Annotated in this window: 56 protein-coding genes and 1 other annotated feature (1 of these 57 running past the window's edge); of the genes, 8 read left to right on the top strand and 48 right to left on the bottom strand. The window is 51.8% G+C overall.

The features are described from left to right. The 4 genes from HEQ50_RS07390 to HEQ50_RS07375 form a co-directional block, all read left to right on the top strand. A protein-coding gene (locus tag HEQ50_RS07390) for a Xaa-Pro peptidase family protein (protein WP_168899879.1) crosses the window boundary here: on the top strand, positions 1-1,084 show its 3' portion. The gene continues 14 nt to the left of window position 1, outside the view; the window shows 1,084 of its 1,098 coding nt (coding positions 15-1,098); its start codon lies off the left edge, out of view; its stop codon occupies positions 1,082-1,084. A gap of 179 nt (positions 1,085-1,263) precedes the next feature. After that, positions 1,264-1,593, top strand: a complete 330-nt coding sequence (locus HEQ50_RS07385) for a toxin-antitoxin system HicB family antitoxin (protein WP_211089261.1) — start codon at positions 1,264-1,266, stop codon at positions 1,591-1,593. Positions 1,594-1,605: 12 nt separating this feature from the next. Further along, positions 1,606-2,454 (top strand): SPFH domain-containing protein, encoded by an 849-nt coding sequence (locus tag HEQ50_RS07380; protein ID WP_168899878.1) that lies wholly within the window; start codon positions 1,606-1,608, stop codon positions 2,452-2,454. Between the two features lie 430 nt (positions 2,455-2,884). Further along, positions 2,885-4,369: a MucBP domain-containing protein gene (locus HEQ50_RS07375; RefSeq protein WP_168899877.1), complete on the top strand. Its 1,485-nt coding sequence runs from the start codon at positions 2,885-2,887 to the stop codon at positions 4,367-4,369. Positions 4,370-4,472: 103 nt separating this feature from the next. Here the strand turns inward: HEQ50_RS07375 and ptsP are convergent, their stop codons facing one another. The 6 genes from ptsP to HEQ50_RS07345 are packed head-to-tail and all read right to left on the bottom strand — an operon-like array spanning position 4,473 to position 9,470. Continuing rightward, positions 4,473-6,203 carry a phosphoenolpyruvate--protein phosphotransferase gene (gene ptsP / locus HEQ50_RS07370; RefSeq protein ID WP_168899876.1) on the bottom strand — a complete coding sequence of 577 codons (1,731 nt, stop codon included), beginning with the start codon at positions 6,201-6,203 and terminating at the stop codon, positions 4,473-4,475. Between the two features lie 33 nt (positions 6,204-6,236). Continuing rightward, complete coding sequence (locus HEQ50_RS07365; RefSeq protein WP_168899875.1) at positions 6,237-6,776, bottom strand: hypothetical protein; 540 nt, start codon at positions 6,774-6,776, stop codon at positions 6,237-6,239. A 44-nt stretch (positions 6,777-6,820) separates the two neighbouring features. After that, positions 6,821-7,303, bottom strand: coding sequence for a PTS sugar transporter subunit IIB (locus tag HEQ50_RS07360; RefSeq protein WP_168899874.1), 483 nt, complete (start codon positions 7,301-7,303; stop codon positions 6,821-6,823). A 36-nt stretch (positions 7,304-7,339) separates the two neighbouring features. Then, positions 7,340-7,756, bottom strand: a complete 417-nt coding sequence (locus tag HEQ50_RS07355) for a PTS sugar transporter subunit IIA (protein ID WP_168899873.1) — start codon at positions 7,754-7,756, stop codon at positions 7,340-7,342. A gap of 17 nt (positions 7,757-7,773) precedes the next feature. Continuing rightward, entirely contained in the window at positions 7,774-8,679 is a 906-nt protein-coding gene (locus HEQ50_RS07350) for a PTS system mannose/fructose/sorbose family transporter subunit IID (RefSeq protein ID WP_211089260.1), read from the bottom strand. Positions 8,680-8,699: 20 nt separating this feature from the next. Further along, complete coding sequence (locus HEQ50_RS07345) at positions 8,700-9,470, bottom strand: PTS sugar transporter subunit IIC (protein ID WP_020088326.1); 771 nt, start codon at positions 9,468-9,470, stop codon at positions 8,700-8,702. Positions 9,471-9,642: 172 nt separating this feature from the next. Between HEQ50_RS07345 and HEQ50_RS07340 the strand changes: the two genes are divergently transcribed. Further along, on the top strand, positions 9,643-10,296 hold the full coding sequence (locus HEQ50_RS07340; protein WP_168899872.1) for a histidine phosphatase family protein: 654 nt from the start codon (positions 9,643-9,645) through the stop codon (positions 10,294-10,296). A 55-nt stretch (positions 10,297-10,351) separates the two neighbouring features. After that, positions 10,352-11,251, top strand: a complete 900-nt coding sequence (locus tag HEQ50_RS07335; protein WP_168899871.1) for a LysR family transcriptional regulator — start codon at positions 10,352-10,354, stop codon at positions 11,249-11,251. A 136-nt stretch (positions 11,252-11,387) separates the two neighbouring features. Here the strand turns inward: HEQ50_RS07335 and HEQ50_RS07330 are convergent, their stop codons facing one another. Further along, positions 11,388-11,786: a hypothetical protein gene (locus HEQ50_RS07330; protein WP_168899870.1), complete on the bottom strand. Its 399-nt coding sequence runs from the start codon at positions 11,784-11,786 to the stop codon at positions 11,388-11,390. A gap of 22 nt (positions 11,787-11,808) precedes the next feature. Beyond that, on the bottom strand, positions 11,809-12,213 hold the full coding sequence (locus HEQ50_RS07325) for a DUF948 domain-containing protein (protein ID WP_168899869.1): 405 nt from the start codon (positions 12,211-12,213) through the stop codon (positions 11,809-11,811). A gap of 208 nt (positions 12,214-12,421) precedes the next feature. On the opposite strand from HEQ50_RS07325, the gene HEQ50_RS07320 reads away from it, so the two are divergent. After that, positions 12,422-13,294, top strand: coding sequence for a mechanosensitive ion channel family protein (locus HEQ50_RS07320; RefSeq protein WP_168899868.1), 873 nt, complete (start codon positions 12,422-12,424; stop codon positions 13,292-13,294). A gap of 123 nt (positions 13,295-13,417) precedes the next feature. On the opposite strand, the gene cbpB is transcribed toward HEQ50_RS07320, so the two are convergent. Genes cbpB through murI form a run of 4 tightly spaced genes read right to left on the bottom strand, consistent with a single transcriptional unit; the run spans position 13,418 to position 15,886 of the window. Continuing rightward, positions 13,418-13,906 (bottom strand): cyclic-di-AMP-binding protein CbpB, encoded by a 489-nt coding sequence (cbpB, locus tag HEQ50_RS07315; RefSeq protein ID WP_168899867.1) that lies wholly within the window; start codon positions 13,904-13,906, stop codon positions 13,418-13,420. A gap of 8 nt (positions 13,907-13,914) precedes the next feature. Further along, positions 13,915-14,448 (bottom strand): metallophosphoesterase, encoded by a 534-nt coding sequence (locus HEQ50_RS07310; protein WP_168899866.1) that lies wholly within the window; start codon positions 14,446-14,448, stop codon positions 13,915-13,917. Between the two features lies 1 nt (position 14,449). Then, positions 14,450-15,049, bottom strand: coding sequence for an XTP/dITP diphosphatase (locus HEQ50_RS07305; protein WP_168899865.1), 600 nt, complete (start codon positions 15,047-15,049; stop codon positions 14,450-14,452). Positions 15,050-15,052: 3 nt separating this feature from the next. After that, positions 15,053-15,886: a glutamate racemase gene (murI, locus tag HEQ50_RS07300; RefSeq protein ID WP_168899864.1), complete on the bottom strand. Its 834-nt coding sequence runs from the start codon at positions 15,884-15,886 to the stop codon at positions 15,053-15,055. A gap of 187 nt (positions 15,887-16,073) precedes the next feature. Here murI and HEQ50_RS07295 point away from each other — a divergent pair, with 187 nt between their 5' ends. Then, the gene (locus HEQ50_RS07295; protein WP_168899863.1) at positions 16,074-16,592 is read left to right on the top strand and encodes a YslB family protein; all 519 of its coding nucleotides are present in this window, start codon (positions 16,074-16,076) and stop codon (positions 16,590-16,592) included. 118 nt (positions 16,593-16,710) lie between these two features. Here HEQ50_RS07295 and trxA read toward each other — a convergent pair whose 3' ends face one another. The 36 genes from trxA to HEQ50_RS07115 all read right to left on the bottom strand — a co-directional run bounded on the left by trxA (position 16,711) and on the right by HEQ50_RS07115 (position 57,302). Beyond that, positions 16,711-17,025 (bottom strand): thioredoxin, encoded by a 315-nt coding sequence (trxA, locus tag HEQ50_RS07290; RefSeq protein WP_168899862.1) that lies wholly within the window; start codon positions 17,023-17,025, stop codon positions 16,711-16,713. Positions 17,026-17,146: 121 nt separating this feature from the next. After that, positions 17,147-19,510 carry an endonuclease MutS2 gene (locus tag HEQ50_RS07285; RefSeq protein ID WP_168899861.1) on the bottom strand — a complete coding sequence of 788 codons (2,364 nt, stop codon included), beginning with the start codon at positions 19,508-19,510 and terminating at the stop codon, positions 17,147-17,149. 30 nt (positions 19,511-19,540) lie between these two features. Continuing rightward, on the bottom strand, positions 19,541-20,071 hold the full coding sequence (locus HEQ50_RS07280; RefSeq protein WP_168899860.1) for a CvpA family protein: 531 nt from the start codon (positions 20,069-20,071) through the stop codon (positions 19,541-19,543). A gap of 1 nt (position 20,072) precedes the next feature. Beyond that, on the bottom strand, positions 20,073-20,345 hold the full coding sequence (locus tag HEQ50_RS07275) for a cell division protein ZapA (protein ID WP_168899859.1): 273 nt from the start codon (positions 20,343-20,345) through the stop codon (positions 20,073-20,075). A gap of 210 nt (positions 20,346-20,555) precedes the next feature. Then, positions 20,556-20,867, bottom strand: coding sequence for a DUF1292 domain-containing protein (locus tag HEQ50_RS07270; RefSeq protein WP_168899858.1), 312 nt, complete (start codon positions 20,865-20,867; stop codon positions 20,556-20,558). A gap of 8 nt (positions 20,868-20,875) precedes the next feature. Beyond that, on the bottom strand, positions 20,876-21,313 hold the full coding sequence (gene ruvX, locus HEQ50_RS07265) for a Holliday junction resolvase RuvX (RefSeq protein WP_168899857.1): 438 nt from the start codon (positions 21,311-21,313) through the stop codon (positions 20,876-20,878). Further along, positions 21,310-21,582 carry an IreB family regulatory phosphoprotein gene (locus HEQ50_RS07260; protein WP_168899856.1) on the bottom strand — a complete coding sequence of 91 codons (273 nt, stop codon included), beginning with the start codon at positions 21,580-21,582 and terminating at the stop codon, positions 21,310-21,312. Before HEQ50_RS07260 ends, ruvX begins: the two co-directional genes overlap by 4 nt. A 217-nt stretch (positions 21,583-21,799) precedes the next feature. Continuing rightward, a complete protein-coding gene (alaS, locus tag HEQ50_RS07255; RefSeq protein ID WP_168899855.1) occupies positions 21,800-24,439 on the bottom strand; it encodes an alanine--tRNA ligase in 2,640 nt (879 codons plus the stop codon). Between the two features lie 349 nt (positions 24,440-24,788). Next, the gene (locus HEQ50_RS07250; RefSeq protein ID WP_168899854.1) at positions 24,789-26,147 is read right to left on the bottom strand and encodes a DEAD/DEAH box helicase; all 1,359 of its coding nucleotides are present in this window, start codon (positions 26,145-26,147) and stop codon (positions 24,789-24,791) included. Next, positions 26,144-27,109, bottom strand: a complete 966-nt coding sequence (locus HEQ50_RS07245) for a bifunctional oligoribonuclease/PAP phosphatase NrnA (RefSeq protein ID WP_168899853.1) — start codon at positions 27,107-27,109, stop codon at positions 26,144-26,146. Before HEQ50_RS07245 ends, HEQ50_RS07250 begins: the two co-directional genes overlap by 4 nt. Positions 27,110-27,208: 99 nt before the next feature. Continuing rightward, positions 27,209-28,324 (bottom strand): DNA polymerase IV, encoded by a 1,116-nt coding sequence (gene dinB, locus HEQ50_RS07240; protein ID WP_168899852.1) that lies wholly within the window; start codon positions 28,322-28,324, stop codon positions 27,209-27,211. A gap of 158 nt (positions 28,325-28,482) precedes the next feature. Next, positions 28,483-28,932: a preprotein translocase subunit YajC gene (gene yajC / locus HEQ50_RS07235; RefSeq protein WP_334427293.1), complete on the bottom strand. Its 450-nt coding sequence runs from the start codon at positions 28,930-28,932 to the stop codon at positions 28,483-28,485. Between the two features lie 71 nt (positions 28,933-29,003). Next, positions 29,004-30,146 carry a tRNA guanosine(34) transglycosylase Tgt gene (gene tgt / locus HEQ50_RS07230; protein ID WP_168899851.1) on the bottom strand — a complete coding sequence of 381 codons (1,143 nt, stop codon included), beginning with the start codon at positions 30,144-30,146 and terminating at the stop codon, positions 29,004-29,006. 14 nt (positions 30,147-30,160) lie between these two features. Further along, positions 30,161-31,195, bottom strand: a complete 1,035-nt coding sequence (gene queA, locus HEQ50_RS07225) for a tRNA preQ1(34) S-adenosylmethionine ribosyltransferase-isomerase QueA (RefSeq protein WP_168899850.1) — start codon at positions 31,193-31,195, stop codon at positions 30,161-30,163. Positions 31,196-31,210: 15 nt separating this feature from the next. Continuing rightward, complete coding sequence (gene ruvB, locus HEQ50_RS07220; RefSeq protein ID WP_168899849.1) at positions 31,211-32,233, bottom strand: Holliday junction branch migration DNA helicase RuvB; 1,023 nt, start codon at positions 32,231-32,233, stop codon at positions 31,211-31,213. A gap of 40 nt (positions 32,234-32,273) precedes the next feature. Next, the gene (gene ruvA, locus HEQ50_RS07215; RefSeq protein ID WP_168899848.1) at positions 32,274-32,885 is read right to left on the bottom strand and encodes a Holliday junction branch migration protein RuvA; all 612 of its coding nucleotides are present in this window, start codon (positions 32,883-32,885) and stop codon (positions 32,274-32,276) included. Positions 32,886-32,987: 102 nt separating this feature from the next. After that, positions 32,988-34,997 (bottom strand): DNA mismatch repair endonuclease MutL, encoded by a 2,010-nt coding sequence (mutL, locus tag HEQ50_RS07210; protein ID WP_168899847.1) that lies wholly within the window; start codon positions 34,995-34,997, stop codon positions 32,988-32,990. A 619-nt stretch (positions 34,998-35,616) separates the two neighbouring features. Further along, on the bottom strand, positions 35,617-38,322 hold the full coding sequence (gene mutS, locus HEQ50_RS07205) for a DNA mismatch repair protein MutS (RefSeq protein ID WP_370520133.1): 2,706 nt from the start codon (positions 38,320-38,322) through the stop codon (positions 35,617-35,619). A gap of 28 nt (positions 38,323-38,350) precedes the next feature. Continuing rightward, entirely contained in the window at positions 38,351-39,145 is a 795-nt protein-coding gene (locus HEQ50_RS07200; protein ID WP_168899845.1) for a TIGR00282 family metallophosphoesterase, read from the bottom strand. A gap of 235 nt (positions 39,146-39,380) precedes the next feature. After that, positions 39,381-40,940, bottom strand: a complete 1,560-nt coding sequence (gene rny, locus HEQ50_RS07195) for a ribonuclease Y (RefSeq protein WP_168899844.1) — start codon at positions 40,938-40,940, stop codon at positions 39,381-39,383. 256 nt (positions 40,941-41,196) lie between these two features. Next, positions 41,197-42,315, bottom strand: a complete 1,119-nt coding sequence (gene recA, locus HEQ50_RS07190) for a recombinase RecA (protein WP_168899843.1) — start codon at positions 42,313-42,315, stop codon at positions 41,197-41,199. Between the two features lie 91 nt (positions 42,316-42,406). Next, the gene (locus HEQ50_RS07185) at positions 42,407-43,657 is read right to left on the bottom strand and encodes a competence/damage-inducible protein A (protein ID WP_168899842.1); all 1,251 of its coding nucleotides are present in this window, start codon (positions 43,655-43,657) and stop codon (positions 42,407-42,409) included. A 239-nt stretch (positions 43,658-43,896) separates the two neighbouring features. Then, positions 43,897-44,484, bottom strand: a complete 588-nt coding sequence (gene pgsA, locus HEQ50_RS07180) for a CDP-diacylglycerol--glycerol-3-phosphate 3-phosphatidyltransferase (protein ID WP_168899841.1) — start codon at positions 44,482-44,484, stop codon at positions 43,897-43,899. Between the two features lie 70 nt (positions 44,485-44,554). Further along, on the bottom strand, positions 44,555-45,481 hold the full coding sequence (locus HEQ50_RS07175; protein WP_168899840.1) for a helix-turn-helix domain-containing protein: 927 nt from the start codon (positions 45,479-45,481) through the stop codon (positions 44,555-44,557). Positions 45,482-45,593: 112 nt separating this feature from the next. After that, the gene (yfmH, locus tag HEQ50_RS07170) at positions 45,594-46,898 is read right to left on the bottom strand and encodes an EF-P 5-aminopentanol modification-associated protein YfmH (RefSeq protein ID WP_168899839.1); all 1,305 of its coding nucleotides are present in this window, start codon (positions 46,896-46,898) and stop codon (positions 45,594-45,596) included. Next, positions 46,873-48,153 carry an EF-P 5-aminopentanol modification-associated protein YfmF gene (yfmF, locus tag HEQ50_RS07165; protein ID WP_168899838.1) on the bottom strand — a complete coding sequence of 427 codons (1,281 nt, stop codon included), beginning with the start codon at positions 48,151-48,153 and terminating at the stop codon, positions 46,873-46,875. The genes yfmH and yfmF overlap by 26 nt, the downstream gene beginning before the upstream one ends. Positions 48,154-48,492: 339 nt before the next feature. Next, on the bottom strand, positions 48,493-49,347 hold the full coding sequence (locus HEQ50_RS07160; protein ID WP_168899837.1) for an amino acid ABC transporter substrate-binding protein: 855 nt from the start codon (positions 49,345-49,347) through the stop codon (positions 48,493-48,495). 14 nt (positions 49,348-49,361) lie between these two features. Next, the gene (locus tag HEQ50_RS07155; RefSeq protein WP_168899836.1) at positions 49,362-49,997 is read right to left on the bottom strand and encodes an amino acid ABC transporter ATP-binding protein; all 636 of its coding nucleotides are present in this window, start codon (positions 49,995-49,997) and stop codon (positions 49,362-49,364) included. 18 nt (positions 49,998-50,015) lie between these two features. Further along, positions 50,016-50,657: an amino acid ABC transporter permease gene (locus HEQ50_RS07150; protein WP_168899835.1), complete on the bottom strand. Its 642-nt coding sequence runs from the start codon at positions 50,655-50,657 to the stop codon at positions 50,016-50,018. A gap of 168 nt (positions 50,658-50,825) precedes the next feature. Next, positions 50,826-51,053 (bottom strand) — a binding site (T-box leader). Between the two features lie 94 nt (positions 51,054-51,147). After that, positions 51,148-51,954: a septum site-determining protein MinD gene (gene minD, locus HEQ50_RS07145; RefSeq protein WP_168899834.1), complete on the bottom strand. Its 807-nt coding sequence runs from the start codon at positions 51,952-51,954 to the stop codon at positions 51,148-51,150. Between the two features lies 1 nt (position 51,955). Further along, on the bottom strand, positions 51,956-52,627 hold the full coding sequence (locus HEQ50_RS07140) for a septum site-determining protein MinC (protein ID WP_168899833.1): 672 nt from the start codon (positions 52,625-52,627) through the stop codon (positions 51,956-51,958). A gap of 18 nt (positions 52,628-52,645) precedes the next feature. Continuing rightward, positions 52,646-53,167, bottom strand: a complete 522-nt coding sequence (gene mreD, locus HEQ50_RS07135) for a rod shape-determining protein MreD (protein WP_168899832.1) — start codon at positions 53,165-53,167, stop codon at positions 52,646-52,648. Between the two features lie 12 nt (positions 53,168-53,179). Continuing rightward, on the bottom strand, positions 53,180-54,031 hold the full coding sequence (gene mreC, locus HEQ50_RS07130) for a rod shape-determining protein MreC (protein ID WP_168899831.1): 852 nt from the start codon (positions 54,029-54,031) through the stop codon (positions 53,180-53,182). Positions 54,032-54,115: 84 nt separating this feature from the next. After that, a complete protein-coding gene (locus HEQ50_RS07125; protein WP_020088369.1) occupies positions 54,116-55,120 on the bottom strand; it encodes a rod shape-determining protein in 1,005 nt (334 codons plus the stop codon). A gap of 152 nt (positions 55,121-55,272) precedes the next feature. Further along, the gene (locus HEQ50_RS07120) at positions 55,273-55,938 is read right to left on the bottom strand and encodes a RadC family protein (protein WP_168899830.1); all 666 of its coding nucleotides are present in this window, start codon (positions 55,936-55,938) and stop codon (positions 55,273-55,275) included. A 44-nt stretch (positions 55,939-55,982) separates the two neighbouring features. Then, on the bottom strand, positions 55,983-57,302 hold the full coding sequence (locus tag HEQ50_RS07115) for a folylpolyglutamate synthase/dihydrofolate synthase family protein (protein WP_168899829.1): 1,320 nt from the start codon (positions 57,300-57,302) through the stop codon (positions 55,983-55,985). Between the last annotated feature and the right edge of the window lie 369 nt (positions 57,303-57,671).

Below are 57,671 nucleotides of genomic sequence, written 5' to 3'. Positions count from 1 at the left end.
ACAAATTCAGCAATGGACGGCGGAACACCACGCCAGCATGACCTACTTAAGTAATCCCAAGACCATTCAATACCTCACTGGTTTTGGGAGCGACCCCATCGAACGGGTCCTCGCTTTAGTCATCTTCCCGGACCAAGACCCATTTATCTTCGCACCGGCCCTGGAAGTCGAAGTCATCAAGGCAACTGGCTGGAAGTTCCCCGTTATCGGTTACCTGGACCATGAAAACCCATGGGCCATGATTGCCGACCAAGTGAAGCAACGCCACGTGAATCCAGAACACATCGCTTTGGAAAAGGGTCAGCTCCAAGTGGCCCGGATGGAAGCCCTGGCTGCTCAATTCACCAGTCCCCGCTTCGACTTGGACATTACCAGCTTCATTGAACACATGCGGTTAATCAAGTCTGAAGAAGAAATCAAGAAATTGGAAATCGCCGGTAAATGGGATGATTTCGCCTTTGAACACGGCTTTGCCGCAGTTAAGGCGGGTAAGACGGAACAATCCGCCGTCGCCGAACTCCAATACGCCCTGATGAAGGAAGGCATTATGGAAATGTCCTTCGGCAGTCTGGTTCAGGCGGGCGCCCACGCCGCTGAACCCCATGGGGCCACCAACGACACCAAGTTTGCCAACAACGAATTGGTCTTATTCGACCTCGGGACGGTGTACGATGGCTACATTTCCGACGCATCCCGGACGGTGGCTTTAGGCACCCCTACGGCTAAGCAAAAAGAAATTTACGACGTCTGTTTGGAAGCCCAATTGACGGCCCAAGCCGCCGTGAAGCCCGGCTTAACCGCCGCCGAACTCGACAAGATTGCCCGCGACATCATCACCAAGGCCGGTTACGGCGAATACTTTATTCACCGGTTAGGCCACGGGATGGGCATGAGCGATCACGAATTCCCATCCATTATGGAAGGCAACGACCTGGTCTTAGAACCCGGCATGTGCTTCTCCATTGAACCCGGTATCTACATCCCCGATGTCGCCGGCGTCCGGATCGAGGACTGTGTCCACGTGACGGCCGATGGGAGCCTGCCATTCACTCATACGCCGAAGGAACTCACTTACGTCGGCTAATGATCAACCAGACCGATAAGCTTTAACGATTGCGAAAGCCGCCAATCCTCAAATAACTGGGGGTTGACGGCTTTTTAAGCCACGACTGCTTATCAGCTCCCCCGCTTAATTGTAAAAGTGATATCACCGTGATATTATTAAGCTGTCATCTCGGGGGAGGCGTTTTAGGAGGTCACATTATGGCAAAGGAAAAGCAAAAACGTTTTTTATTACGAATGGACGAAAGTCTCTTTGCAAAATTGTCGCAAGCCGCTACCACTGATGGGCGGAGCATCAACGCGTATATCATCAATATTTTATCAAAAACGGCTACGCCGGGAAATTGGGAATCTCGGCAATTGATTGGCCGCACGGTGCCAGGAACTGCTTTGGACGCCAAGACGGGACTCGTGTTAGTCGCCGGCATTTACTATCGGTACCTATTGGAGCCGCGCGAGGCCCTGGATTTCACGGCAAACTATACCATTATCGAGAGTAACGGGAATATCTTGACGTTCAAGAAAATTTGAGGAGGAGTCGCTATGTTTGGGATTAGAATTGTGCATCAAAATAATGAAGGATTAGTTGAAACTTTGGGGAAGTACAAGCGTAGTGTCGCGCCTGGCGTTCATTTCTACTTACCTGGCCTGCAGAAAATCCGGACGGTTGAGTTGGCCATGACGCCCCTCGCCCTACCAAATTACTCGGTCATCACCAAGGACAACGCCGATGTCTCGGCCAGCCTGACGCTGAACTATCACGTGACGAACTCCGTGAAATTCCAATACGAAAACACCGACTCCGTGGAGTCCATGGCACAATTGGTGCGGGGCCATTTGCGTGATATCATTGGCCGGATGGACCTGAACCAGGCGCTCGGTTCTACCGCCAAGATCAACCAGGAGTTGGCCACCGCCATTGGCGACTTAACCGACACTTACGGCATCAATGTAGACCGCACGAACATCGACGAACTGACACCATCGAAGGCTATCCAGTCTGCCATGGACAAACAGCTAACGGCCGACCGAGAACGGGTGGCCGCCATCGCCAAGGCCGAGGGGGAAGCCAAGTCCATCGAACTGACGACCAAGGCCAAAAACGACGCATTGATGGCGACCGCCACTGCCCAAGCGGCGGCAACCAAGACCCGAGCGGACGCCGAAAAGTACCGGATCGACACGGTCAATTCTAGTTTGGAAAACGCCACGCCAGAATTCTTCGAAAATCAATCCATCTCGGCCTTCAGCGACCTAGCCAAGTCCCCAGCCAACGTGGTTGTGGTGCCCAAGGACGGCATCGCCGACCTGGGCCAGATCCCGGCAATTGGTGCGGCTTTGCGAGCTGGACTAAAGACGCCGGAAACGCCACTCCCGCAAGCAAAGAAGTAACGTAAAGCGTCTCTATACACTGCACCTAACGGCATGACTCCGGGATTCTCCTGGGGTTATGCCGTTTTTTTGTTGGTCGGTATCGCGCAGGATCATACTAGCCCAGAGAAGACTAACCGCATCTCCACGCGGATAAAATAGGCTTCCATGATTTACAGTCTCACTAAAGAATGGCGCACCACCATTGGGCAAGGCAAGTTATGCCTAGCATTCTCTTCTCCACCGGTGCCATCCACACTGATTTTGCCTGCCATCAGTAACCGACCTGGCTTTTTATTTCGTCATGGGTTGCGGTCACTGATGTACATATTCCGGGACAAAAGTATGACGCTGTTCACTTGATCCGAGAGAAACTTGTTGTCTTATTTCATATTTTATGTAACTATTATTTATAAATGTAACATATGTCTTAAAGATGGAGTGATACGTCATGCGCCAAAAAATACATACCCAATCAACAGATCAGCCTAATACTAGTCACATCCACAGCAAAACCAAGGCGTTACTCTTTGCCGGGGTGCTTTTAACCAGCCTAAATGTCGGTCTACTTAACGAATCCACAAAAGCTTCAGCGGACAATACAACGCCTGATGTATCGCTAACTTCCAATTTCTCAACTAGCGAATCGCCGACGCAACCTCTCAGCCAGTCCCCCCGTTCCGCAAACGGTGACAGCAGTACCTCGAAGGACGCAACTAGCACCGACGTTACACCTGAAGAATCCGTTGACGACAACACCACACCCGATGATTCAACGACTGACGACAATCGTAACGACCTCACCCCACCCAATACTGCTGAAATCAACACTGGAGCAAACGACGATGCAAAAGCTAAACAGAAAAACACCAGCACGCCTAGAGCTGCCGCACCAGAACCCCTAGCCAGCACAAATACGACCACGGGGATAGCTGACAACGATCACGCTACCTCACCTGAAAATGCTAATACCGTGCGTGCGGCCGTACCAGTTGGCGACATGGTCCAAGGAACAACACCCGATCAATCGGTAAACGCTACTGCTAGCCAAGCAATTACCGCACAAAAGGGCACGGTCTATGTTTATTACAAGATGGACACTGGCGGAGAACTTCTAAAAAAAGTTCTCACGGGTAACGTTGGTGATCGCTTCACCGTAAACGCTCTCAACTTCAATGATGGGGATGCCAAAGATTTCATGCTCAAGGGAGCGAGTCAAATTAACGGGACTTACACGTCAACAAAGCAAACGGTTACTTTTATTTATCAAGTTCCGCGCATCCGGACCTCTTCACAGGCTGGTATGGACATCTTCACAGTGACCTACGCCGATGGCAGTTTGAAATACATTGAAATCTTTGATGACGACTTTGATATCACGCTTAGCAAGAATTCTAAGGGGCAATCAAGCGTTGCCATTTACGCGATATCCCCAGCATCCCGGAATAAAACATTATCTCTGGCAAATAACGATGTCGCCACTTTCGGCCACCGCTTCGGCTATTTCAGCACGTCCACAAATAGTTTCATTTTTGAAAAGTCCACAAACAGTCGTCTCGTGAAGGTCATGAAGGTTAATAATCAGTCCGAGAAACTAACGGTTCGAACCCTCAATTTAGATTCCCCAAATGGCCATTTAAGAGCAATAAGTAAAACATTGGAAATCAATAATGCCACGCTATTCAACCATTTTTGGGCTAAATACGTTGACGGGGACATCCAATCAGCATTTTCAATTCAAGAAAGGACTGGGAATAGTCCCCAATTAAGTGCCAAGGCAGCGGTTTCTGAAGTTAATCCGCAGGGGCGTGCTCGCCTTCCTCAGACCTCTGAAGATAAAACCAGTTTCTCTTTCTATGGCTACCTCCTGTTATTCCTGCTTAGCACCGTTAGACTCTTTGGAAAAGTCAGGAAAGTCCATGAAAGCAAAGCATGAAAGAACCGCTTTTCAGTGTAAAAACCGTATTTACGCACTTCAAATTCCATCACCACAAAGAAAGTCTGAGACCTATCGTCCCAGACTTTCTTTTCGTTCTATATTAAGCTTGTTGCGTCTTCAACTTCTCAACCAAGGCCTTCACCTGATCGCTGGTCTCGCAATCATTAATGGCGGCTTCGGCCAAATCGGTCAACGTCGAGGCATCGAGGTGCTTCATCAGATTCCGCGTCTTCAGTACGGAGGTGGCGCTCATCGAGAATTCATCGAGGCCCATCCCCATCAACAGTGGAACCGCCGTCTGGTCACCGGCCATTTCCCCACACATCGCCACACTGGTTCCGTGACGGTGCGCAGCCTTGATGACGTGGTTAATCAGGCCCAAAAGACTTGGATGGTACGGTTGATAGAGGTAGGAAACCCGTTCGTTCCCCCGGTCGGCCGCAAACGTATACTGAATCAAATCGTTCGTCCCAATGCTAAAGAAGTCGACTTCCTTGGCAAAGTGATCGGCGAAGATGGCCGCGTTAGGGATTTCAATCATCATCCCCAACTTAATCTTCTCGCCCACCTTGACGCCGGCTTCCACCAGCTTAGTCTTCTCTTCATTGAAGATGGTCTTGGCTTGCCGTAGCTCCTCTAACGTGGCAATCATTGGGAACATAATGCCCAAATCACCAAACGCCGAGGCCCGAATCAAGGCCCGCAGTTGCGTCCGGAAAATGTCTTGCCGTTTGAGGGAAATCCGGATCGCCCGGTAACCCAAGAACGGGTTCATTTCCTTAGGCAGCTGCATGTACGGGAGATCCTTGTCGCCCCCGATATCCATGGTCCGAACGACCACTGGCTTGCCATCCATTTGTGAAACGGCCGCCTTGTAGGCCTCAAACTGTGCCTCTTCGGAAGGTAACTGGTCGCTGTCCATGTAGAGGAACTCGGATCGGAACAACCCAATTCCTTCGGCACCCGACTTCAGGACGGCCGGTAAATCGGCCGGCGTCCCAATGTTGGCGGCCAACATGAAGGATTGCCCATCCTTGGAAACGGTTGGCTGGTCCCTCAGTTGATCCCACAATGCCTTTTGTTCGGCGAAGTCTGCGGCTTGTTGCCGGTAATCGTCGAGTTCGGCTTCGCTCGGATCGATCAGCGCCACACCGTGTAAGCCGTCCAAGATCACCGTTTTGCCCTCTTGAATGGTGGCCGTGGCCTTCTCCGTCCCAACGACCGCAGGAATCTCCAACGTTCGGGACATGATGGCTGAGTGGCTCGTTCGTCCACCCAAATCGACCAAGATACCCTTTACAAACTGCCGGTCCAACTGCGCCGTATCCGAAGGGGTCAGATCGTGAGAGACCACCACCACGGGAGAATCCACCAGTGCCAAATTAGGCAATGGCCGGTTCAACAAGTGGCTAAGGACCCGCTTCGTGACGTCCCGGACGTCGGCCGCGCGTTCCTGCATGTAGGCGTTGTCCGTCATGGCTTCTAAAGTGGCTGAGAATTGATTGGCAACGTCTTGCTGGGCCGTTTCGGCGTTGCAAGACTGCTGCTTAATCTCGTCTTCCACTTGCTTGTTGAATTCGGGATCATTCACCATGGCCAGGTGGGCATCGAAGACCTCGGCTTCTTTGGGGCCGAGATTGTCGAGCGCCTTAGCTTTGATTTCTTCCAGTTCTGAAACGGTAATCTGGCGGGCCGCCACCAACCGATCAATTTCGGCTTGCGGGTCCGTGACCGTCTTTTTTTCGAAACTTAAATCTGGGTCAACTAACGTGTAGGCTTTCGCGATGCCAATCCCATCGCTCGCCGCAATTCCTGTAATTTTCGTCGACATACGTCATTTCTCCTCGAGTAATTCAGTCCGTCATCAGCGTTTCTTCTCCAGCACCTTATTCACCAAAATGCTGGGATTGTGCTTCACTCCTTGGCGTTGGAGTTCTTCAAAAATGTTGAGAAATTGCTTCTGCCGAAACTTGAATCCATCGATCATAATCGAATAAAAGGCCATGTTCCCATTGCTGACGAGGTTACGGGCTAAGACGACACTCTTTTCATCCTGACTGACCACCGTCTTACGGGCTAGAATACCGATCTGCATGACCGCGTTATTCGGCGTCATCTCGATCTTCAAAATATCCGCCCACGGAACCACTACGGTCGGTTCCTGTGTGTTGTCCGTAATCCCCCGGTCATCGAAAATGTAATCCGGCTGTTTGCCCAGCCCCTTCTTCGCCGTCTCAAAGGCCGCGTAGAAGAAGAGTAAGCCAAAGGCCACCGCCACAATCTTCATGATCAGCCAAGTTCCCGTGAAGACCACCCCACAGATGGCCAATCCAAACAGAATAAAGACAATCGTGGTCATGTAGATTCGTAACCGACTGGGATAAACTTCGTATGCATCTTTCATTATCAATTCCTCAAATCATTTGTGAACTAACTCGCCGCCAAACGTTACTTGATTGCTGAGTCGTATTCTACTCGCTTGGAGTCAGGTACGGTTTGGAAGTAAATTTCGAGACCTTGGTCATGGAATTCCTTCAATTCTGCTTTTTCAGCATCACCAATTGCCACTGTCGGAATCACGAACTTGGTGTTGGGCTTCTTGGAAATTCCGCCAACATTAAGCTCCTTAAGTTCCAGACCAGCTGCTAAGGCTTCCTTAACTTCCTTGATGTACTTGAAAACGATCACAACTTTATCGTCGCCAAATTGGTTTTTCTTCCATTCTTCGGCAACTTCCGTCGCACTGTACACCTTGATGCTCAGACCACCGGTAGAGTTAGTGCTGACGTAAATATCCTTCATGAAGTCATCGGCAGCGGTGGCGTTGTCCACCACATAAACTGAGTTTGTGCCAAAACCTTTGGTCCACTTAGTCATAACTTGGCCGTGAATTAAACGATCGTCGACCCGTGCTAAATTAATTTGTCCCATAATATTTATCCTCCAATTTTAAATGCGCTTCACTATTTATGATTGGTGTAAGAAATTCTTGTCGATTAGCTTCATGCCCTCGGTCGCCACGCCGATGGAATCGTTAATCAATTTATCCGTATCTTCCTCTGCGTCGGAGAAATTCAGAATGTTGACGAGTAACGGCAAGCTCAGCCCCGTCACGATCTTCATGTCGTGATACTTGGCTAAGGTTGACAGAGACACGTTAGATGGACTCCCACCTAGTAAGTCGACCAGTAAGACGGTTTCGTCATAATCGGCTTCGTTGGCTTGTAAAATATCATAAACTTTTGTCCGCAAATCATCAACCGATTCACCCGGATGGAGGCCTAGCGCCTTCACGTTTTCCTGGGGACCCATCAACAATTCCATGCTTTTAACCGTTTCAACACCCATGTCGCCGTGGGTAATCACTAAGAATGCACGTTTCATAATTCTGACTTCCTCCTTTAAATGACGTAGAAGATACTCAATACAACCAGCGCAATGGTTAAGTAAACCAGACCACGCGTAATCTTGAGGCCTTGCTTCTGGAAGTACCAGTACAGCATCAGAACAGCGAACAGCGGCAAAATCCCCGGTAGGATCGTGTTCAAGATATCTTGCACATCGAAGGTCTTCTTGCTAATCGTGAACTTCAGATAACTTTGAATCTTAATGTACTGACCGGCTAAGATTCCCATCATGTACAGCCCGAGAACCCCCAGGCCATCGATAATACCGGCCATTCGGCCACCGGTCATGATTTCCTTAGCGGCTGCCCGCCCAAGAGAATACCCCATCTTCGTGAAGTAATAACCATAAGTAAAGGTGGCAATGGCGAAGCAGAGGAACGGGAGCAAGGCCCCCATGAAGTTCCCTTTTTGCGCGAACGGTAAGAAGATGGCGATGAAGATGTATTGTACGGTTCCGGAGTCAATGGAATCCCCAATACCAGCCAATGGACCCATCAGCCCAACCTTGGTGTTGTTGATCATATCTTCTGAGATGGGTTCTTCGCCATTGGCTAAGGCCTTGGCCCGTGCTTCTTCAAGGGAAATGGTCACCCCAGTTAAGGTTCCCCCACCCCAAGTTGCTTGGGTGTTGAAGAATAACAGGTGCCGTTGAAAGGCTTTTGCCAATTCGGTTTTGTCTTTATAGAGCTTTTTCAAGGTTGGAATCAGCCCGAAACAGAAAGCTGGTGCCAACATTCGGTCGAACGTATGGGGGACTTCGTTAGCCCACCACCAACCGAACCAGGACTTCATTAAGTCTTTATTAGTAATCTTATCAGGTTGTGGAATGCGATGTTCTTCGGCTTGGACGTCCTCAGATGCTGGGACGTCGGCATTCGTTGCAGCTACTTCTTCACTCATTGATCTGACCTCCTTAATCCTTAATTTGTCGATTTCTTAGACGTAAACGTCACGTAGAGGATGGCGAAGATGGCACCAAAGATGGCGTAGATCGTCATGCTGATGTCCAACTTGGCAAAGGCCACACTCATGAAGTAAGCCAGGAAGAAGAATGGTAAGAGTTGTTTCTTCCCAATAACTTGCATGATCACGGCGATCCCTAAGGCGGCTAACCCACCACCGACACTGTTCAAAACGTGAATCAACGTCCCATGTTCGATGTTCGCAACCAATCCGGAAATAACCGGTGCCCCGAAGTACAGTGCGATAAACATCAGTGGAATGAACAGGGCGAAGGAAATCAAGGTTGGAATCCCCATGATGGCGAATCCTAATCCCCGAGCATTTCCTTCCTTAGCGTACTTGTCCATTGGCTTCAATGCGAAGGTGTTCAGGAAGAATCTGAATTGATAGAGGTAACTTCCCAATAATCCCACGGGTACCGCAATGGCGATGGCCCCTTGGGGACTCATGTGCCCCAGCAGCGCAACGGGCACCGCAATGGCCGTCGCGATACATGGTTCGGCAGGTAAGGCGCCCCCCGGTGCAACGAACCCCATGTAGACTAACTGAATGGCAGCGGTTACAATCATGGCTTGTTTGATGTCCCCCATGATAAAACCAACCATCATCCCGGTCATCAACGGACTGAACCGCATCGTCAGGGTTGAAAAACCTAAAATTCGTGATTCTACCAAAGCGACCCAAAGTGCAATGAGTAACGCTTGCCAGATAGATAACGTCACATGCATGATAAATGCCTCCCTAAAATTAAATATATAATGGCTACCTAAGATAATCATTCTTACCGGTTCCGGTAAAAACATCTGTCTCCATTATAAATGAAATCGGTTTCATTACAACCTTGAATATGCACTTTTTTTCGAATACAATGGAGCCAAACCATATTGGGGGTAAAATAACATGACCGAAATCACGATTTACGTTGTCCGCCATGGCGAAACCTTACTCAATTCGTTCGATCGCATGCAGGGCTGGGTGGATTCCGAGCTAACAGCGACGGGCCGCCAGCAAGCTCTGGCAACCGGTAAGCACCTGCAAGATATTTCCTTTGACTACGTTTGCTCATCCGACCTCAACCGCGCGATCCAGACGCGGGACCTGATTCTTTCCCAGCTGCCACAGCGGCCGCAGATCATCGCACCAAACAAGACCTTTCGGGAAGTCTTTTTCGGCTACTACGAGGGACTCAACGCCCCAGCAACCTGGCGAGAAGTCGCCCAATCTAGTGGCTACGGTGGCCAAGAGGATTTAATCCGTCACTTCGGGTTCCCCCGGACACGGCAAATGATGCACGACGCCGATCCCGCCAAGATGGCCGAGACTTACGACCAGGTAATGGCGCGCTGGCACCACGGTTTCGAGGTTCTCCGCGGCGCTTGCCCGGATCACGCCACCGTTCTCCTCATTACGCATGGGACCTTCATTCGCACGTTGGCAGACTCTCAAGGGATCAACATTGTTGGCAATTTTCCGGGCAATGGTAGCATTTCCATTGTCAAAGAAAACGATGACACCGTGAACTTAATTCGCTATAATCAAACCATAGACCATTAAGCCAAAGAAATACTTGCTATAAAATTGGTTTTCAGTAGGAATTGGAGATAGACTCATGAATTCAGAGCTTTTGCAGACCTTTTTAAAAATTGTAGAATACCGGCAGATTTCACAGGCTGCAGATTCTCTCTATATTACGCAAGCCGCCGTAAGTAACCGGTTACATCGGATGGAAAGCTTGCTGGGGGTGAAACTCATCAACCGGGTCAAGGGGAATAACACGATCTCTTTGACGCGCTATGGTGAACGCCTTGTACCAATTGCCCGTCAATGGATTCAGCTCAATGACCAAGTGGACAGCCTGAAGGAGATGGGGGATTACCACGTCTTAAACATCGCGACCTCTCTGGACATTAATACGGCAATTCTCTCGGAGATTGCCCCCACCACACTAATTGATGATTCGCTGCTGCGCTTGAACATTCAAACCACTGACGACTTGAATATTTATGACCTGATTGATAACGATCTCGCCGATATTGGCTTTTCATTTGTCGAGTCCACGCGTCATAAGATTGAGACGCGAAAGATTGGCCAGGAACGGTTGGTCCTGGTCACCACGCCGACCAGTGCTTACCCCGACTTTGTGGGTACCACCATGCTTTCCCGCTACGATGAGGTGATGATTCCTTACAACGACAGTTATCGGAAGTGGCACATGCTGTGTTGGGAAGATAAGATTCCGCCGTTCGTTCGCCTGGACACCAGTCTGACCGTCCCCCAGTACTTGGTCAACGACCGCAACTGGGCGTTGATTCCAGAGTCCATGGCCCGCTTCTTTCTCAAACACGGTCAACCCTTGCGGATTCTTCACCTGCTGGAAAAGCCCCCGGTACTGCCACTCATTGCGGTCAGTCGACCCCAACGAATCAACGCGCCGGAAGCCAAGAAGTTGGCCGTCAAGTTACAATCCGAACTCTTCAAGCTACAACAGCAGGATGACGACTTCATTTAAGATCGGTCCACCGGTTCCCGTGAAATTCTCGTTTTCTGTCCGAACATGAATAGCGGCACACCCCTACCTTGGCGTGTGCCGCTATTTGAGTCAAAAAAAAACGACCACGCCATCGGCATCGTCGTTACATTAACGCTTACTCTTCGCTATCGCTCGTTGCGTTGTCGCTATCCGAGCTTGCTTCGGTATCTTCGGTAGCATCGCTATCCTCGGCCGGTTGCTCGTCGGGCAGATCGGCCACCTGATCACTGCTGAGGACAATGTCATCGGCTGGCTCATCGTTATCCTCGTCGGGAACCGTCTTCCAGGCGGGGGCATCGTTCTTTGCTTCTAATTTATCATTCAACGCTTCCTTGAAATCATCGGCGGCGTCGGCGGCATAGAAGGCATAATCAACGGCGCGATCCTTGAAAGCATTGTAACGGTCACGTGCGGCGTCCTTCAAGGCCTCACGTTGTTCCAAGTCCAGGGCGTGATAGGCTGCGAATGCGGCCCCACCAACCAATAATCCTGCTAATAACTTGTGTTTTGCCATACTTATGACTCCCTTTCCGTGATTAGTCCTTGTTCTTATGATTTCTGTAGAGGTCAAATGCCGTCTTGCCCACTTTGGCGGCTAACGACGTCTTGGCCGTCTGTTTCGCCGTGTCAGTGACCCGATCCGTTAGATTACGGGTAGCTGTATTCAGATCAGAGACACTCTCACCCAAATCAGCAGCGGCTTGGAAGACCGGATCGATGGTGGCAACTTTCTGGTTGACGTCCTCCAATAGCTCATTTGCGTTGGCCATGATATTTTCGGCCTGGTGACTAATCACGTCTAAATCCGACGTCATAGTTTTCACCGACTTATTAACCTCACCCAACGTTTTATTCATCTTGACTAAGAACATACCAATGAAGAGGACCAGAATCAAAAACGCAATTGCTGCGATTAGGCCCGCTACTTGTCCACCGGTCATGACAACCCCTCCTTGTACTCAGTTACTTACCAATAGAATAGCATTCTCACCGGTTCGGTGCAATTAAAACCCCAAATCTAGTCGGCTTTTCTCAGCCAAAGCTGGGCGCCCACTGAAAAATCTGCTAAACTAGACAATAAACCTGTCAGCAGCGGGCCCAGTATCAATGGTCTACCCGCTTCTGACCTCACTAAAGGAGACGCGTTTCTTGACGGATTTAGTTGCCACCACCGCCACTTCTTCCAAGTGGTTCCAGAACTATGTCAGTTCTTTCGACTGGGAGAAGTTTGGCCATTTAATTACCAGTCGTTTTCTCTCCCTCCTCTTCTTGACGGTGTTGTTCTTCGTCATCAACGTGGTGGGAAAATTCATTCTGCGGCGCAGTTTCAAACGGTATCTGGTCCCCAAGTCCGGACCCAGCAACCGGCTACAGACCATCAGCATGCTGACCATGAATCTCTTCCACTACACCGTTCTTTTCTTCTGGATTTACGCGATTCTGTCCACGTTAGGCGTTCCTGTGGGCACGTTAATTGCCGGTGCCGGAATCTTCAGTTTGGCGTTAGGCCTGGGTGCACAAGGCTTTGTGAGCGACCTGGTCACCGGGATTTCGATCCTGTTGGAACAACAGCTCGACGTGGGGGATGTGGTCCAGATTGGCACGATTGAGGGGACCGTGACATCGATCGGATTACGTACCACGCAAGTCACCAGTGCGGACGGGACTTTGAATTTTATTCCTAACCGCAACATCACGATCGTTTCCAATCGCTCCCGCAACAACATGCACGCGTTGGTCAACATCCCCATTGCCCCGACCACACCGGTAGAAAAGTTGCCGGAAATTATTCAAGACGTCAATGAAAAACTATTACCACAACACCCCAGCGTGATTGGCGAACCAATGATCACCGGGGTCGTGACGCTTCCGCCAAACGAGTTGGTCTTTCAAGTCGGGCTGACCTGCAAAAGCGGCAGCCAGTTCACCCTGCAGGCAACGTTCCTGACGGCCTATCTCAAGGCCATTCGTCAGGCGGGCATCCAGTTGCCAACCCACGCCACGATGCCGACTGGAAAATAAGTTGCGGGTCGTGGGCTAGTCCCACGAGAATGCCTCACTGGAATCAGCTAACCTTGCGTAACAAATAGCGTCTGAATCCCCTGATATTGGGATTCAGACGCTATTTTTCACGTCAAAACAGGACTACTGTTCGTGATCGGCCACCGGTTCCTTAGCCGTGACATCATAGTATTTGTGGAGATTGTGTGCCAGAAAATTAATGCGCTTCAATAGTTCCCGCCGGGTGATGATGCCCTGGAAGACCTTTTCATCATTCACCAACGGAATGAAGGGCTCATCCACTAAGTAGTTTAAAATCGTTTCTAACTTGGTCGGATCGTTTACCCACCGGTTCACCGGCAACATGGCATCCGCCACCGTATAACGGCTCAGCTGATCCACGGCGGCTCCCGGAACGTGCAGGAGATATTCCGAAATCGCGGCCAACGAGATCATTCCTTGCAGGCGATCATCCGGCGTTAAGACCGGAATCCGACTATAACCGACCTTCGAAAGCACCATGAAGGCGTGTTCTAAAGTATTGGTTGCCGTAACGTTGGCAACGACATCCGCTGAAATCACGTAACTCTTGGGATCTTTAAGTAACATCTGCTCAACGGCTGGATCAATCATGCCTTCGTTCATCCTTTCTGCGTCTCTGAGCGGGCAAATGTGAAATTCAGTTCCGGCACGGGCTGCCCATCCCGCGTCACAAATTGGACTTCCCACTGATCGGCCGTCACCGTAATCACGGCGCAGGTGCCGCCTAACCGTTGGAACTCCCCGCGCGGCTGACTGATGCTTCCGGGATTAACGAACAGGTGCCCCCCGACCACTTCCGCAGTTAGTTGGTGCGTGTGCCCGTAAAAGACGGCCTCGGCTTGCGCGGCATCCGCCCGCAACTTCAACTGGGTCAAATCCCAGTTGACGCGGTCGTGATGACCATGCGTCAACAGGACCTGACGATCATCCACGCGTGGGGTCAATACCTGTGGCAAGGCCGTATCAAAGTCCATATTGCCTTGAATCGCGTACACACCCTGAAACCAGGGATCGTCCGCGGCCATTTCGGAATCACCACAGTGAAAAATGGCATCCGGCTGAAGCTGTTGTCGCAGCCGTTGGAGAATCTCGCGATCACCGTGATTATCGCTGATGACTAACCATCGACTCATGTTAAGCCTCCCACCAGGCGTCAAACTGTGGCAGCATGGCCGCCGTAGCCTTTGCCCTATGACTGTGTTGGTTCTTCGTGGCCAAGCCCATCTCAGCAAACGTCTGGCCCTCAGATGGCACGTAGAACAGTGGATCGTAGCCGAAACCATCGTGACCCCGCGGTGCCGTCAGAATCTCACCACGGACTTCACCGGTAGCCACCAACTTCTTGCCACCGGGCTTAATCAAGACCAATGACGTGTGAAAGGCCGCCCCGCGCTGATCAGCCGGAACACCGGCCAGATTTGCTAATAATTTTGCGTTATTCTTCGCATCATCGTGATCACCGGCGTACCGGGCCGAATAAATGCCGGGTTCACCATTCAACGCATCGACCATCAGACCGGAATCGTCCGCCAAAACCGGTAGCTGTGTCTCCTGAGCGACCGCCGTTGCCTTAAGTGTGGCGTTCTCCGTAAAGGTTTTGCCCGTCTCCGCCACTTGTTTTAGATCCGGAAAGTCGGCTAAGGTCTTGACCGTCAATCCCTTGGGCTCAAAAATTGCCCGAAACTCGCGGGCCTTACCGGCATTCTTGGTGGCAATGACAATTGTGTTTTCCATTCGTTATTCAACCTCCGTTGCTTGGGTCAACGCCGTGATGGGTAAGTGCTGCGCCTGAACTGGTGTTTCATCTAACCAATTATCGGCTAATTTATCAAAACGGTCAACATCCCCTGTCGTGTAATACACGCCCTGAGGATGCCGCACGCCACTCGGGTTGGCCAGGTTCCAATAATCCAAGAGCGACGTCGCCATATCGGCGGTCGCCGTTCCGGGATCAACCAACGTAACGTCGGGTCCCATGACCGCTTGAATCAGCGGCCGGAGCAGTGGAAAATGGGTGCATCCCATGACCAGCGTATCAATATCTTTGGCCAACAATGGGGCTAACCCGTCCCGCACGACCGTTTGCGCATGTTCCGACATCAGATCGTTCGCCTCGACCAAATCCACAAAATTCTGAACCGCAAGACTAAAGACCTGGTTGTTCGGATCCTTGGCCAGAATCGTTTGGCGATATTGATCGCTCTTGATCGTTCCGGTCGTCGCAATCACGCCAATTCGGTGATTACGCGTTGTTTGAACCGCCGAACGCGCGCCGGGGGCAATGACGCCCACGACCGGAATGGTCAGTTCACGCTGCATGGTGGTTAGGGCCGCGGCCGTTGCCGTATTGCAGGCGATAATCAGCATTTTAATCCCCGCCTGTTGCTGTAAAAAGGCGGCAATCTGCCGCGTAAAGGTCGTCACCTCAGCCGCGTCACGCGGACCATAAGGTAACCGCGCCTGATCCCCCAAAAATACTGTCTTTTCGGTAGGCAGTAACCGTTGAACCTCTTTTAAGACCGTTAAGCCGCCGACTCCTGAATCCATTAACCCAATTGGACTGTTTTGCATGAATCAACGCTCCTCTCAGTTGCTTGAACCTATATTATCGCCTTTTTATGAAGCGGATTCAAGTTTCTTGCCGTGAAAAATGCAGATAGGTCATAAAAAAGACTTAAGTTTACACGGAACTCAATGTTGTCAGCTTTTTAAGGTATAATAAGAGCAGTATATAATCCGGATAAAGGAGCCAACTATTTTGAAAAACTTATACCAGACCGTCATGCATGATGCGCACGGGGCCCCCTACCTGCCCCAAATGATTATTCGTGACGCCCTCATCCCCGAGCTGTTGGGGGACGATAAGGGTGCAATTGGTTACTGGGCCGGGAAATCATTGGCCCGGCGCTTTCCAATCGGCAATCCTACAGATGCCGCTACTTTCTTCGAACAAGTCGGCTTTGGAACGCTAACCATCGTGAAACAAACGGCTCAGATGACCCAGTGGCAACTCAGCGGCGATCCCGTCCGCTTGCGACTCGAGCTTGAAGGCGACACCGACTTCACCCTAGAAGCAGGGTTTCTCGCCGAAATGATGGCCCAACAACTTGGCGTCGTTACCGAAGCGGAATTGGTCGATACCAGTCGGAAGCTCAAGGATCGTGCCGTTACCTTTGCCGTCTACACGGATCCGGACGACATCATTCCGGAATACGATGCGCCGCAACCACTTGAATTGGTTCAACCCACAGAAACACCCGAAGATTCTGCTAAATAGGGTCATGGCCGCGAACTAGGCGCGGTTGGCTCGTCTGGCAACTTAGTTTAAGAACTCAGTTTAACAAAACGACTGCCGCGGATTTCCCGTAGCAGTCGTTTTTTCGCAACCAAAAACGCTAAGCTTCAACGTATTGGTCCAAAATCTTCTTCAATTGATCCTTGGAATGGTAACCCACGATGGAATCGACCACTTCGCCATCCTTCTTAACCAATAAGGTAGGAATGCTCATGATCCCAAAGGATTGAGGCGTGTTGGGGTTGGCATCAACGTCCATCTTGTTAAAGGTGACGTTGTCCATTTCATCAGCCAACTGTTCAACTACTGGTGATTGCATCCGACAAGGACCGCACCACGTTGCCCAAAAGTCAGTCAGGGTAACGCCCTTAGCAGTATCTTGTTCAAAGGTTTTATCCGTTGTTTCCGTAACCATTGTATTGCCTCCCTATCAAATCCGTAATTTAACTACCAGCAGCATGCTTTGTTGCTTCACTATTTAGTCTACCAGACTTTTTCGAAATCACAACTAAGTTGCTCACAACCGAATTAGGGCTTTACTTAAACCGAACGACCGTGGAGCCGTCGCCCCCGGCATTGGCCGGCGAGAAGCCAAAACTCTTGATCCGATTATTACGCTTCAGGTAGTTGGTGACCCCCTTACGCAGGGCCCCGGTCCCCTTCCCGTGAATAATCGTCACGGATGGATAACCGGCCAATAGCGCAGAGTCAATGTAGCGGTCCACTTCGGCCATAGCCTCTTCATACCGGTGCCCCCGCAAATCCAAGGTTGGGGACATGCCACTCGAGCCGGAGCGCCGAATTGAGGCACGTGGTTGCTTCTGACTCTTCGCCGGGTCCTTGGCCTTTTCCAGGTCGTTATTAGCAATCTTCATCTTCAGAATCCCCAATTGGACTTCCCAGTGGCTATCGTCCAACTGCTGCATCAAGACCCCGGTCTGACCGTAAGACTTGACCAACACACTATCACCCTTATGGAAGTCGTGCTTGGTCTTCTCACGCCGCAACACGCGGTTCTTCTTCAACTTGCTGTCCTGTTGCAGGGCGTTCAACGCCCCCTGGGCAGCGATCAGCTCGTCTTCCTTCACCACGCTGTGGCCGGCCGCCAACTGCTTCTTGCGCAGATTGGAAATGATCTGGTTGGCCCGTTTACGGGATTCATCGACCAAGCGATTGGCATCGCGTTTGGCATCGGCCATCAACTGATCCTTTTGCTTCTGATACTGTTCAAACTGTTTCTGTAACTGATCGTGTAGCTCGTTGGCGTCCTTCAACTGCGTCTGTAATTCCGCAGCATCGCGATCGGCATGCCGTTTCTGCTCCGTCAGGTCACTAATCATGGCGTTTAAGTCCTGACTATCCTGATCGGTCAGGCCCCGGGCCGCGTCAATCACCTGCGATGGCATTCCCAGACGTGACGCAATGTCCAACGCATTACTCCGCCCAGGAATCCCGATCAGCAAGTGATAGGTCGGTTGCAACGTTTCACCGTTAAATTCCATGCTGGCGTTGATCGTGTCCGGTCGGTTGTAGCCATACGCCTTCAACTCTGGATAGTGGGTCGAGGCCATGACGTAACTGCCCAGCGTCCCAATCTCATCCAGAATGGCAATCGCCAGCGCGGCCCCTTCCTGCGGATCGGTACCGGCACCCAGTTCATCGACCACAATCAGGCTACGATCGTCGGCCTGCTTCAGGATGGCCACGATATTTTCCATGTGACCCGAGAAGGTACTCAGGCTCTGCTCGATGGACTGTTCATCCCCGATGTCGGCAAAGATGTCATCGAAGGCCCCGATTACACTGTTTTCATTGGCGGGAATAAAGAGCCCGGATTGCCCCATCAATTGGACCAATGCCAGCGTCTTTAAGGTGATCGTCTTCCCACCGGTGTTCGGCCCCGTCACGATAATGGCCTTGTAGTCCCGCCCAATGGTAATGTCGTTAGCGACCACTTTCTTTTGATCAATCAGGGGATGACGCGCCTGCCGTAAATTCACCTGATTGTCCAGCGACAACTTTGGCTCGCTGGCCTTAATCTGATGGGCGTACCGTGCCTTGGCATTCACGAAGTCAAAATGTCCCAGGAGTTCGGCGTTACGCAGAATTTCATCCTGATACGGTTCCAACAACGCCGTTAATTCGGCCAAGATGCGTTGTTCCTCATGGCGTTCGTCAATCTGATTTTGCCGTAAGCGGTTGTTCAAGCCCACGACGGCCTGAGGTTCGATGAATAACGTTTGCCCACTGGCACTCTGGTCGTGGACAATGCCGCCGAACCGTTGCTTATACTCGGCCCGCACCGGAATCACGTAGCGGTCATCACGAATCGTCACAATCGTTTCGCTGAGGTATTTGGCATCCTTACCACGGGTGTACTGATCCATGGCGCTGCGAATGGCGGCTTCGGTCTGGGTGATGTGCTGACGAATCTGGCGCAACGCTGGGGAGGCCTCATCGGTAATGTGGCCGTCGCCCTCCAGCGAAGTCCGTAGTCGCCGCGTCACGTCGGGTAAGGTCACCAATTCCTTAACCACTCGATCTAACCGGCGCAGGTCAATTTCCTTGTCGGCCAGGTCGTGGAAAAATTTGACCACGGAACCGGTCGTCCACAAGACCCGACTAATCTGGGCCAGTTCCAACCCGTTGAGTGCGGCCTCCATGGCAAGCCGGTGAAGATGGGGCCGAATATCGTCCAGCTTGGGCAACGGAATGCCGTTTTCTAGTCGATAAATATCCGCGCCATCCTTGGTTTCATCGAGCCAAATTTGGAGCTGTTTGACGTTGGCCGTTGGCTGTAGCTGATTTAACTCATGCTGCCCCGCCGCCGAGACTAAATAACCGCGTAAGGCTTGCTTAATGCGGTCGTATTCCATAATTTTTAACGTTTTTTGATTCATAGGACGCTCCTCTCTAACGAGTCGTCAGAATTAATGTTCGGTTAGCCACCAGTGATAGACCTGTTTTGAAAGGACCGGCGTTTGTTTCACGATCCACTGCGCGACTGGTGACGCTTGATAGCTATCCTGAAATCCCTTAACGGGCAACAGGATCATGAGATTTAAGATTAAAAAGATGACCACGTAGCGAATAACCAGGTTAATCAGGCCCCCAGCAAGTGAATTCACTTGGTGAATCACGGGCAACCAGGTAACCTTATTCACCCCATACGCGATCTGGTGAACGATAAAGAAGCCTACCGTTAGAATGGCTGAAAATGCCAAACCATTGAGAAAGAAGCTACTACTCTGAGCGGCCGTCACCGCACTGGCCGAACTGTTCAAGGATAGGTTGCCGATAAACTGCCCGATGCCAGTTGCGAGGGGCTTCGCCAAGAAACGGGCCGCCACCCACACCACAATATAGCCAATCGTGTTGAGAATCTGGAGCACCAGCCCCCGGCGATATCCGCGACGAAAGCCAAAGATTAGGATGACTAGAATAATTAAACTTAAAACCAAATTATTCCCCCGTTCCCGGTGTGTCGTCCGTCACGGCTTGCGTTGCCTCAGCGTCGTTGGCCGCGGCCAGCTTTAATTGATCAGAAATGGCGTTGAAGGCCATCAAGATAGCGGCGTCTTCCTTTGATAAATTTGGTGATAACTGTTTTAACTGTGTGAATTGTTGATTGAGTACTTCCGTGACCGCCCGCATGTGTTCATCCGAGGTCTGACCGACGATCGTGTAGGTCTTCCCGGCGATAACGGCCTTGAAGCGATGAGTCTGTTCCGTCATTTCTATTCCCCCTGCTCTTGCACTGCGGTCGCTCGTAGGGTCCACGCGCCACCAATCTTCCACCAGGATTTGGCTGGCATGACCGCAATGCACAATACTTTATTCTACCATTATTTTCCATCATGTTGCACGTCTTAGGTCTCAACTTAGCGGATAGTTTGCGGCAACAAAAAAGAGCGGAAGTTCTCCGCCCTTTCATCTTATCCCTGACTATCCTTGCTTACCAGCATTAGGATCAATCGTCCCGTCTGCTAAGAAGGTGTTTAATACGGATTCAACCATATCCCATTCTTCATCGGATTCGATCAATTGTAAATCGCCACCAGATGGGTTAGCTGGATCATCGTCGGCTGGTAATGCGTAGGCTTGAATATCAACTTCTTCGTCTTCGCTCTTGCCAGAGGGGTAAATCAAAATGTATGACTTACCAAAATCGTCAGATTCAAAGGTAAATAAGACATCGTATAACTCTTCGTTGCCATTTTCATCAACTAATGTGATTTGTTCTTGGTCGTCGTTCATGGGAAACCTCACTTTTCTCGGGTTAATTTACCCTGCCGATCTAAATAGTTCTGCAGAATTAACCCGGCTGCTAATTTATCAATTACTTTTTTCCGCTTACGGCGTGACGTATCAGCCTGTTCCACTAACATACGCTCCGCCTCTACGGTTGTCAACCGTTCGTCTTCGAAGTCAACGGGCAAATGAAACCGTTCCGTCAACATCTCGCCGTACCGTTTAGAAGCCGCGGCCCGGGGGCCTAACGAATTGTTCATGTTCTTGGGCAGGCCCACCACAAAGCCGTCGACTTCGTGTTCACTGACCAATTCGGCCACCCGGTCTAACCCAAATACCTCGGACTCTTCGTCTATAGGAATGATTTCAACCCCCTGAGCCGTCCAGCCCAGAGCATCGCTAATGGCAATCCCTACCGTACGCGAACCAACATCTAACCCCATTAATTTCATGAAGGCTTCACCGGTCCATTCTGATTCAGATAAACGCGAACCAATTCTTCAATAATCTCGTCTCGTTCATGCTTGCGAATCAGGTTCCGCGCATCATTGATCCGCGGAATATACGCAGGATCGCCTGATAGTAGGTAACCGACAATCTGATTAATCGGGTTATATCCCTTTTCTTCTAGTGCTTGATAAACCGTGACCAGTGTATCATGGACGTCCTTTGGCTGGTTAGCGTCAAAGTCGAAATACATCGTTTTGTCTAATGAACTCACTATAAAACACCCCCGCACTTCCTCACTTAGACTCAATTTTACTCGATAATTCGGTAAACTACAACGACCGACACCCAATGTAATCTATTCGTAATACTGCTACTGTCAAGGGAGCCGCCCTTTACGGACCGCTCCCTCGTTTAACGCCTATTACGACTGGCTGACCCTCAGAAAGCCGACTGTCACTCGTCTTGCATGACCCGTCGTTAGGCCCGCACTAGTCCTGTTCCTTCAACCAGTCAACCGCTGCGGTCATGGCCGCTGGTAAGCCGGCTGGGTTCTTCCCACCAGCTTGCGCCAGGTTAGGTCGACCGCCACCACCACCGTTAATCTTCGGGGCAATGGCCTTGATCAGATCGCCAGCCTTGACTTGCTTTTGCTTGTCGGCGCTGACCGCCACAATCAAATTGGCCTTGCCATTGACTTCGGCACCCAGAACTAACACATCTGAGAGTGCTTGGTCCCGCCAAGCATCTGCTAAAGCACGGAGTTGGTCCATCTTGGAAACTTGAACCGTCCCGCTGATCAGCTTGTAATTGCCGGCTTCAGTGACCTGATCAAAGACCGCACTGGCCTCTTGACTGGCCAACTTGCCTTCTAAGGCCGCTTGCTTCTGTTCTAAGCTCTTCACTTGGGCTTGGAGGCTCGTCACCTTTTGTTCAACTTCGGTGTCCTGAGTAACCTTTAAATCACCAGCAACGGCATCTAAGATTTCACTGCGGCCCTGCAAGTACCGGTAAGCGGCTGCGGAGGTGACGGCTTCGATCCGCCGTACACCTGCACCGACACCGGATTCCGAGGTGATCTTGAATAAACCAATCTCGTTGGTGTTCTTCACGTGATTTCCCCCACAGAATTCGGTCACAAAGTCACCAGCGCTCACCACGCGGACAACCTTGCCGTACTTTTCACTGAACAGTGCAATGGCCCCCATCTTCTTGGCGGACTCGATATCCGTTTCCACCGTCGTAACGGGAAGTTCGGCAAAGATCTTTTCGTTAACAATAGCCTCTGCCTTGGCTAAATCGGCAGGATCGACCTGACCAAAGTGGGTAAAGTCAAAGCGCAGGTAATCCCCTTCAACCAGCGAACCGGCTTGTTGGGTGTGTTCCCCAAAGACTTCCCGTAAGGCCTTGTCCAACAAGTGGGTTGCGGTATGGTTCTTTTCAACCTTACTGTGGAACTTCTGGTCAACCTTTAACGCGTAGGTTGTGCCCTTCTTCAACGGTGCAACGACCGTCAACGTGTGGAGGTTCTGACCGTTTGGCGCATGTTGCACGTCGGCCACGTGAGCGACAACGTTGCCGTCCAGGTCATAGATATCCCCCTTATCGGCAACTTGGCCCCCCATTTCGGCGTAGAACGGCGTGGTGTCAAACATGGCTTCCGCCGTCCCAGAGACGGCCTCGTCGGCCAACTGATCATCAACGACTAGTTCGGTCAACTTGCTCTGCGTTTCCAGTTGGGTATAGCCCACGTATTGACTTGGCGTCTTCACGTTAATCAAGAGATCATGCTGCAAGCCCATGGCCTTTTGCTTACCCCGGGCATTCCGCGCACGATCCTTTTGCTTCTGCATTTCGGCCTTGAAGCCGTCCTCATCGACCGTAATTCCCTGATCGTCGGCATATTCCTCGGTTAATTCAACCGGGAACCCGTACGTATCATAGAGTTTGAAGGCATCGGCACCGGCAATCTGACTGCCGCCCTGCTTCTTCAGGTCGGCGATCAAGCTGTTCAGAAGGTTCAACCCACCGTCCAGCGTTTCACCGAACCGGTCTTCTTCGGAACGAACCACCTTGGCAATGTAGTCGCTTTGCTTGAGCACGTCTGGGTAGTAAGACTGCATGATTTTGCCGACAACTGGGACTAATTGATCCAAGAAGGCCCCGTTGATGCCCAGCTTCTGACCGTTGACGATGGCCCGACGGATTAACCGGCGGATGACGTAGCCTCGGCCTTCATTTCCAGGTAAGGCACCGTCACCAATGGCAAACGTAATGGCCCGCGCGTGATCGGCAATCACCTTAAAGGACACGTCGTCTTCGTGGTTGGCCCCGTACTTCTTGCCGGCGCTCAGTTCAGCAGTCTTCTCGATGATTGGTAAGAACAGGTCGGTTTCGAAGTTGGTCTTGGCATTTTGGAAAATCGAAACGACCCGTTCCAGGCCCATCCCCGTATCAATATTCTTCCGCGGTAATGGCTTGTAGGTGCCATCCGGTTCGTGGTTGAACTGGGAGAACACGATGTTCCAGACTTCCAGGTAGCGTTCATTTTCCCCACCCGGGTAGTTTTCGGGATCATCATCCGCCAAGTTGTTGAAGGATTCGCCCCGGTCGTAGAAGATTTCGGAGTCCGGACCAGAAGGCCCCTCACCGATATCCCAGAAGTTATCTTCGACAGCGATAATGTGATCGGGGGCCACACCGGCGGCTTCCCAGTCAGCCTTGGCATCGGTATCCTTGGGGTAAACCGTCATGTAGAGTTTATCGGGATCCCAACCGAACCAGTCTGGTGAGGTCAAGAGTTCCCACGCCCAGGTGATGGCTTCCTTCTTGAAGTAATCCCCCACGGAGAAGTTCCCCAACATTTCAAACAACGTGTGGTGACGAGCCGTCTTCCCCACGTTTTCAATATCGTTGGTCCGAATACTCTTCTGTGAACTGGTCAAGCGCGGATTCTCGGGTACGACTTGGCCGGAGAAATATTTCTTCATCGTGGCAACCCCGGAGTTGATCCACAACAGCGATGGGTCGTCCTTTGGAACCAGTGATGCACTGGGTTCGATGGTGTGACCCTTGGACTTGAAGAAGTCCAGGTACATCTGGCGAATCTGACTACTACTTAGCTCTTTCATCTCTAATACCTCCAAAAAAGTATAAAAAACACCGTTGCCCGTAAAGACGCCGAAGCGCGGTACCACTTTACTTGCAACGATGTTTTAATCGTTTACCTCTTAAACTCATAACGCTGAGTCGCGATGACACTGAGGGAGCACCACTTATTCGCCGAATCGTTTTTCACAGCAACCAAAACGTTTCTGAAAATCGCCGGATAAGGGTATGTCCTCAACTTAATTATTTAAATGTCCATTAGAAATTATAGGTGGCGACCGCCGCCTTGTCAATCAGGGTTACCCGTTAACGTGAATTTCGAACAAATTAGCGGTGGAGCGCCCGCTTTTCTAGCGGCCCCGCCCAAAATCTTTATTGATAACGATCGGACTCGCGCTTCCGCCGTTTCCGTTCATTACGGGCACTTTGACGCGCAGCCACCCGCTTTTCTTGGTCCTTGCGTCGGTGAATTTCCTGCTTGATTTGATGCTTGTAGCCGGGCTTAATCTTCTTTTTCTTCTTCATCACGTAGCCAATCAGCGATGGATCAAGCTTTTCGGTACTCTTGTTTCGTTTCGTCCGCCGGTTACGGTCATAGGAGTCGACAATCTCGCCGTTACTGATCCGCTTGGGCTGGAACTTGATGCCCATGGCTTCAATCTCGGAAATCTTGGCTTCCTCATCCGGTGAATACAGGGTAATCGCCGTTCCCGGCATCCCCTGACGGCCCGTTCGGCCCACCCGGTGCACGAAGAAGTCCAGGTCTTCCGGAATATCATCGTTGATGACGTGGGAGACCCCTTCGATATCAATTCCCCGGGCAGCCAAGTCGGTGGCCACCACGAATTGATACTGAAGGTTCTTCACTTCACGCATGACCCGTTTCCGTTCCCGCGGTTTGATGCCCCCATGAATCATGGCGACCTTCAACCCTTGGGCCTTTAAGAAGTCGTTGATCTGTTCAACCCGGGTCTTGGTGTTGGCAAAGATCAGGACCAGATAGGGTTCACCCATCGTAATCAGCTGCAAAATCAGTTGATTCCGGTTTTGTCCCTTGGTCGAGATCAACCAATTATCGATCGTGGGTGAAATCACCGTGGTCGTCGGAATTTCTTCGATGACCGGATGATTCATGTATTTTCGTAAGAAGGGATCGAGGCGTTGTGGAATCGTTGCAGAGAAGACCATCATCTGGAGGTTCTTGGGCATCCGCCCAGCAATCTTATCAACTTGATCTAGGAATCCTAAATCAAGGGTCATGTCGGCTTCATCGACGACAAACTGCCGCGTCGTATGCACATCCAAGGCTTGTGATTGGATCAAATCCAACACCCGGCCCGGCGTCCCAATTACCAATTGGGGTTGATAATGCCGTAGCTTGTTGACCTGCCGTTGCTTATCGGTTCCACCCACGTAGTTACCGATTCGAATTTCAAATGGGGCTTCGGCGGCCAATTGTTCGGCCGCCGTGTGAATCTGATAGGCCAATTCCCGGCTAGGCGTCGTAATCACGGCCTGTACCTGATTTTCGGATGTTAATTGATTGAAGATGGGCAACAGGAACGTGTGGGTCTTCCCACTCCCGGTTTGGGATTGGCCCACCACATCCTTGCCGGCCGCAATGGTCGGAATTAATTTTTCCTGCACAGCGGTGGGCTTGGTAAACCCAATCTTTTGCAAGGCCGTCATCAAGTACGGCTGCAGGTTGAATCCTTTAAAGTTTTCGGTCATTCATTTTCTCCTTTATATTGCGCCACTAACTCATCGAGCTCGTGAACGACTTGATCGATCTCGTCTTGGTCCTTGGCCCCAGCACCACTGGCGAGGGCGTGACCGCCACCGCCATGGTTCTTAGCCAAGCCATTGATCGATGGTCCCTTTGACCGCAACCGAATGCGGTACGTGTGATCCTTCGATTCGACAAAGATGGCCCAGGCCACGACGGATGTAATCTTACCCGGAAGTGGCACCACGGCGGACGTAGAATCTCCCTCGCCTAGTCCAAAGGGTTCCACCACGTCGTCGCTAAGCTTGAGGTAAGCGGCACCGCTAGGCAAGATCTCTAGGTTCTGGTAAACGTAGGCGGACAACCGCGCCACGGCCGGGGAAACCTCATCCTCGGCCTGGTTTACGTCGGTTGCCGAAAAGTCGTAGGCCATTAATTTACCCGCCACGGCCATGGTGTTGGCCGACGTGGCTGGATACATGAACCGCCCCGTGTCGCCGACGATGCCGGCGTACAACAGACGAGCCGCATCGTCGGGCATGGTCAACTCACTCTCGTTAGCGGCAAACCAATCATATAACATTTCAGAGGTGCTAGAAGCCTGATCCAACACCCATTGGAGGTCGCCAAAGGCATCCTCGTTGGGATGATGGTCAATCTTCACAACGGCTTTACCCGTCGTCCATCGTTCGTCATCGACTCGAGGCTGGTTGGCCGTATCGACAACGATGACCAAAGCGTCCTTGTACGCATCGTCGGCCACGCCTTGATCCGCCTGACCCATCCAGTCAAACCCCGGGTAGTGCTTACCCACCGCGTAAACGGTCTTATCTGGGAAACTCGTCTGCAAGATGGCCCGTAAAGCCAATTGGGCCCCGATGCAGTCGGGATCTGGCCGTTGGTGCCGGTGAATAATAATTGTTTGATACTTTTTAATTTCTGCTAAAATTTCATTTTCTATGCTCATAATGGTGCTCACCCATTTTCTATCCGATTTTCCAGCGCAATTGCGTTGATACCGCGTTTCAGTATACAAGTTTTACGGGGTAATTTCAAAGGAAGTCTTTCAGCGGGACCGATCGCCGTCAAAGAGCGGCAACTTCAGCTCCTCAAATGTTTGCGGTGCCAATCCCGTGAGCGTAATCCCCAGCAGGCGCACCTGCTCGTCGTCGCGGGCCACACTTTGATAAATTTCTAACGCCAATTCGTAGTAAACCGTGGCATCGTTGGCGATAAAATCGGGCTGCGTGATCCGCTTGGTGATCGTGTTAAATTGGCTGTCTCGCAGCTTGAGTACCAGTGTCTTCCCGTGGCGTTGCTTCTGGCGCACGGTCTGGGCCACCATCTCGGCCAACCGCTGCAACTGACTCTCCACCTCACCCGTGGTGGTCAATGGCGGGCCGTACGTGCGCTCCTTACCAATCGACTTGCGTTCCCGCTGATATTCGACCGGTCGTTCGTCGATGCCCCGCACCCGCTGGTAAAGCACGTACCCGAATTTACCAAAGTCGTGAATCAGCGCCAACTGACTACGCTGATACAGGTCGGCGCCGGTTAAGATCCCCAGTTCGTGCATCTTGGGCACCGTTTTCTTGCCCACCCCGCGGAACCGTTCGATGGGCAACGCCATCAGGAAGTCGTGGGCGTCTTCGGGTAGGATCACGCAGACCCCCACGGGCTTACGAAAGTCCGAGGCCTCTTTCGCCAAAAATTTACTATAGGAAATGCCGGTCGAACAGGTCAGGTGGGTCTGGTCAAAAATTTCCGCTTGAATGGCGTGCGCGACCTGGACGGCCGAATGAAGATGGTGCTTGTTTTCCGTAACATCCAAGTACGCTTCATCGAAGGCAACCGTCTCAATCTTATCGGTGTATTCGTGAAAGATGGCGTGAATCTGGTCGGACACTTGGCGATAGCGGGGGAAGTCGGGCGTCTTAAAGATCGCCTCGGGACAGAGTTTTAGCGCCTCATTGGCGTTCATCGCCGAATGGACGCCGGTCTGCCGAGCGATGTAATTGGCGGTGGTGACCACACCCCGACCACCCGTTTTTCGGGGATCCTGCGCCACAATCAGGGGGTGGCCCTTGAATTCCGGATGGTCGCGCTCCTCAATCGACGCATAAAAGGCGTCCATATCGACATGAATAATTTTACGTTGGGTGTACTTCGCCGCCGGTTCCATCGGACCACCTCCCAGTCTAAACAGATCTTATCTAGATTATAATCGAACAAACGTTTGTTCTCAACTATATTTATACTGGGACAAAAAAAGGGCCAACTCGAATTGAGTCAGTCCTCTAACTCGCCGACAACCCCGTTGCCAGTGAGTCACGTTAAACCTTATTTGGCTGCGTCATCCTTAGCCGCGCTATCGCTATCAGCGGCAGCACTGTCGGCCGTGTCGGCTGAATCATCAGCGGCACTTTCAGCAGGTTGTGCGTCGCTAGTGGCTTCACTGGTTGCTGCGGCGGCTGGAGCCGTAACAGCAGCTGGTGCTTGCGCCGTAACCGATGAGATTGCCCGCAGATCAAAGACCAGGTAAATCCCGTCACAGTCTAAAGTGACCGTCTTATCCGTTTCGTTGATTTCGTCAATGACACCGTGTAAGCGACCAATAGTCACCACGTGGTCACCCTTCTTTAACTCACTCATCATGTCTCGGTGCTTCTTTTGTTGCTTTTGTTGTGGCCGCAACATTAAGAAGTACATCAGGGCCAAGAAGATCACTAAAATAAAGATTGTTGAGTATTGACCGGCCCCGCCGGCTGCAATTACTAAATTTCCAAACACATTTGTCCACTCCTTCGTATCATCTCTACTGAACCACTTTACCAGAACCTAAGGAATCCGTCCAATTATTTCTAAAAGTTCTTAGGATGTTCGGCATTGTAACCGTACTTTTCGAAAACCGATTCCCGTAATTCCAACAGATTATCGTCCCAGATGGCCTGACGGACACGTTTCATCAGGTTGTGTAGGAAATAAAGGTTGTGGTAACTGGCCAACCGTTGCCCGAAATACTCGTCCGCCTTAAATAAGTGGCGAAGGTAAGCACGGCTATAGTTCCGGCAAACGTAACAGTCACACTCGGGATCAAGCGGCCCAAAATCGTGGGCGTACGCCGCGTTCTTAACCACCAACCGACCACGACTGGTCATGCAGGTTCCCTTGCGGCCAATCCGGGTCGGCAGGACACAATCAAACATGTCCACACCACGAATCACCCCGTCAATCAGTGAATCGGCGGTGCCGACCCCCATCAGATAGCGGGGCTTGTTCTCCGGCAGAAGTGGCGTGGTAAAGGCGAGTACCCGATTCATCTCTTCCTTGGATTCCCCGACGGACAACCCACCGATGGAATAACCGGGGAAATCGAGACTAACCAAGTCCTTCGCCGATTGTCGCCGCAAGTCCTCGTAACCGGCCCCCTGAACGATACCGAACAGGCCCTGATAATCGGGATGGGCGTGGGCCCTTAAGCCCCGCTCCGCCCAACGACTGGTTCGCTCCACGGACTGCTTGACGTATTCATAGCTTTCGAAGAACGGTGGGCATTCGTCGAGGCTCATCATGATGTCCGGACCCAATTGGTTTTCAATCCCAATGGCCTTTTCGGGCGACAGGAAGAGTCGATCCCCGTTCACTTCATTTCTAAAGTGCACGCCTTCCTCGGTGAGCTTCCGGTGTTTGGAAAGCGACCACACCTGAAAGCCCCCGGAATCGGTCAGAATTCCCTTATTCCAGTTCATGAACTTATGCAGTCCCCCGGCCTCTTCGATCAGGTCGGCCCCTGGTTGGAGCCACAGATGATAGGTATTGGCCAAGATTACCTGTGAGCCCATCTCGTCGAGTTCGTCGGGACTGATGTTCTTTACGGTGGCTTGCGTGCCCACCGGCATGAACATCGGCGTCTTGAAGGTGCCGTGTGGGGTAATCAATTCCCCCAGCCGGGCACCCGTGTGTTTTTCAGTTTTTAACAGGCGATACTTAATCGCGGGTTCCATGGATCATCCTCCATTTACTTGATAAACATGGCATCGCCAAAGCTAAAGAAGCGATAACGCTCCTGAATGGCGTGCTGATAGGCATTAAGAATCTGGTCACGACCGGTAAAGGCGGCAACCAGCATCACCAACGTTGACTTGGGCAGGTGGAAATTGGTAATAAAGGCATCGACCACCTGCCACTGATAACCCGGCTTAATAAAGATATCGGTCCAGCCGGAATCGGGTTTGATCTCACCATGAAATTTGCTTCCAATCGTTTCCAACGTCCGAATTGACGTGGTGCCGGTGGCGATGATGCGGCCCCCATTGGCCCGTACGTCGTTCAAGGTCTTGGCGGCAGTGGCGTCTAACCGATAGAATTCGCTGTGCATCTTGTGATCCTCGATGTTGGCCTCTTCTACCGGGCGGAAAGTCCCGAGCCCCACGTGAAGCGTGACGTAAACTAACTTGACGCCTTTGGCCGCCACCTTAGCCAACAAGTCCTGCGTCCAATGCAAGCCCGCAGTTGGCGCCGCTGCCGAGCCATTTTCCTTGGCGTAAACCGTTTGGTAACGGTCGGGATCATCGAGCTTGGCCTTGATATAGGGCGGCAGTGGCATCTCACCCAACTGCTCCAAGATCTCCATGAAGATGCCCGTGTAGTGAAATTCAATCAGTCGAATGCCTTCATCACGTTCTTCAGTGATCGTCGCTGTCAATTGACCATCGCCAAAGCTAACGACCGTGCCGACGTGAAGCCGTTTAGCCGGCTTCATCAGGGTTTCCCAGACATCCCCTTCGACGTTATGAAGCAACAAGACCTCCACGTGGCCGCCAGTCTCCTCGCGAATCCCGTAGAGCCGCGCGGGCATGACCCGTGAGTCATTCATGACCACGGCATCCCCCGCGTGCAATTCATCCAAAATATCGTAGAAATGCTTGTCCTCCAGCGTGTGCGCCGTATGATCCAGAACTAATAAGCGCGAGGTGTCTCGCTGCTTGATTGGCGTCTGGGCAATGAGGTCGTGCGGTAAATCGTAATCAAAATCATCTAAGGTGTATCCCATGGTGATTCAGCTCCTTTACGCGTTATCCTGATGTGGTAGTGGCAGTCCTAAGTGGGCGTATCCCGCGGGGGTCACAACCCGTCCGCGCGCCGTTCGTTTCAAATAACCGCGTTGTAGCAAGTACGGTTCGTACATCGCCGCAACCGTCTCGGTCTCCTCACCAATGTTGGCGGCCAGCGTATTCAACCCAACCGGGCCCCCATCGTAAAAGTCAATCATGGTGCGGAGTAGTTTAATATCGGTCGGATCTAGCCCCGCCGAATCCACGCGTAACAGCGTCAACGCGTGATCCACGATGGCGCGGTCAATGGTGGAATGGTCCGGTGAGACCTCCGCAAAGTCCCGAATCCGTTTGAGCAAACGGTTCGCAATCCGCGGCGTCCCCCGTGAGCGCAAGGCCACCTCGTGCGCACCTTCCGTGGCGATCGTCGTGTTAAAGATATCGGCGGACCGTTCCACAATCTCCTGCAGATCGGCCGTCTGGTAGTACGCCATATGTTCGACGATCCCAAAACGATCCCGCAGCGGTGCCGACAACAAGCCGGCCCGGGTGGTCGCCCCAATCAGCGTGAATGGTGGCAGTGGGAAATGCACGGGATGGGCGGTTGGCCCCTGACCCACCACGATGTCGATGTAAAAGTCTTCCATGGCGGAGTATAGCATTTCCTCCACAATCTTGGGTAACCGATGAATTTCATCAATGAATAAGATATCACCCGGTTGAAGCTCGTTGAGCAGTGCCACCAAATCACCCGGCTTTTCAATGGCCGGACCACTGGTCGTGCGGATGTGTACGGCCATTTCGTTGGCAATGACCATGGCCAAGGTGGTCTTGCCCAGACCAGGTGGGCCGTAGAGCAGAACGTGATCCAGCGATTCTTCGCGTTGCTTGGCCGCTTGAATGTACACCCGCAGTTCATGCTTAATGGGGTCTTGCCCGATGTATTGCGCCAGCGTTTGCGGACGTAAAGATTTTTCAATAGAATCCTCTTGGTCATTCTCCGGTTGGGGAGAAACGAGCCGATCGTCATCAGCCATCATTCAGCCTCCTTTCGTTTAGTCCTAGATACTGTCCAGCTTACGTTGTCAACAAGCGTAGGCCCTCACTGAGATAATCGTTGGTCGATTTTCCAGCGAATTGCTTGAGCTTGGGGGTCACCTTCTTGACCGCGGCTTCACGGTAACCCAACGCCGTCAACGCTGCCAGCGCGTCGTCTAACTGTGGATTATCGCCGCCAGCCGTGGCGACCTCGGGCGTAAAGAGCGCGCCGTCATCGGCGGGTTCGAGGTCGTCCAACTTTCCTTGAAGATCCAGGACAATCTGACCGGCCGTCTTCTTACCAACGCCGGGAAACTTCGTCAAAAAGGTCACGTCATTCGTCCGAATGGCCTGCAGAAGTCCTTGGTGATCGGGATTGGCCAGAATGGCTAAGGCACTCTTCGGCCCAATTCCGTTAACGTTGATGAGTTTTAAAAATAATTGTTTTTCCGCGAAATCCTGAAACCCATAGAGGGTCTGAGCCGTATCGCTCACGGCTTGATAGACGTAAATGGTGACCGCCTGTCCATCAGTGGCGACCTGATAACGGTAGGGATTGGCCGTGTTGACCAGATACCCTACCCCGTTGACGTCGATCACCACATGGTCGGGATAGACCGCGGCGATGACCCCATGAAGGTATTCATACATGACCGGTTTACTCTCCTTTAAGAAAACGTATGTTTGCTTTTTAAATTGTACCATACTCGCACACGATCTGCAGTGAAATCGTCTGAAGGCCAAGCGACCAGCCTATTCGCCCCAGTCGTCACCACTGTGATGAGGATCTTGAATCCGTTTGAACAGCTTCTCCAAGTCCTGATCCGTCAGATGAACCAGCACGGGGCGGCCATGGGGACAGTTAAACGGATTCTCCGCCGTCGCCAGCTTTTTAAGCAGGGCTCGTGCCTGCTGATCGTCCAAGTGGTGATTGGCCTTGATGGCCCGCTTACAGCTCATCATAATGGCGGTCTTTTCCCGAAAGGCGGCCACCGAAATCTTGCCGTCCTTGAGCACCCAGTCCACCATTTCCTTGATCGTATCCGTCTCCTGCCCGGCTTTGAACCAGGTTGGATGCTCGTGCACGATGAAGCTATTGGGACCAAAGCTCTCGAGATGAACGCCGACACTTCCCAACGTTTCAATGTGGTTACTGAGCTCTAAGACGTCGGTCGTCGGGTAGTCCAAGACGATTGGCACCAACAGCTTCTGCTCGTCATCACTCACCTCACCGATGGCCTGCCGGTAGTACTCATAGTTCACGCGTTCCTGCGCGGCATGCTGGTCAATTAAATACAGCCCATCATCGGCCTCGGCCAACAAATAAGTGCCGTGCACCTGGCCCAAGTAGCGTAGCTCGGGAAACCGCTGCTGCGGCTGTGCTTGGGTCAACTGCGTGGCTTGTGCCTGCGACTGGTTCGTTGTGGCCGCCTGGGCCGGCCGATTAGCGGCCGACTCGGCGGGGCCACCGAGGGGCGCCGCCGGTTGTTCCATCCGGTATTTCGCATCAAATGCCTGCATGGCCGGCAACTTAAAGTCCGTACGTTGGTGAACCACCACGGGATCTACGGGAACCTCTTCCGGCGTCGCCAACGGTTGTGGGCCAGCTTGCGGCGTTTCGGGTTGCGGGGTTGCGGCCGGTTGGGTGGCCGCCGTTGCCGAAGACCTGTTGGACATCTCATACTTTGTGGAAGCATCGTTTAACGCCATGGTTAACTGGTCAGTCGCTGGCTCCGGCGTTTTCTGTTGCGGTAATTCATTGAACACGTCGGGAATCAGATTCTCCGTCGACAACCGCTTAAAGACCGTCTCCTGAATCAGCTGCGTAAGCTCCGGCTCCTGGCTGATGCGCACCTCTTGTTTCGTCGGATGCACGTTCACGTCGACTAGTAGCGGGTCCATGTGAATATCCAAGACGGCGAGCGGATAACGCCCCACCATCAATTTTGACCCGTAGCCCGCAATCAACGCCTTACTCAATTGAAAATTGTGGATGTACCGACCGTTTAACAGTAGCGAAATGTACTGCCGACTCGCCCGCGTTAGCTCCGGTAGGCTCACGTAGCCGGTCACCTTGAAGTCCGGATTGGCTCCCTTAATGGCCACCATTTTGCGGGCACTCTGGACACCGTAGATGCCGGCGATCACCTGTTGAAGATCGCCACGGCCAGTCGTCCGGGTGAGCTCACGGCCGTTGTGGACCAGTGAAAAGGCCACGTCGGGATAGCTCAGGGCCAGTCGGTTCACGATATCCGTGATTCGTGCCAGCTCGGTTGCCGGTGACTTCAGGTATTTCAGCCGGGCCGGAACGTTGCCAAACAAGTCCTTGACCGTGACCGTCGTTCCCTTACGTGCCGCGGCGGCGGTATGCGCCTTGATGATCCCGCCAACGTTGTGAATCAAGGTCCCTACGCCCCCGGTGGAGGTGGTCAACGTGACATCCGCCACGGACGCAATGCTGGGCAGTGCTTCGCCCCGGAACCCCAAGGACTTAATCCGAAAGAGATCCTTACGATCGGTAATCTTACTGGTGGCGTGCCGCTTGAAGGCCATCTCGGTATCTTCATCGGCAATACCATCGCCATCATCGACCACGGTAATGCGCTGAAGGCCGGCCTCTTCGACGGTAATATCGATCTGTTTACTGTTGGCGTCAACGGCGTTTTCGACCAGTTCTTTCACCACGGACGCGGGCCGTTCAACCACTTCACCCGCAGCAATTTGGTCGGCCAACACCGACGCCAATTCATGAATTTTAGGCATGTACGGCCCTTCCTTTCTCTATGACCCATTTATTTGACGATTACCTGGCAACATTGTGGGGTGCTGGCCGCCTAACCGTTCGCAAAATATGAGCTGGATCGCGGTGGGCAGGACGTCCCGAGCCACAGAACGGTCTCGGGACTCGCTTGAAACCGCAAAGAACAGCGTTTTCAAGTCGCCATTTTCTAAGCAGACCACTTAGAAAATCCCACGGCTGAGCTCATATTTTGCTTCACTAACGGCTACTTGGGCGTATCAGGTAACGACCACCACTTCCTTGAAAAATGCTCAGCGACGTTGCTCCCATCCCTTAACGAGAATCGCACAACTGGGGGCCGGACACATGATGGTCAAAAATCCAATCACCCCATTGAACACAGATGTTCCGCCCATAACCAGTCGCTACGAACGACATCTACTGTAGCCGGGAGTGAAGCGAAATCTAGGCTCAGCCGGGGCATTTACCAGCGATTTTTGCTGGTAAATGGGTGACTTTGAGACGATGATTCTCCGGCTCAAAGCAAGGTTCGAGACCGCTCTATGGCTCGGACCGGCCTTCCCCAGCGTTCCAGCCTAGATTCCGCGAACGGTAAGGCGACCAACTACCACAATCTGATGGTTATTTCGACAATTTTTGTTGCCACTTGTAGACCTGGCTCATGACGTCCATCGGGGTCATTCCCATAAGGTTCAGGTGGCTCAGTTGCTCGATGACTTTGGCCTGTGCCGGATTCAACTCCGGTTCATCGCTGAATAGGGAGAGTTGTTGATCCGCCGCGTCATTCGTTGTCGCCGTATCTGCCGGCGTTGGGGTTGCGGGTTCCGGTGTAACCGCCACTTCGGCTTCGGTCGCCGCTTCACTGACCGGTTCCGCAGGTGTTGCTACCGGTTGCTGTGTCGTGACGGTCTCAGGTTGGTTCGGCACCGCCACTACGGGCTTGGCCGCCGCCTCGTCCTCTAGGTCCGTCAAGATAACCTCGGCCCGTTTCAGTAACGGCGTTGGCATCCCGGCTAATTTGGCCACGTGAATCCCGTAAGACTTGTCGGCCGGTCCCGGTTGCATCTGATGCAAGAAGACTAAATCGCCGTCCTGTTCCACGGCGCCCACGTGCACGTTGCGTAAGGCCTTGAGGGAATCCTCCAGTGCCGTCAATTCGTGATAGTGGGTGGAGAACAACGTCTTCGCGTGGACCTGATCATGGACAAATTCAATGATGGCCTGCGCCAGCGCCATGCCATCGTAGGTGGCCGTCCCCCGGCCAATCTCGTCAAAGAGGATCAGACTGTTAGCCGTCGCATGGCTCAACGCCCGGTTGGCCTCCTGCATTTCAACCATAAACGTACTCTGGCCAGAAATCAGGTCATCGGCCGCGCCAATTCGCGTAAAGATCTGGTCAAAGACCGGCATTTGTGCCGCTTCAGCGGGAACAAAGCACCCCATCTGCGCCATGATAACCGTCAAGGCCAGCTGCCGCATATAGGTACTCTTCCCAGACATGTTGGGGCCCGTGATCAGCAAGATATTGGTCTGTTCATCCATGGACACGTCGTTGGGCACGTAAGTTTGTCGACCCAAGACCTTCTCGACAACTGGATGCCGACCCTGCTTGATCTCTAGGTCATGTCCCGCAATCAGGGTTGGCTTTACAAAGTGATAGTCCTCGCTGACCACCGCAAAACTCTGGAGAACATCCAGGGCAGCAATGATGGCGGCCAACTTCTGGAGTCGGGTAATGGCGGTCTTTACCTGTTCACGAAGGTCGACAAACAACTTGTATTCAAGCGCCGTAGACTTCTCCTGCGCTTCCAGAATTAACCGTTCCTTTTCCTTCAATTCTGGTGTGGAGAAGCGTTCGGCGTTGGCCAGCGTTTGCTTCCGCTCGTAACGGTCAGCTGGCAATTTATTCAGGTTGACCTTGGTCACTTCGATGTAATACCCAAAGACGTGGTTGTAGCCAATCTTAAGGTTGTTGATACCCGTAACCTCACGTTCGTGCGCTTCCATCTCGGCCAACCACTGCTTACCGTGACGCATGGCATCGCGGTATTCATCGAGTTGGTCGCTGTAGCCATCACGAATGACGCCGCCATCCGTCACGGATAACGGTGGTTCGGGGACAATTGCATCGCGAATGGCCGTCGCAACGTCTTCAACGGGATCGAGGTTCCGGAGCGTGGTGTCAAAGACTTTTTCGCCGAGGTCTTCAATCGTGTGGGCAATCTGGGGAACCTGTTCCAACGAGGTTTGTAGCTGAATAAGGTCCCGGCCATTGACGCTGCCGAAGGCGACCCGTCCCGCTAGTCGTTCCAAGTCATAGACTTTGACCAGCTCCGCTTGTAAATTATTCCGTTCAAAGTAATGATCGAGCAAGACGCCGACCTTGGCTTGACGCGCTTCGATCTGGGCGCGGTCAATCAGGGGACGATCCAGCCACTGTTTCAACAGCCGGCCACCCATGGCGGTCTTGGTCTCATCCAACAACCAGAGTAACGTCCCGGACTTCTTCTTCGTCCGTAGGTTTTGCGTAATTTCCAGGTTCGACTGGGAGGCGTGATCCATCTTCAGAAAGGCCGTTGGTTGATAAGCCACCGCCCGTTGTAAATGGGCCAAGCTCCGCTTCTGGGTCACCGTTACGTAGGTCACTAACACACCGACCGCCTGTTTTAACAGGTCGCTGGTGAGGTCCTGTTCCACGTAACTGAGCTCGGAACTGGCCTGAATGTCCGGCTGCGACGAGATCAACATCCCCAACTGCTGGCAACGGGCTTGCAGGTCAGCGTCAATCGTGGTATCGACCACGACTTCCTTGGTCTGCAAGCTCATGAGTTCATTGACCACCGTATCCACCGTCGCCAATTCGGCGACCTTTAATTCACCGGTTGAGAGATCGGTGTAGGCCAAGCCAAAGTGGGTGGCATCGGTCATGGTGAGTGCCGTTAAGTAGTTGTTGCGCTTAGCACCAGCCGCGCCGGTATCCGTCTGGGTACCAGGGGTCACCAATTGGATGACTTCACGCTTGACCATGCCCTTCGCCAGCTTCGGGTCCTCCATTTGTTCACAGATGGCCACCTTATACCCTTGATCGACCAGAATGTCGATATAATTCTGAACAGCCTTGTGTGGAACCCCACACATGGGAATTGGATTTTTGGCGCTGTGACTCCGGGTGGTCAACGTGAGCTCCAGTAGCTGGGAACCCTTTACGGCGTCCTCATTAAACATTTCATAAAAGTCCCCGAGCCGGTAAAACAGGAAGGCATCCGGGTACTGATCCTTAATTTTTTGATATTGGGCCATCATGGGCGTCGTCTTCGTCATGGAAATTGGTTCATCCTTTCAATTCACAAAAAAATTAACTTTGATACGGGTGTTGGGGGCTGATCAAGATGGGGTGAATGCGTGACGCGTGTCCCGTCTTGTCGTTGAGGTCAATCACACAACCTGAAAGTAACCCGGCGCCCCGCTCCTGAACGGTATACCGCGTGGGCCGCTGGTTCTCGAAACGTTCAATCACGCTATCCGCCTGCATGCCTAATACACTATCGGCTGGGCCGGTCATCCCCGCCTCGGTCAGAAAGGCCGTTCCGTGCTTAAGCACTTGGGCATCGCTAGTCTGGACGTGCGTATGGGTACCGACCACCGCAGACAATTGACCATCGTAACGCATGGCAAAGGCCCGTTTTTCACTGGTCGTCTCGGCATGAAAATCCACAAATACAAAGTCGGTATCCAACTCTGGCAATAAGCCCTTCATCAACGCAAAGGGATCATCCATCGGGTTCATGAAGACTCGGCCTTGTAAGTTGACAACGGCCAACACCTGCTGGTTAACCTTCACCTTCGTCCAGCCCTGGCCCGGAGTATCGCCGGGAAAGTTGGCCGGCCGCACCAGCCGGTTTGCCCCGCCAATAAAGTCGTAGAGCTCGGCGTTGTCCCAGGTATGATTGCCCATGGTGACCACGTCGGCCCCGTCCTTCAGCAGCTGTTTGTAAATACTTTGACTGATGCCTCGTCCCACGGGCGTTGAATTTTCCCCGTTGACAATGGTGACTTGTGGTTTCAAATCGCGCTTGAGTTGGGGCAGATACTCATGAATCATATCCACACCAATGTTTCCAACAACATCACCAACAAAAAGAATACGCATCTTCGTTCCCCTATCTGTGACCCCACATGGGCCCTCATTAGACCGGCGGCTGCCGATTATTTTTTAACCCGGAAACGCAAGACCAATGATCCGTGCCGCTACTTAAGTGGCACTACTACATCCGCCCTGACCGTTTCCGGTCTGAGTCTACACAATTACATACGGTCTATTTTACCATGGATTAGGCTGAAATGACGTAAAAAAGCTAGGACCAACTTGGCCTAGCTTCTCTGACTTATTTCGCATATTCAACTGACCGGACTTCCCGAATGACGGAAACTTTGACGTGACCTGGATAATCCAAGTCGCCCTCAATCTGCTTCTTAATGTCTCGTGCCAAGACAACGGCATCCGTATCGGAAATCTTCTCTGGCCGCACGATGACTCTCACTTCACGTCCAGCCTGGATGGCGAAACTGTGGTCAACCCCATCGAAGGCGTTGGCAATCGTTTCTAACTTATCTAAGCGGTGGATGTAACTTTCAAGAGAATCAGAGCGTGCGCCTGGCCGAGTCGCTGAAATCAAATCAGCCGTCCCAACCAGTTCCGCAATCACAGACTGCGGCGCCGTTTCATCCGCTTGAGCGGCAATGGCATTTACAACGACCGGACTCTCACGATACTTCTTCGCGAGTTCCATTCCAGTCGCAATGTAGGAGCTATCGTCCTCATGCTCAGCGGCGCGGCCAATATCATGTAATAATCCTGCACGTTTTGCTAACGTAACATCCTCACCGAGTTCAGCGGCTAAGACCCCAGTGATCTTGGCAACCTCAATTGAATGGGCTAAAGCATTTTGCCCATGAGAAATCCGGAAATTCAAGCGGCCAACCAACTTGACCAGTTCGGGATGCATCGAATGTATCCCCAAATCAAAGGTCGTCTGTTCACCAAGTTCGCGGACATGTTCGTCCAATTCCTTCTTGGCTTTAGCCACCATTTCCTCGATCCGTGCCGGATGAATCCGGCCATCTTGGATCAACTTCTCAAGCGCAATCTTAGCAACTTCTCGCCGTAATGGGTCAAAGCCACTCAAGACGACAGCTTCCGGCGTATCATCGATAATTAAATCAATTCCGGTCAACGTTTCCAGGGTGCGAATGTTACGGCCTTCACGACCGATAATCCGCCCTTTCATGTCGTCATTAGGCAGGGTGACCACAGAAATCGTGGTTTCCGTGACCATATCGGCGGCACTCCGTTGAATCGCTGACACAATCAGGTCTTTGGCGTTAGCCTCGGCCGTCTTGCGTGCTGACTCTTCGCTTTCCTTGATCATCTTTGCCCGTTCACCCGCCAGCGCCGATTTGGCTTCTGAAATAATCAGGTGACGTGCATCGTCCTGGGATAAGGCGGCTACAGCTTCCACTGCATCCTGCCGTTTTTCAATCAGTGAGTCTGCTTGTTGTTGCTTTTTGGCTAAATTCTGTTCTTCACCACTAAGCTTCTTGTCTCGACGGTTCAACGAATTTTCGCGTTTTTCCAGAGAATTGTCTTTCCGGTCAAGCGTTTCTTCCCGTTGAATCAAGCGGTCTTCTTGCTTCTGAACTTCGGCACGTCGTTCTTTCAGCTCTTGTTCGACCTCCGCACGATACTTGTGACTGTCCTCTTTGGCCTCTAATAGCGCCTCTTTGGTAGCCGTCTCGGCTTGTTTTTTGGCTTCGGCCAAGACACCTTGAGCAGTGAACTTGGCAGCATCTAGCTTGCGTTCGTAGACCGATTTACGATAATAATAACCGCCCACGACACCAACAACGATAGCGATGATTGCGAGGATTATAATTGGAACACTCATGATTCCACCTCCGCATCATCAAAAATGACTAATTTAAAATCAGACTTTTTAAGATGTTGATATGATAACTGACGCAACTTCAATTTTAATGGTTGCCATCAACGCTGTCAACTAAACTCCACGGAAACTGGCGGCAAATTCACGGCTCAGTCGCCCCGTTCGCCGCGATCTCCCCACAGGTCCGCTCATCTCCCAAGCGATAGGTCACCGTTCAAGCAATGAAAAAGGCTTGAAGTCAGCACTTCAAGCCTTCATCCTACTTACCTTGCGGCTTGTTCGGAATTAATTCACTTTGTTGCGTTGTGGGCTTTTTACCCTCTTTTTTGGACTTGGTTTCGTCTTTGGCCGTATCAGCCTTCTTAGGAGCTGGTGCATCATCGCCATCGACATTGACGCCATAGGCCGTCCGAACACGCGTGTTCACCTCAGCCATCATGTCGGGGTGATCGGCCAGGTACTGCTTGGCATTCTCACGTCCTTGGCCAATCCGGTCTTCACCGTAGGAGTACCAAGAACCACTCTTATCCACGATATCCTTTTCAACCGCCATGTCCAGGAGTTCCCCGGTCTGAGAAATACCTTGACCATACATGATATCCACTTCGGCCCGCTTAAATGGCGAAGCCACCTTGTTCTTGACAACCTTGATCCGGGTACGGTTACCAATGACATCCGTGCCGTCCTTAATCTGTTCCGCCCGCCGTACTTCGAGACGTACCGTCGCGTAGAACTTCAGGGCCCGGCCACCAGGCGTGGTTTCAGGGTTCCCAAACATCACCCCAACCTTTTCCCGAATCTGGTTAATAAACAGGGCAATGGTCTTGGTCTTGTTAATTGACCCGGAAAGCTTCCGCAGGGCTTGAGACATCATCCGTGCTTGCAGCCCCACGTGGGCGTCACCCATTTCGCCTTCGATTTCGGCACGCGGTACTAAGGCCGCAACGGAATCGACGACCACAATATCAACGGCACCACTAGAGATCAACGCATCAGCGATTTCCAGTCCCTGTTCACCAGTATCTGGTTGGGACAGCAACAGGCTGTCGATGTCGACCCCTAATGCTGTCGCATAGGCAGGGTCCAGGGCATTTTCAGCATCAATGTAAGCCGCCGTACCACCACGCTTCTGGACTTCAGCCACCGCGTGCAGGGCGACCGTGGTCTTCCCCGAAGATTCAGGGCCGTAAATTTCGACGATTCGTCCACGTGGATAGCCACCGACCCCTAACGCCACGTCAAGGGCCAACGAGCCAGAAGGCACGGTCTCCACCTGCATATTGGTGTTATCCCCTAACCGCATGATGGAGCCCTTACCAAAGTCTTTTTCAATTTTCTTCAGCGCTTTGTCCAGCGCCGCTTGTCGTTCGTCAGCCATCCAAATCCTCCTTAGGTGCGTTACATTTCAAATAACACTATACCGATTTATTCTTAAAAAAGCAAGCAAAAAGAGAACAAAAGTTCCCCTTTTATTTTTGAGCCGCTAAAACTCGTCGGAGCCAATCTAGTGCCTGCATCACGGCCCGTTCCCGAACCTTAGCCCGGTTACCGGTCAGATGGAGCAGCTTGGCTTGTGGGGCCTGACCGCGCTGTGCTAAGCCCAACCACACGGTGCCGGCCGGCTGACCTTCCAAGGCATCCGGTCCGGCGACTCCCGTAAAGCTAACCGCCAAATCCGTTGCCAACTTCTGACGGGACCGCTCCGCCATCTCCTTAGCCGTCGCCGCGCTCACCACGCCAGCCGTCGCAATGACCGTCTGGGGCACCCCCAGCAAGTCGTGTTTGGCCGCGTTGGCATAGGTTACAAAGCCCCCGGGAAAGACCGCCGAGACCCCCGGCACATCGCCTAACGTGCTCTGAAACTTTCCAGCGGTTAAACTCTCAGCCGCCGTGATCGTCAGGTGCCGGGCAATCAACGTCTTGACGACCACCTGCGCTAGACTATTGTCATCACCGAACCCGTAGAGGTAGTCCCCCACCCGGTCCTGAATGGTGTCGGTCATCTTGTCGAGCAACTGCTCACCGGCTGCCGCTGACTGCGCCGTGGCCGTCAACCGCAACGTCACTTCGTTGACCTTCGCATATGGCGCAATGGTAGGGTTGGTCTGATGATCGATTAGGTCCGCCAACTGGGTGACCAGCTCGGCCTCGCCAATCCCAAAGAAACGCAACACTCGGGAAACCAGAAATTCCTGTCGTTGGTAGGCCGCCTTCAGCCGGGGCAACGCCTCGTTCTCAAACATCGGCTCCAGTTCACTGGGTGGCCCGGGAAGTAGCATCAAGTCTGCCCCGTGAGGATCCCGATAAAAGGACCCCACAGCCATACCAGTCGTATTCTGCAACCGTTCACTACCAGCAAGATACAACGCCTGTAAGCGATTGTTAGGCGTCAATTTTTGGCCCGTCGTCGCAAAGTGGCGCTGAATCTTGGCCATTGCCGGTTGATCCTCAACCAATTTGACCCCCAACAGTTGCGCGACCGTTTGCTTTGTGAGGTCATCTTTGGTTGGTCCCAACCCACCACTAATCACGACTAAATCACTACGCGACCGCGCTTGATTGACCACCGCCGTTAAACGATCGGCATTATCACCCACTAGCGAATGGTAGTAGACTTCAATTCCCGCATCGGCAAGGCCCTGCGCAATGTAGGCCGAGTTCGTATCGACCACCTGCCCTAGCAAAATCTCAGTTCCGACCGCAATAATTTCTGCTTGCATGTTACCCCTCCTGAAGGCTCTTTGACTAACTCCGCAAAAAGCCACAATTTTTTTGTCGAAAACCATCATTTTTAAATTTAATTTTCAATACAGTCCTAGCCGATCCTGATCAATCTGCCCAATTTACCGAACGTACCAATCTCCAGCATACCACCGAATTTCATTTTACGGTGTCAGATTGTCCCGCTAAAGGGCAAGATAACCCCCGTCATCTAAGCAACGGAGGCTATCATTAGACACTATTCAGTGGAAGAATCCGCAAAGACTTGCCGATTTTGAACGAAGTAGTCGATCCCCGAGTAGATCGTAAAGAATAGGCAAATGTAGAAGAAGATTAAGGCCATTGGAATGTGGATCGTCCCAAACCCAATGTTATTTAAGAGCAACAGAATAATGCCGACCATTTGCGTTGTCGTCTTAATCTTTCCCGGCCAAGCCGCCGCTAGCACCCGGCCCCCAGTCTCAACGACGATCAGCCGCAGACCCGTCACAGCCAGTTCACGGCAGACGATAATGGCGACTCCCCAAGCGGGAACGGCCCCCATGTCGACCAACAAGATGAAGGCCGTCATGACAATCATCTTATCGGCTAACGGATCGGCAAATTTACCAAAATTTGTCACCAAATGCTGTCGCCGAGCAATCTGTCCGTCCAAAAAATCAGTAATTGACGCCGCCGCGAAGACGACTGCACCAATCACTTGGGTAACGGGAATTGTGGTTCCCAACCACACGACGTTGCCCCAATTCAAAGGAACGACGAGCAACAATAAGAAAACCGGAATCAAGATGATACGTACAATGGTTAAGCGATTTGGAACATTCACAAACTTTTCCTCCTTAAACATACCTCACGAAAAAAGCGCGCCGGTCGCCACGGACCGACCCGCTTCTACGTTATTTGAATTCCAACGTGACCGTCTGTACCTGACTGGTCGTCGTGCTACTTGAACTCGTCGTGGTCCCAGAGGTGCTGGCACTCGATGCCGTACTCGTGGCAGTCGCCGAAGTGAAGTCAAACGTCTTGCCGTCAACCTTAACCTTGGTAGCTGGTGCATTCCCAAACTTAAAGGTGACACTCGTTGCGGAACTTGGGATCGTCATCGTGTGCGAGGTCGCTGATGACAAGGTTCCTTGCCAACTCGTTGCGCCGTTGACCGTCACGGACATCCAGGCACTGCTGCTGGCAGAAAGGGCTAATTTAGGTTTAGAAGCCGCATTCTTCATTTCCCAAGTCGAGCCGGAAGTCGTCGTGCTCAGTTGTTTAAAGCTGGCCGTCTTTTTCTTGGATGACGACTTTGATGACGTGCTGCTGGACTTCGATGAGCTGCTGGAAGACTTATTCGAACTCCCGGAAACGCTCACCGAACTACTATCGACATTATCTTGTTTGCTACTGCTACCATTACGCGAAGCCGCGACCCAGATTCCCACCAGGACGACTAGTACCACGATAACAATACCAATCACCGGAATGGTGCGCCGCAACTTGACGTACCGGTCATCGACCTTTCGTTGCTGGGAACGGGTCTCCGGATTATTTTCGTTGACCTTGTCCACATATTCCTGCGTCTGGGTACTTGGCAGGGCACTGTCGAATTGCTTTAACAGTTCGGCCCCATCCAAGTCAACCATGTCAGCATACTGCTTAATAAAGGCCCGGACATAAAAGTCTCCCGGCAGTTCGTCGAAGTTTTGATCCTCAATCGCAATGAGGTAACGCTTCTGAATCTTGGTTGTCTGTTGCAGATCGTCCAACGTGAAGCCCTTCGCAATCCGGGCATCCCGCAGTGTTTTCCCCAATGTTATTTTGTTTTCACTCATTTTTAATTCTCCACCTGTTCAAAATTTCTCTACTAGCAGTATAGCATAGGCGCCCCGTCATTTTCAGCGACAGGCTCCAGAATTCATGATTTAACGGTTTCTTAATCTCCACTTAGGGAAAAATCGTATAGACCGTTTGCCGACACTGGGCCAAAAAGTCCCGTGCAGCAGCTAATAAGTCCTCAAAACTTAATTGCTCCAAAATAGTTAGTTCATCGAAAATAGTCGCATCATCAAATAGTGGACCATCATACTGGTTGGCAATCCCCTCAACCGAGTTAATGGCGCCGACGATTCGTCCAACCGCCTCGCGTTTTACGAGCTCAAATTGTGGTTTGGCCGCGGCTAATTGGGTCGCAGCGTCCGCTAAGATCGCGGTGATCTCGCGGGCAAACGCCTCGGGCTGATCGGTATCCCCGGCCAATTGGGCAAAGTGGGCCCCCCGCTGAACCTGAAAGTCATAGCCGAAACTGTCGTCAATAACGTTGGCATCGTATAGTCGTAGGTAATTATCGCTGGTGTCGTTAAACAACAGGTCAAACATCAACGAGACGGCCACACTATAGCGTAGTCCGGCACGGCCAGTCGGAACCTGATCAAAGCCCCGTAACCCCAGACTAACCTTGGGCCGAGAAACGGTGAGTTGGCGCGTCGTCGCCGCAACAATCTCATTTGGCTGGGCTTGGGGTGAGGGTACCCGCGTGATCGGTTCGTTCGGCGCAAACGTTTTACCCGCTTGATTTGCCGTAATCCAATCCAGGGTCTCCTCTGGGTCCAACTGGCCCACCACGATTAAGTTCATATTGCTAGGATGATAGAAAGTGTTGTAGGCGGCGTACAGGTCATCCGCCGTAATCCGATCAATGGAATCAATCGTCCCGGCAATATCAATGTGCAACGGTTCCTTAGGATACAGCTGACCAATCATCCCAAAATAGCTTTGCCAGCCCGGGTCATCATCGTACATTTGAATCTCCTGGCCAATGATTCCCTTTTCCTTATTCACCGTTTCCGCCGTAAAGTAAGGGTCCTGCACGAAGTCGAGCAGAATCTCCAGGTTTTCCTTCAAATGACTCGTCGTCGCAAACAAATAACTGGTCTGCGTGAAGCCAGTAAAGGCGTTGGCACTCGCGCCATACTTGCCGAACAGGTCAAAGGCATCGTGATCTTTCTTCTCAAACAGCTTGTGTTCCAAGAAATGTGCAATGCCGTCCGGAAAGCGCACGGATTGGTGCTGACCACGGGGAACAAATTCGTTGTCCATGGCGCCGTAATCTGTGGTCATGATCGCAAAGGTCTTGTGAAAACCTGCCTTGGGAACCATGAGCACCTTCAACCCGTTGGCCAGTGTCGTCTGGTAAACCGTTTCGCCTAACCGGTCATATTTTTTCTTACTGAGCACCCTGCACACCTCCATGTAAACAATATGTTGCTTGCAGCGTCACCTTTTGAGCCACCCGCGTGACATCGTCAACGGTAATTGCTGCTAATTTTTCTTGCCAAGCCGCTAAAGGCTCGTGTAAATGGGTTAATTGCGTATTTAATAAGCCCGTCAACCGCCGTTGTGGACTGTCCAGTGCCGCCAGCCGCGCATTTAAAAGGCTGGCCTTGACCTCCGCCAAGAGTTTTTCGGACAGTTCGCCACGTTGAACCGCCGCTAGTTGCGCGGCGATAATGGTCGTCACGCGCTGCTGATTCTCCGCTTGAATCCCCGTCTGAACGCTCAGAGTTCCGGTGAAGGGATTGTAGCCACTGCTGGCGTAATAAGCCAAGCTGGCCTTTTCTCGAACGTTGGTAAATAGCAGTGACAGGGGCGTGCCCCCAAAAGCTGCATTAAAGACCACGGCCGCCATAAAGTCGTCATCATCGCGATAAATTGGCAGCTGGTAGGCCAAGTTCAACTTCGCCTGCACGACTGGTGCCTCATCGTCGCCGACCTGTACCTGGTCACGAACAGACCAGCGGTAATACGGCGTGCTGTCGGCGATGGTTCGGTCAGCCAGCGGCCAATCGGCAATCGCGGCTTGGGCCCGCTCCGCGTTGACGTCGCCAACCACCGCAACATGCACAGCATCGTTGGCCAGCATATCCTGGTAAGTCCCTAAGATATCGGTCGCTGACAGGTCGTTTAAGACGTGGACATCCCCCAATGCGCTCATGGCCTGTGTGGGCTGACCCGTGAAGAGGAGCTCCTGTAGCCGTCGATTGGCGAGGTATTGTTTGTCATCGTCCAACGACTTAATGGCCGTTAATAAGTTTTGTCGTTGCTGCGTAAACGTGGCCGGATCGAAGTTTCCCTGCGGCAACAATGGGGCAAATAAAACTTCTTTTAACAGCGCCATCCCCTGTTCGAATAAGGGTTGTTGCGGGCCAAAATTATCGAGATACTGTTCGTCCACGAGGGAACAGGTCAACCGGATCACATGTTTTGTCCCCAACTTCAGGACGCTGATACCAAAGCTGGCACCGTACAAGCGTGACAGTTCGCGGGCCAAAGCGGTCTGTGTCGGATAGGCCGCCGTACTGGTCTCCAAGACCTGAGCCAACAGCGCACGGGCCGTGATTGCCGTGGCTTGAAGTGGTGCCACGAAATCCACCTTGATCCCAATGGTTTTAAATTGTTTTGTGGGCAACAAATCCAAGGTTACCCCGTCTTTTATGCGAAAGTGCACGCGCAATTGCCTCCTCTAGCAAAATACTAATCGATGTTTAATTCTAAAGGAACCCGCCACTAAATACAAGCGACGCCCCTGATAATCGGCTTCATTTCTACGATCAGACCGACTACTCATCCTTGCTCGACGGCCGGCAGTCAGCAGTTGTGATCTTTTTTGCATGCGACTTCTTCTCGGCTGACAATTTAGCCAAAAAAAGACGCCACCCAGATGGATGACGTCATACGGACTCGAGGTCCAATCAGATATTGCTATCTTATAACCCTAACGATAACATTTTCGCATTTCTTCGACAAGATCAATTTACCAACAACCGGTCCAAGATTAACTCGTCATTTATTTATTTTTCAGCAATGGCGTATCCACGTTGTTACCGAACCACTTTTCATTGATTTTCTGTAGTTGTCCATCGGCGGCCAACTTCTTCAATCCGGCGTTAATCTTGTGGCGCATCGTCACATCACCCTTGCGCATCCCCACGGCAAACTTTTCCTTGGGGAAACTGCCAACCGTGACTCGATAATCCTCGGGGTGGGCTTGGTGTTTAATGTAATAATTGGCGTAGGTGCTGTCGATCAACAACCCCTTGATGCGTCCCACGTTTAAATCAATAAAGGCATTGGTAAAGGAATCGTAGGTCACGGCGTCGTGATTCTTAATTCGGTTCTTAAGGAGCTTCGGGTACGTCTCGATATCGTTGGCACCGGATGATCCGGTCTGAGCGCCCAGCACTTTACCCGTCATGTCCCGATACGACGTGATGTGGTTCTTCTTCAGTGTGACCAGCACCTGATCGTTGTTCAAATAGGTATCCGAGAAGGCCACCTGCTTAGCACGCTGTGGGGTGATCGAGAAACCATTCCAGATGAGGTCAATCGTCCCGTTGTGGAGTTCCGTCACGTTCATACTCCAGTCGATGGATTGAAAGTCCACCTTGATACCATACTGCTTAAAGACCGCGCGGGCCAAGTCGATATCGTAGCCAACCAGCTGACCACTCTTTTCGCGGAACCCCATCGGCACGAAGCTATCATCCAGGCCAATGACGACCTTCTTTTTCCGTTGAATGGTGGACCACGTATCCTGCGTGTTAGCGCGTTGCGTGACGTTCGTGCCACACCCGGCCAAGGTGACGGTCAAGCCCACCACCAGTAGAGCCAGCGCGAACAAACGCATTTTTTTAAATTTCATGGCGTGGCACCTCCCTACTCTTTGGGTTCAACCCGTAACATCTGATCAGCAATTGATTCCGCGAATGGCATATCGTGGGTCACCACAATTTGGGTCATGCCCTCGCGCTTGAGCTTTAAAATAATCTCTTCCACTTCACGACGTAGGTCGGGGTCCAGTGCCGAAGTGGGCTCGTCGTAGCACAGCAACTTCGGGTGCATGGCCAAGGCCCGGACGATGGCGACGCGTTGTTTCTGACCACCGGAGAGCTCATATGGAAAGAGGTCTGCCTTGCCGCCTAGATTCAATCGATCGAGAAGTGTCCGGGCTTCTTGTTCAGCATCCGCCGTAGACTTCTTTAAAACCATGATGGGCGCCAACACGACATTCTGTAAAACGGTCAAATTAGGAAATAACTGAAAATCCTGAAACACAACGCCAATCACGGCATCGTTGTCCCGATTTGTCGCGGGGTCAAAGGCTTGGCCGTCCAATAAGAACTGGCCGCCATCAACCATTTCCAACCCGCTAATGCACCGCAGTAACGTGGTCTTTCCGGCCCCAGAAGGCCCCACGATCGTTAAGATCTGACCGTCGTTAACGGTTAAATTGACCTTATCCAAGATCGTTTTGCCGTCAAACTTTTTCGTAATCCCTTTAAGTTCTAACATAAGATAACCATCCTTTCTCTAACGCCAGTAACTGTAGTGTTTTTCCAATCGCTTCAAGACCAGCGTGCAAACGGCCGTTAACAGTAAGTAGATCACACCAACCAATAACATTGGCACCAGCGTGACGTCTCTGGCCATGGCCACGTTCCCGGCACGTAACAGGTCGCCCAGACCGATGACGTAGACCAAGGATGAATCCTTAACCAAGTTAATGACCTCGTTACCAATGGATGGCAGGACAATCTTAACCACTTGTGGAATCACAATCTTACGAAGCGTCTGCCACTTGGTTAACCGCAAGACCCGGGCACTTTCGTACTGGCCAACCGGGATGGCTTGTAGACCACCACGGAAGATTTCAGCAAAGTACGCCGTGTAGTTCAGGATGAAGGCGAAGAGCGCGGCATCGTAGCGGTTGAAGACAATCCCGATGATCGGCAACCCATAAAAGACGAAAATTAATTGCAATAACAGGGGCGTGCCTCGCATTAACCAAACGTAGATATTAATCAACCAAGTCAAGGGTTTGAACCGGGTAATCATGCCCAGACCTACTAAGATTCCCAGCGGAACGGAAACGATTAAGGTCCAAAAGAATATGGATAACGTCATTCCGGTTCCGGAAATCAGTGATGGTAAAATCTGACTAACATAGTGCATAACAATTCTCCTCCTTCTTCAACAAAAAACGCCCTCCTGAGATTTCTCTCAAGAGGGCGTAATCACGCGGTGCCACCTCATGTACTCGGTGAGCTTACGCCACACCGACTTACGGAGTTCCTTGCACCCCATGAAAATAAAAAAGTCCTCTTAGACCCTAACTGGGCCTAAGAGGACGATCACATCGTGGTTCCACCTCTAGTTTGCTAAGTCATCACTGACCTAACCTCGGTGAGTTGCAAGCAACTCCAGCTATAACGGGCTATCCCGGATCATCCTACTCGCTTCAGACGACCAACTCACAGATGTGTTTCGGACAAACAAGGTCACCCGTTTCCATCATTCGGGCTTTCTGTTGACACTTATCTGACCTACTCTTCTGTTCAACGTTTTTCGTTTCGTTGACAATATACTACTTTTAATTTTCACAAACGTCAAGGCTTATTGCCAAATTTCCTGAAAATTCACTTGCTTGGTGATCACAATTTGGTTAACCGCGATGGAACCAGCTGCTGACCTTGTGCCAGAACCCATCCGGTTCCTGATCTTCCAACTTCATCAACGGAACCGTCTCACCCTCTAAGCGCCGTGCAACATTCCGGTAGCCCTGTGAAGCGGCATTATCGGCATCCATCACGATCGGTTCACCCTGGTTGGAAGTTGAAATAACGGCATCATCATCAAAGATAATTCCGAGTAATTCAATGCCCAAATGATGGGTAATCTCATCGATATCCATCATGGAACCATCTTGCATCATGTTCCGCCGAATCCGGTTAATCAACAAGCGTGGTGCCTCGGTCAATGGATGTTGTTCCAACAAGCCGACGACCCGATCGGCATCCCGGACGGCCGAAATTTCGGGGGTCGTGACGACGATGGCAGCATCTGCCCCGGCGACAGCGTTCATGAACCCCTGCTCAATCCCAGCAGGACAGTCGATCAACACATAGTCGTATTCTGGCTTTAATTCGTCCACGATCGCCTTAACTTGTTCGGGTTGAAGAGCCGTCTTATCCGTATTCTGCGCAGCCGGTAACAGGTAAAGCTTATCATCGAATCGCTTGTCCTTGACCAGCGCCTGGGGTAACTTGGCCCGGCCACTCGCCACGTCCACGATGTCGTAAATGATGCGGTTGTCCAATCCCAGAACAACGTCTAAGTTCCGTAGACCAATATCCAAGTCCATCAGGCACACCCGTTTGCCCATTAAGGCGAGTGCCGTCCCAATGTTGGCACTGGTTGTGGTCTTGCCCACACCACCCTTACCAGAGGTGATCACAATTGCTTTTCCCATTCTAAATTCCTCCAATCCGGTTGTACAATTTCGGGTTGATCTTCTTTAATGCACTGCGCTGACCATATGACAACACGTGGAGGTCGTTCACGTAAGCGATGGTTTGATTGGAATCGGCTACTTGGTCGGATTCAATGATGTCAAACTGTTCGGCAATTCTAACCTGTTGTGCGGTCGCCAGATTCCCCATAATCAGCTTGGATTCATCATCGGGATAGCCCGCCTGTAAGATACCGCTCACATCACCCATTGAGAAAATATTTCCGGTCGTACAGAGCTTACCACCCTCGTGAATGGTCCCTAAAAATAGGACATCCCCTTGCATGGTCACGTCTTGACCATTCCGGATGACCTTACTCAACAGGTGAACATTTTCACGCTCACGCAACTGAACGGCATCCGCGATAGTCATCACGTTCGCCGCAATTTTATGGATTTCAAAACGCGGGTAGTTTCCGACCAGCTTTTCGACCTGTGACTTCTCATCGGCCGTCAAAATCCGATCCTCGGTCAACACATCCAGCGAAACCTTCGCCGTCTCCATGGCCTGTGGATCAACATTTAAATTTTCCAGTAATGCTCTCAAATCAGCTAGAATTTGGTCCATGCTCGCTGATTGCTTGAGCACCAAATCATAGCCGTTTTGCGTTCCCCGTAATACGGCAGCTTGCATAACGTTCGTTCCCTTCACCTATTTTAACCAATTATACACCCCGCGAATTGGAAAATATAAGACCACGTACATGGCGAGATTTAACGCCAAGGTTGGGGCCAAGGTATTCACCAAAAACGCACTGCCCGACATGGCCGTCATGTGTACGACCCGACTGGCCACAAAGCTTAAGGCTTCAACAATGGTGATATCAATAAAGTAGATTAATAGTCCACTCAAAAAATTAGGACTAATGTATTTGATCGTCACCCGTGTCACGTAGACAATCAACGGAAAGACAAAGATGTACACGCCGAAAATCCCCGTATAGTAGAGATCAAAGACAATCCCGGCGGCAATCGCCCACTTCACCAGCGGCATCGGCATGTTTTCTTCGAATAGCACGCCACACACCAGCCAGAGAACTACCAAGTGGCTAATCATGACCGAGGGTGTGCTGAACAGATGGACGCTAAAGATTTGACTGATGCTACCATCTAGAAACAGCATCAAGAACAGACCGATCGGAAAACCAAAACGCATTTTAGATAATCGATACACGTCTTAGCCCCCTTATTGTTTCGTAACCGCAACCGTCACAATGTTCAGGTCGCCTAAATCCGTTGCTGGCGTGATGTACAACTTCGTCGATAACCCGTAATCAGAACCAACCGATTTGGCAACGGTTCCGACGAACAGACCCTTAGGGGTTACCCCACCGAGGCCACTGGTAATCACCTTGTCACCCTTGCTAATCTTCGATTTCGTCGTCAGATTATCCATGGTAATTTGACCGGTAGCGGCCTTGTAGCCACTCAGCACCCCGTTGACCGTCTTCCCGGACTTGGTCGATACCGTCACGGCAAACCGGTTGGCGGAATCATTATTATCCGTAATGAGTTCGACCTTTGAATTCGTCTTGTTGACTTCAGAGACCCGTCCTACGAGACCGGAACCGGCCATCACGGGCATGTTTTTCACAACACCGGCTGAAGCGCCCCTATTAATAATCACTTGATTTTGCCAAGACGAAGGTGTTCGGGTAATCACCGCAGCCGTGATGGCCGTGTAATCCGTCAGTGACCCGTTCAGTTTGATCTCTTGCTTAAGCTGTTTGTTTTCCTTAGCTAGTGTTTGATCACGCACCTTGGTCTGAGCGAGCTCGCTGACCTGCTTCTTCAATTGCTGGTTTTCTTGATACGTGTTCAGCAATTCTGAAATTGAGCTCACGGAACCGCGTAACCCATTCGCTGGCAGAGCGACAACCCGATCGGCCAGCCCCACAATATCGTTACCGAATTGCTGAATCAGCGGTGGCGTGGACTTCTTGTTACGAATAGCTACGGACACCGTCATCAAAGCAAAGCTAACAATCAAGCAGACAATAATGATCACGAGTCGCCGATTGAAAGAAAATTTCTGCATGTTTGACCTCCATCTTGTTCGCCAGTCACAGCATCGTCACTGGCGTCACAATAAAGAAGCGGGAAGCTGCCTTCCCGCTAGTCCCTATTTTTTCTTCATGACATCGATACTCTTTAATGATTCACCAGTACCAGCCGCGACACAATCCAGTGGATCGTTGGCGATGGAAACTGGCACTTTGGTGGCATCGGCAATGACTTCCGATAGGTTCTTCAGGAGTGCACCCCCACCGGTCAACACAATGCCGTGATCAATCACGTCAGCGGCGATTTCCGGTGATGTTTCTTCTAAAGTTTCTTTAATTGCCGTAATCACGTCTTGAACGGGTTCTTGAATGGCCTTGGCCACATCAACAGCGGAGACTTCCACTGCCTTTGGTAAGCCAGAAACCAGGTCTCGGCCCCGAATCGTGGCGCCTTCAATCTTGTCGGCATCTTCGACCGAAGCGGATCCAATGTCCATCTTCAGCTTTTCGGCGGTCCGTTCACCAATCAACAGGTTGAAGTTTGACCGCACATACGTTGCAATCGCATCATCCAACTTGTCACCGGCAACCCGGATGGAGCGACTGGACACGATTCCCCCAAGAGAAATCGTTGCCACGTCGGTCGTTCCACCACCCATGTCAACCACCATGCTACCGGTGGGGTCCATAACGGGCAACCCGGCACCAATAGCCGCAGCAAATGGTTCTTCAATAACGTAAGCGTCACGAGCACCAGCAACACGGGTCGCGTCAATGACTGCCCGTTTTTCAACTTCCGTTACACCGCTTGGCACACAAACCATGACGTAAGGCTTACCGCTGGACTTACCCACCGTCTTTTCGATGAAGTACTTCATCATCGCAACGGTCGTATCGTAATCCGCAATAACCCCGTCTTTCATGGGCCGAATGGCAACAATACTTGCCGGCGTCCGACCAATCATTGCACGTGCGTCTTCACCAACGGACACAATTTCCCCAGACTTTGTGTTCTTGGCAACAACAGAAGGTTCGCGTAGAACGATTCCCTTACCGTCAACATACACAATTGTATTGGCGGTACCAAGATCGATTCCAATATTTTTCGTTCCTAATCCGAACACTGTGTTTCATCCCTTCGTGGTCAACAAAATATTTATAGTTTTTTGTCTTATTCATTGATAGACGTATTATAACATACCTATCTACGTGAGAACACGTCGTCAATGTCAAGAATACCGAACTTTTAACGAGAAAGAAATAGGTAAAACTGATTTTAATCAGATTTTAAACCTTCTGACTTATTTGCCACGGGCTTGAGGGGCAAGATCCCGGCCTCACGCAGACTATAGTAGTTCTGCAACCCAATGACAAAACCATCGAGCAGCGGAATCCCCATGAGCTCCCCACACGTCGCCAATCGCCGCATGAACTGTAGATCATTGGGCGAGGGATCGGCCAAGCCACTGGGATGGTTGTGGGCGACCACAATCGCCGCCGCACCGGTCACAACGGCCAATCGAAAAACCTCGCGCGGATGGACAGGACAACTATCTAACGTCCCCACAAAGACCGTTTGCCGGTCAATGATGCGATGTTTCGCATCCAGGGCGAGAACTTCCAAGCGTTCCTGAGGGGCATACCGCAATTCATCCATCAGTAGCCCCCCAATCTGACTGCTGGCCGACACCTCACCATAGATGGGCCGCGGTGCCCGTTGCACCCAGCGTCCCAACGCAATCGCCGTCAGCAAGGCGCGCCGTGCGGCATTGCCTCCCACATAGTGCTGACACTGTCGCTGGCTGGCATAGCGCAGATTGGCCACACACCGAAAATACCGAAAGAAGCGGTCAACTTCCTCAGTCGGGGCCAACCCCAACTGCCGCATGACTCGTCGCACTAGCTCACGTTCATTGGTACTGCTCACCCGTTGTCGTTGCATTCTTCTCAGCTCCCTTACAGACTAACTCCGTAAAAGGTCGCCATTTATTCGTCAGCATCTTTAAAATACTGCCGAACTTCCGAAATAAAGTAAAGTGAACCCGTCAATAAGACGAGATCATCCGCCGAAACGTTGGCCAGCGCCTGTTTTAACGCACTGGGCCAGTCCGCGGCCATGGTGATCCGTTTATGCGAAGTGACGGCGTCTTCCAGCGCCTGAGGTGTCGCCGCCGGACGCTTCCCCGGACCTTGAAATTGGGTCACGATGATGTGGACATTGGACACCTTCAGCAGCGTGCGTACCATCTGAGAATACTGCTTATCCGCCAACACCGCCAGAATAATGTAAATGTCGTGCTGCGCAAAGTGCTGGCGTAACAACTGCGCCATTTCCACCATGGCCGGCTCGTTGTGGGCCCCATCAATGGCAATGACCGGTTCAGCCGTTAACCGTTCAAACCGACCAGGCCAGGCCGTATGCTTCAAGCCGGCCCGAATCTCGGCAATGTTAACGGGAAGCTGCCGCACCTGATGATACGTGATGAAGGCCGTCAACGCGGTCGCCGCATTGTCAATCTGATATTGCCCCAGCAGGTCAATCTCGAGGTGGCGCCACCGATGATCGCCCCAGGTGTAGGCGAATCGCTCCCCCCACCCCGGTTCGGGCTGATTCTGAACGTTAAAGTCCCGGCCCAACGCCCGGACATCCGTGTGCTGAGCGGTCGCCGTTTGGTCCATCACCGCCAACGCGTCGGGCGTGAGGCGGCCACAAACGACCGGTACGCCAGACTTGATAATCCCCGCCTTTTGCATGGCAATCTTGGGAATTGTGTCCCCGAGAATCTTCATGTGATCCAGGCCAATGGTGGTAATCACCGACACGGCCGGCGTGATAATGTTGGTCGAATCGTACAGGCCCCCCAGGCCAACCTCGACAATCACGATATCAACGGGATGGCTGGCAAAATAACAAAACATCAGGGCCGTGTCGATTTCAAATTCCGTGGGCCCCTCCTCGGCTAACTCGCGATCCAGCCGCGCAACCACGGGCTGAATCCGATTAACCATCGCCACGAGATCATCATCACTGATGGGCTGGCCGTCGGTGCTGATTCGTTCGTTGAACCGGGTAATAAACGGCGAAGTAAACGTCCCCACCGTCTGGCCTTCCGCCATAAAGAGGTCGCGCAAGAAGGCTACCGTGGAGCCCTTACCGTTGGTTCCCGCAACGTGAATCATCTTTAACTGTGCCTGTGGATCACCCAAGATGTGCATAAATTGCCGCATCCGGTCCAGCGTCGGTTTTTTCTTAAACCGATCGCGACCGTGGATGAACTGCAGGGCTTCAGCGTACGTTTCTACCAAAATAAACAACCTCCCGCATAAGTCACTGCCTCTTAGTGTAGCAGATTTTCCCGTGAACGGCGAAACGTTCAACGCCTTCCCCAACTGACGACACCCGCCCACCACGTCATGCCACGCACGATGAGGCTTAAAACCGTTGTCTGGTACCGATTTTAGACGCAATGTGCGGTTAGACTGCTGAGCGTCATGACTTAAGAAAAGGTAAGGTTTCAGTTTGAGCCGCAACCCAAGTACGCGTTTTGACATTAGTACTTAATAGGCGCAAAAAAATGGTTCTAAAATATCTGTTGTTGGTAATCAATTTAATTGATTACTGGCAACGGATATTTTTGTATACTGTGTAGAGTAAAAAAAGTGTATAAAAAAGGG

Origin of the sequence: Lactobacillus sp. HBUAS51381 (assembly GCF_012641095.1) — a bacterium.
GTDB lineage: Bacteria > Bacillota > Bacilli > Lactobacillales > Lactobacillaceae > Levilactobacillus.
The sequence above is the reverse complement of the archived record's forward strand: the minus strand, read 5'-3'. Positions and strand labels throughout refer to the sequence as shown.

Bases quoted from the DNA above. Each gene is read 5' to 3' on its own strand.
- HEQ50_RS07385 (WP_211089261.1), top strand. From the start codon at position 1,264: ATGGCAAAGGAAAAGCAAAAACGTTTTTTATTACGAATGGACGAAAGT.
- HEQ50_RS07380 (WP_168899878.1), top strand. From the start codon at position 1,606: ATGTTTGGGATTAGAATTGTGCATCAAAATAATGAAGGATTAGTTGAA.
- HEQ50_RS07375 (WP_168899877.1), top strand. From the start codon at position 2,885: ATGCGCCAAAAAATACATACCCAATCAACAGATCAGCCTAATACTAGT.
- ptsP (WP_168899876.1), bottom strand. From the start codon at position 6,203: ATGTCGACGAAAATTACAGGAATTGCGGCGAGCGATGGGATTGGCATC.
- HEQ50_RS07365 (WP_168899875.1), bottom strand. From the start codon at position 6,776: ATGAAAGATGCATACGAAGTTTATCCCAGTCGGTTACGAATCTACATG.
- HEQ50_RS07360 (WP_168899874.1), bottom strand. From the start codon at position 7,303: ATGGGACAAATTAATTTAGCACGGGTCGACGATCGTTTAATTCACGGC.
- HEQ50_RS07355 (WP_168899873.1), bottom strand. From the start codon at position 7,756: ATGAAACGTGCATTCTTAGTGATTACCCACGGCGACATGGGTGTTGAA.
- HEQ50_RS07350 (WP_211089260.1), bottom strand. From the start codon at position 8,679: ATGAGTGAAGAAGTAGCTGCAACGAATGCCGACGTCCCAGCATCTGAG.
- HEQ50_RS07345 (WP_020088326.1), bottom strand. From the start codon at position 9,470: ATGCATGTGACGTTATCTATCTGGCAAGCGTTACTCATTGCACTTTGG.
- HEQ50_RS07340 (WP_168899872.1), top strand. From the start codon at position 9,643: ATGACCGAAATCACGATTTACGTTGTCCGCCATGGCGAAACCTTACTC.
- HEQ50_RS07335 (WP_168899871.1), top strand. From the start codon at position 10,352: ATGAATTCAGAGCTTTTGCAGACCTTTTTAAAAATTGTAGAATACCGG.
- HEQ50_RS07330 (WP_168899870.1), bottom strand. From the start codon at position 11,786: ATGGCAAAACACAAGTTATTAGCAGGATTATTGGTTGGTGGGGCCGCA.
- HEQ50_RS07325 (WP_168899869.1), bottom strand. From the start codon at position 12,213: ATGACCGGTGGACAAGTAGCGGGCCTAATCGCAGCAATTGCGTTTTTG.
- cbpB (WP_168899867.1), bottom strand. From the start codon at position 13,906: ATGATTGATCCAGCCGTTGAGCAGATGTTACTTAAAGATCCCAAGAGT.
- HEQ50_RS07310 (WP_168899866.1), bottom strand. From the start codon at position 14,448: ATGAGTCGATGGTTAGTCATCAGCGATAATCACGGTGATCGCGAGATT.
- HEQ50_RS07305 (WP_168899865.1), bottom strand. From the start codon at position 15,049: ATGGAAAACACAATTGTCATTGCCACCAAGAATGCCGGTAAGGCCCGC.
- murI (WP_168899864.1), bottom strand. From the start codon at position 15,886: ATGCAAAACAGTCCAATTGGGTTAATGGATTCAGGAGTCGGCGGCTTA.
- trxA (WP_168899862.1), bottom strand. From the start codon at position 17,025: ATGGTTACGGAAACAACGGATAAAACCTTTGAACAAGATACTGCTAAG.
- HEQ50_RS07285 (WP_168899861.1), bottom strand. From the start codon at position 19,510: ATGAATCAAAAAACGTTAAAAATTATGGAATACGACCGCATTAAGCAA.
- HEQ50_RS07275 (WP_168899859.1), bottom strand. From the start codon at position 20,345: ATGACGGAACAGACTCATCGCTTCAAGGCCGTTATCGCCGGGAAGACC.
- HEQ50_RS07270 (WP_168899858.1), bottom strand. From the start codon at position 20,867: ATGAACGACGACCAAGAACAAATCACATTAGTTGATGAAAATGGCAAC.
- ruvX (WP_168899857.1), bottom strand. From the start codon at position 21,313: ATGAAATTAATGGGGTTAGATGTTGGTTCGCGTACGGTAGGGATTGCC.
- alaS (WP_168899855.1), bottom strand. From the start codon at position 24,439: ATGAAAGAGCTAAGTAGTAGTCAGATTCGCCAGATGTACCTGGACTTC.
- HEQ50_RS07250 (WP_168899854.1), bottom strand. From the start codon at position 26,147: ATGACCGAAAACTTTAAAGGATTCAACCTGCAGCCGTACTTGATGACG.
- HEQ50_RS07245 (WP_168899853.1), bottom strand. From the start codon at position 27,109: ATGAGCATAGAAAATGAAATTTTAGCAGAAATTAAAAAGTATCAAACA.
- dinB (WP_168899852.1), bottom strand. From the start codon at position 28,324: ATGGAACCGGCGGCGAAGTACACCCAACGTAAAATTATTCATGTCGAT.
- tgt (WP_168899851.1), bottom strand. From the start codon at position 30,146: ATGGAACCCGCGATTAAGTATCGCCTGTTAAAAACTGAAAAACACACG.
- queA (WP_168899850.1), bottom strand. From the start codon at position 31,195: ATGGGATACACCTTAGATGATTTTGATTACGATTTACCGCACGACCTC.
- ruvB (WP_168899849.1), bottom strand. From the start codon at position 32,233: ATGGCTGATGACGATCGGCTCGTTTCTCCCCAACCGGAGAATGACCAA.
- ruvA (WP_168899848.1), bottom strand. From the start codon at position 32,885: ATGTATGAATACCTTCATGGGGTCATCGCCGCGGTCTATCCCGACCAT.
- mutL (WP_168899847.1), bottom strand. From the start codon at position 34,997: ATGCCTAAAATTCATGAATTGGCGTCGGTGTTGGCCGACCAAATTGCT.
- HEQ50_RS07200 (WP_168899845.1), bottom strand. From the start codon at position 39,145: ATGCGTATTCTTTTTGTTGGTGATGTTGTTGGAAACATTGGTGTGGAT.
- rny (WP_168899844.1), bottom strand. From the start codon at position 40,940: ATGAGTGTTCCAATTATAATCCTCGCAATCATCGCTATCGTTGTTGGT.
- recA (WP_168899843.1), bottom strand. From the start codon at position 42,315: ATGGCTGACGAACGACAAGCGGCGCTGGACAAAGCGCTGAAGAAAATT.
- HEQ50_RS07185 (WP_168899842.1), bottom strand. From the start codon at position 43,657: ATGCAAGCAGAAATTATTGCGGTCGGAACTGAGATTTTGCTAGGGCAG.
- HEQ50_RS07175 (WP_168899840.1), bottom strand. From the start codon at position 45,481: ATGAGTGAAAACAAAATAACATTGGGGAAAACACTGCGGGATGCCCGG.
- yfmH (WP_168899839.1), bottom strand. From the start codon at position 46,898: ATGGAGGTGTGCAGGGTGCTCAGTAAGAAAAAATATGACCGGTTAGGC.
- HEQ50_RS07160 (WP_168899837.1), bottom strand. From the start codon at position 49,347: ATGAAATTTAAAAAAATGCGTTTGTTCGCGCTGGCTCTACTGGTGGTG.
- HEQ50_RS07155 (WP_168899836.1), bottom strand. From the start codon at position 49,997: ATGTTAGAACTTAAAGGGATTACGAAAAAGTTTGACGGCAAAACGATC.
- HEQ50_RS07150 (WP_168899835.1), bottom strand. From the start codon at position 50,657: ATGCACTATGTTAGTCAGATTTTACCATCACTGATTTCCGGAACCGGA.
- minD (WP_168899834.1), bottom strand. From the start codon at position 51,954: ATGGGAAAAGCAATTGTGATCACCTCTGGTAAGGGTGGTGTGGGCAAG.
- HEQ50_RS07140 (WP_168899833.1), bottom strand. From the start codon at position 52,627: ATGCAAGCTGCCGTATTACGGGGAACGCAAAACGGCTATGATTTGGTG.
- mreC (WP_168899831.1), bottom strand. From the start codon at position 54,031: ATGCAGAAATTTTCTTTCAATCGGCGACTCGTGATCATTATTGTCTGC.
- HEQ50_RS07120 (WP_168899830.1), bottom strand. From the start codon at position 55,938: ATGCAACGACAACGGGTGAGCAGTACCAATGAACGTGAGCTAGTGCGA.